This is a genomic window from Streptomyces sp. NPDC036813 (assembly GCF_055609245.1).
Genome location: NZ_JBVJPV010000010.1, coordinates 1 through 57,671 on the forward strand (window position 1 = coordinate 1; position 57,671 = coordinate 57,671).

Below are 57,671 nucleotides of genomic sequence, written 5' to 3' on the forward strand. Positions count from 1 at the left end.
ACCCGCGCGTATGTGGAGCAGGATCTGCACGAGATCTACCAGGGCGAGGTCCGCTACGCCCGGGACGCCTTCGAGGGCCTGCGCCTGATGGACGCGTTGATCGGGATCAAGCGCGGGGTGCCCGGCGCGAAGCTGCCCGAACTGAAGCAGCGCCGGGTCAAGGCGGCCACCGTCCAGGTCGAGGAACGGCCCGAGGAGGGTCATGTGCGTTCCGACGTGGCCACCGACAACCCGGTGCCCGCCCCGCCGTTCTGGGGCACCCGCGTCATCAAGGGCATCCAGCTCAAGGAATACGCCTCCTGGCTCGACGAGGGCGCACTGTTCAAGGGCCAGTGGGGGCTGAAGCAGGCCCGCACCGGCGAGGGCCCCACCTACGAGGAACTGGTCGAGTCCGAGGGCCGGCCCCGGCTGCGCGGCCTGCTGGAGCGACTGCAGACGGAGAACCTGCTGGAGGCGGCCGTCGTCTACGGCTACTTCCCCTGCGTGTCCAAGGACGACGACCTCATCGTCCTCGACGAGGCCGGCAACGAGCGCACCCGCTTCACCTTCCCGCGCCAGCGTCGCGGCCGCCGGCTGTGCCTGGCCGACTTCTTCCGTCCGGAGGAGTCGGGGGAGACCGACCTCGTCGGCTTCCAGGTCGTCACCGTCGGCTCGCGCATCGGCGAGGAGACCGCCCGCCTCTTCGAGGCCAACGCCTACCGCGACTACCTGGAGCTGCACGGCCTGTCCGTCCAGCTGGCGGAGGCCCTCGCCGAGTACTGGCACGCCCGCGTGCGCTCCGAGCTCGGTTTCGCCGGGGAGGACCCGGCCGAGATCGAGGGCATGTTCGAGCTGAAGTACCGCGGGGCCCGCTTCTCGCTCGGCTACGGCGCCTGCCCCGACCTGGAGGACCGCGCCAAGATCGCCGACATGCTCCAGCCCGAGCGCATCGGCGTGCACCTCTCCGAGGAGTTCCAGCTCCACCCCGAGCAGTCCACGGACGCCATCGTGATCCACCACCCGGAGGCGAAGTACTTCAACGCACGGTGACCCCGTTCGACAGCCCGTGACCGCATCTTGGGCATGTCGATCGAAAGCGTCGTACACTGGTCGGTCCACCGCAGGCCGGTTCCCGTCGGGAACCGGCCTGATCGTCCCCAAGGAGGTACGCCGGATGACGACGACGGTCCCCGCGCTCGGTACCAAGACGGCCGAAGGCTCCGCACTGCAGGCCGTGCTCCTCGACATGGACGGCACCCTGGTGGACACCGAGGGTTTCTGGTGGGACGTCGAGGTCGAGGTGTTCGCCGCCCTCGGCCATGCCCTCGACGACGCATGGCGCCATGTCGTGGTCGGCGGTCCCATGACCCGCAGCGCGGGGTTCCTGATCGAGGCGACGGGTGCCGACATCCCCCTCGCCGAGCTGACCGTCCTGCTCAACCAGGGCTTCGAGGACCGTATCGGCGAGGCGCTGCCGCTGATGCCGGGCGCCGCCCGGCTGCTGGCGGAGCTGCACGAGCAGGCCGTGCCGACGGCCCTGGTCTCCGCCTCCCACCGCCGCATCATCGACCGTGTGCTGACCACGCTCGGCCCCCACCACTTCTCGCTGAGCATCGCCGGCGACGAGGTCTCCCGCACCAAGCCGCACCCCGACCCCTACCTGCTCGCGGCAGCCGGCCTGGGCGTCGATCCGACGCGCTGCGCCGTCGTCGAGGACACCGCGACCGGCGTCGCGGCAGCAGAGGCCGCGGGCTGCCACGTCGTCGTGGTGCCCTCCGTGGCCCCCATCGGCCCGGCCGCCCGGCGCACCGTCGTGACCTCGCTGGAAGAAGTCGATCTCGCTTTTCTGCGCGGCCTGATGACGGAAATGCGGTAACCGTTCACCCAGCGTGTCCCGCCCATTGGCGGGGAAATTCCACTCGTCGGCGACAGGGGCGCTCCGGCGGAAATTCACGGCGCGCGTCCGGGGTGAATTGCACCCCCGCACACCCAACGCACGTGTGACGTTCCCCACGCCCGGCAGGGGCGGAGAGGGGTGGACCCGCTGCCGTTCACCCCCAACAGCGGCCGCGGGGCGCACCCTTGTGTCCCGATTGATGAAACCCTGCACGAATCCTTCCCCTGTCGGGTTTTCGTTGTGTCCCCGCCCGGTTTCGCAGCGTGATGGGGTCCCGGCTCCACGGCCCGCGAACCGCCCCGCGGGCGCGGACTAATCTCATCGCGAGAACATCGCCCCTTACCCCCGTGCTCCGCTGCGCCACCCCTGCATGCCGGATACACGGAGTCAGACGCTCTGGAGAAACTCGAGCATGAACCGCAAGACTTTGGTGTTGCCGGCCATGGCCGGCCTGCTCGCCCCCGTGCTCGCCGCATGCGGCGGGACCGACGGCAGCAGCAGCGGCGGGAAGGCCATCGTCGTCGGCACCACGGACCGGTTCACCGCCACGAAGGACGCCCCGGCGCCGCTCGACCCGGCCTACGCCTACGACGTCGGCAGCTGGAACATCCTGCGCCAGACCGTGCAGACCCTGATGACCCTGCCCAAGGGCGGCGGCCAGCCGGTGCCCGAGGCGGCCCAGAGCTGCGGCTTCACCGACAGCGGCAACGAGCGCTTCGCCTGCAAGCTGCGCGACGGACTGACCTTCGCCAACGGGGACGCCGTCACCGCGAACGCCGTGAAGTACTCCATCGACCGGGCCCGCGCCATCCAGGCCGACTCCGGAGTCGCGGCCCTGCTGTCCACCATCGACACCGTCGAGACGCAGGGCGACAAGGAGGTCGTCTTCCACCTGAAGACCGCCGACGCGACCTTCCCCTACAAGCTGTCCACCCCCGTCGCGGGCATCGTCGACCCCGCCGACTACCCCAAGGACAAGCTGCGCGAAGGGTTCACGGTGGACGGCTCCGGGCCGTACACCCTGAAGGCCGAGACCAGCGGCGACTCCATGACCAAGGCCGTCTTCACCAAGAACCCCGACTACAAGGGGTCCTTGACCGTGAACAACGACAAGGTCGAGCTGGACTCCTTCGACAGCGCCGACGCCATGGGTGCAGCGCTCGAGAAGGGCGACATCGACCTCATGAGCCGCACCATGGCCCCGGACCAGGTGCGCAAGCTGCAGGGCGGCTCCGGCAAGAACATCGACCTGCTCGGCATGCCCGGCCTGGAGATCCGCTACCTCGCCTTCAACACCGACGCCCCGTCCGTCAAGGACAAGGCGGTGCGCCAGGCCGTCGCCCAGGTCGTCGATCGCGCCGCCCTGGTCTCCCAGGTGTACGGCACCCAGGCCGAGGCCCTGTACTCGCTGGTCCCGGCGACCGTCACCGGCCACTCCAACGCGTTCTTCAACAAGTACGGGGAGCCCAGCGCCACCAAGGCCAAGTCGCTGCTGGCGAAGGCCGGCATCTCCACCCCGGTCAAGCTGACCCTGCACTACACCACCGACCACTACGGCGCGGTCACCAAGCGGGAGTTCGAGGTGCTCCAGCAGCAGCTCAACTCCAGCGGTCTGTTCGACGTCCAGATCCAGGGCACGTCCTGGGACGCCTTCGTCCCGGCCGAGCGCAAGGGCGCCTACGACGTGTGGGGCATGGGCTGGTTCCCGGACTTCCCGGACGCCGACAACTACCTCGCGCCGTTCCTCGACAAGAACAACTTCCTCAAGTCGCCGTACCGCAACAGCGAGATCATCAACCACCTGATCCCGCAGTCCCGGCGCGAGGCCGACCGCCTCGCCGCCGCGCGGAGTCTGACGGACATCCAGGACATCGTGGCCGACGACGTACCCGTTCTGCCGCTGTGGCAGGGTAAGCAGTACGTCGCCGCGCGCGACGACATCACGGGCACCGCCTACGCCCTCAACAACACCTCGACCCTGCAGCTGTGGGAGCTCGGCCGCGGTGTGAGCGGCTGACGCACCCCGTGCCCGGGGCCCGTCGAAGGGCCCCGGGTTGACGGAGAACCGAAGACAAGGCACACGTACGTGAACATGCGCAACCAGTGGCCGGTCCTGCCCATCGTGGCCGGGCTGGCCTCCGGCCTGTTGACCGGATGCGGAACGGAGAACGGCGATTCCGGGGGCACCGGGTCCGCCGTGGTCATGGGGATGTCCGACGACGTCCTGGCCACGGACCCCGCCTCGGGCTACGACCCCGGTTCCTGGCTGTTGTTCAACAACGTCTTCCAGTCGCTGCTCAGCTTCCCGGAGGGAGCCACCGAGCCGCAGCCCGAAGCGGCGAAGCAGTGCGGCTTCACCGACACCCAGGCCCAGGTCTACCGGTGCACCCTCAAGGACGACCTGAAGTTCAGCAACGGTGACGCGCTCACCTCGAAGGACGTGAAGTTCTCCTTCGACCGCATGCTGAAGATCAACGACCCGGCCGGCCCGGCGGTCATGTTCCCCTCGCTCGCCTCGGTGGAGACGCCGGACGACAAGACGGTCGTCTTCCAGCTCAAGACCTCCGACGCGACCTTCCCCAGCAAGATCGCCTCGGGCGCCGGATCCATCGTCGACCACAGCCAGTACGACGCGAACGGCCTGCGCAAGGACAGCAAGGCCGTCGGCTCCGGCCCGTACAAGCTGGACTCCTTCAACGACGAAGAGGCCGTCTTCTCGGTCAACGGCAACTACCAGGGCACCGCCAAGGTGAAGAACTCCGGCGTCACGCTGAAGTTCTTCCACGGCGACCAGAGCGCCCTGAAGCAGGCCCTCCTCGACGGCAAGGTCGACGCCGCCTACCGAGGCCTGAGCGCGGCCGACATCGCCGACATCCAGAAGAGCGGCGGCAGTTCGGGCGTCGAGGTGGTCGAGGGCAGCAGCGCCGAGGTCCAGCACCTGGTCTTCAACATGAACGACCCGGTCGCCGGGAAGGCCGGCGTGCGCAAGGCCATCGCCCACCTCCTCGACCGCGACACCCTCATCCGGGACGTCTACCAGGGCACCGCGACCCCCCTGTACTCGATCATCCCGGCCGGTATCGCGGGCCACACCACGTCCTTCTTCAACACCTACGGCGCCCGCCCCTCCAAGGCCAAGGCCAAGGACGCCCTGCGCGCCGCCGGCATCACCGGCAAGGTCAAGCTCACCCTGTGGTCCACGCCCGCCCGCTACGGCCCCGCCACCGACGCGGAACTGAAGGCGATAGCCGGCCAGCTCAACGCCAGCGGACTGTTCGAGGCCGACGTGAAGTCGGTGGCCTTCGACCAGTACGAGAAGGACATCGCGGCCGGCAAGTACGGCGTCTACGTCAAGGGCTGGGTGCCCGACTACCCGGACGCCGACAACTTCACCGCCCCCTTCTTCGGCAAGGGCAACGTGCTGGGCAACAACTACGGCAACAAGACCATCACCGGCACGCTCATCCCGCGCACCGCGGCCCAGAGCGACCGCGCCTCCACTGGCAAGGAGTACGGCGAGCTGCAGGACATCGTCGCCGACGACGTGCCGATCCTGCCCGTGTGGCAGGGCAAGCAGTACGCGGTGGTACGCGACGGCGTCTACGGCCTCGAGTCCTGCCTCGACGCCTCGACCGTGTTCCGCTTCTGGGAGCTGCACAAGGGCTGAGCACCGGGCTCCGCCCACAGCACCGGGCTCCGCCCACAGCACCGGGCTCCGCCCACAGCACCGGGCTCCGCCCACAGCACCGGGCCCACGAGCGAAAGGGCGCCCCTTCCCCCAGGACAGCTGGGAGGAGGGGCGCCCTCACGTGAGGCGGGGAGGGGGCGTCTACTGGGCGCCGGGTCGCACCAGACCGCTCTCGTAGGCGTACACCGCGGCCTGCACGCGGTCACGCAGGCCCAGCTTCGTCAGCACATGGCCCACATGCGTCTTGACGGTGGTCTCGCTGACGAACAGGTCGGCGGCGATCTCGGCGTTCGACAGACCCCGCGCCACCAGCTTCAGCACCTCGACCTCACGGTCGGTCAGCGTGTGCAGGGTGTCCGGCACCGGCTCCTCGCCGGAGGGCAGATGGGTGGCGTACTTGTCCAGCAACCGCCGGGTGATGCTCGGCGCGAGCATCGCCTCGCCCCCGGCCACCACGCGGATCGCCTGCACCAGCTCGTTCGCCGGCGCGTCCTTCAGCAGGAAGCCGCTCGCCCCCGCACGCAGCGCCTCCACCACGTACTCGTCGAGGTCGAAGGTCGTCAGCACCAGCACCTTCGCCGGGCCGTTGCGCTCCGGCCCGGTGATCTGCCGGGTCGCCTCCACACCGTCCATGCGGGGCATGCGGATGTCCATCAGTACGACGTCGGGCTGCAAGGCGCGCACCTGGTCGAGCGCCTGGAGGCCGTCCCCGGCCTCGCCGACGACCGCGATGTCCTGCTCGGCCTCCAGGATCATCCGGAAGCCCGTACGCAGCAGCGGCTGGTCGTCGACCAGTAGGACACGGATGGCCACGTAAGTCTCCTTCGCTCGTCCGGGCCCATTCTGCCCTGCACCCGCCACCCGGACCGCCCCCGGGGCAGCCGGCGCCGATCATCCGGGGCCGCCCCGCGCCTTCGGGGGCGGACCGGCGGCTCAGGCGCCGCCGGAGCCGGCCGTACGCACCGGCAGCGGATACGGCGGGGGAGTGCCGCCGAACTCCGGGCAGTGCGCCTGGTGGTCGCACCAGCCGCACAGCTTCGTCGGCCGCGGCCGCCACTCACCGGTCTCGGTGGCCCGCCGGATCGCCTCCCACAGCGCCAGCAGCTTGCGCTCCACCCGCTCCAGGTCGGCGAGGACCGGATCGTAGGTCAGGACGTCCCCACTGCCGAGGTACACCAGCTGCAACCGCCGGGGAACGACGTTCTTCAGACGCCACACCACGAGGGCGTAGAACTTCATCTGGAACAGCGCGCCCTCGGCGTACTCGGGCCGTGGCGCCTTGCCGGTCTTGTAGTCGACGATCCGCACCTCGCCGGTGGGCGCGACGTCCACGCGGTCGATGATCCCGCGCAGGGTCAGCCCCGACTCCAGCTCCGCCTCGACGAACAGCTCACGCTCCGCCGGCTCCAGACGCGTCGGGTCCTCCAGCGTGAACCAGCGCTCCACGAGCTGCTCGGCCTCCGCCAGCCACTGCGCGAGCCGCTCGCCGTCCGGATCGTCGGCGAACAGCTCGGTGACCTCCGGGCGGCTCTCCCGCAGCCGCTCCCACTGACCCGGGATCAGCGACTTGGCGCGCGGCGCGGTCCGCTCGGCCGCCGGGGCGTCGAACAGCCGCTCCAGCACCGCGTGCACCAGCGTGCCCCGCGTGGCCGCCGCGCTCGGCTTCTCCGGCAGCCGGTCGATGACCCGGAAGCGGTACAACAACGGGCACTGCATGAAGTCACCGGCGCGGGAGGGCGACAGGCTGACGGGAGCGGCACGGTCCGGCCGCGGTGCGACGGGAACTACGGCCTCCGGATGCCCGTCCTCCGAAGAGGGGAGGGCCGCCACGGGCAGCACGTCATCACCGGCCACGGGCACCGTGGTGCCGGCGGAGGCTGCGGGTTCCGGGGACGCGGCGGCGGGCGCGGCGGGCTCCGAAGGCGCAACGGCGGCGGGCTCCGAGGGCGCGACGGCGGCGGCCTCCGGGGCAGCGGCATCTGCGGGTCCCCGGGAGGCGGCGGGGGCGTTGGGTTCCGGGGACGCGGCGGCTGCGGGTTCCGGGGAGGCGGCGTCTGCGGGCCGTATCGACGGCATGTCCGCCGCCGCGACCCCGCGCCCCGCCTCCTGGCCCGGCACCGTCGCGGCGAGCGGCCCGTGCGCCCCCACCACGCCTGGCGCCTCGGACCGCGGCGCCACCGTCCCGGTGTCGCCGCCGCCCTGCTCGGCCGTACCCTCGCTGCTCGTCTCCATGCCCCAAGACCTTAAGGCCCGCCACTGACAGCGACCCAACCCGCGGCGCCGCGGGTGGCGTACGGCACGGCGAACACAGGGGGTGCCGGGGCGGAACACGCCGCGACGGACGCATACCATCGACCCGAGACCGCTTCCGGCCGGCCGGCTCGGAAGACGCTTCGAACGAGGGGACACCGTGGACGAGAGCGGCCGGAGCGCGCAGCCGCGGTCGGGCGACGACGAGGCGGCCGAGCCCCACACCGGCCTGCCCACCCCGCCCGCCGCCCCCGCACACCCCGAGCCCGCCGACCCCCACGGGTCGTCCGGCCAGGCCGAGCCGAAGGCCACCCCCACGCCGCCCTCCGACGCCGAGCCCCCCGAGATCGCCCCGCGGCATGGGCAAGACCCCGGAAACGAGCCGGCCGCCCACTCCGCCGACCGGCCGCAGCCCGGTGAGACGCCCGGGACCGAGCCCACCACCCCCGCCGCCGGTGAAACTCCCGCGGCCGACCACCCCACCCCCGCCCCCGGCGAGCCCTCCACGCCCCGCGAGCCCGCCCCCCACCACCCCACTCCACCCGCGCCCCACAGCGCCCCGCACACGCACCACACCCCCCACGCCGGCCCGCACGATCAGCACCCCGACCGCGCTCACGCCCACGCGGGACCCGGCGGACGCCCCCCGCGGCCACCGGAGCCGCGCAGCGGGCTGCTCATGGGCCGCCCCTTCGGCGTGCCCGTGTACGTCGCGCCCAGCTGGTTCCTCGTCGCCGCACTGATCACCTGGGTCTTCGGCGGACAGCTCGACCGCGTGCTGCCCGACCTCGGCGCCGCCCGCTACCTCGTCTCCCTCTTCTTCGCCGTCGCCTTCTACGCCTCCGTGCTCGTGCACGAGCTGGCCCACACCGTCGCCGCCCTGCGCTTCAAGCTCCCGGTGCGCCGCATCCGGCTGCAGTTCTTCGGCGGCGTCAGCGAGATCGAGAAAGAGGCCGAGACCCCCGGACGGGAGTTCGTACTGGCCTTCGTCGGCCCGCTGCTCTCCCTCGTCCTCGCCGGCGTGTTCTACCTCGCCATGCAGCCCGTCGAGCCCGGCACCGTCCCCGGCGTCCTGCTCGCCGGCCTGATGGTCTCCAACCTCATCGTGGCGATCTTCAACTTCCTGCCCGGCCTGCCCCTCGATGGCGGCCGCATGCTCCGCGCCATCGTCTGGAAGATCACCGGCAAGCACATGAGCGGCACCATCGCCGCCGCCTGGGTCGGCCGCGCCCTCGCCGTCTCCGTCCTGATCGGCCTGCCCCTGCTCACCCAGTCCGGCGCCCTCGGCTCCACCGCCGAGGACAGCGTCGGCATGGACACCGTCACCGACGCCCTGCTCGCCGCCATCCTCGCCGCGATCATCTGGACCGGCGCCGGCAACAGCCTGCGCGTCGCCCGCCTGCGGGAGCACCTGCCCGAACTGCGCGCCCGCAACCTCACCCGCCGCGCGGTCCCCGTCCACACCGACACCCCGCTCTCCGAGGCCCTGCGCCGCGCCAACGAGGCCGGCGCCCGCGCCCTCGTCGTCGTCGACACCGACGGCGAACCCCTCTCCCTCGTCCGCGAGGCCGCCATCGTCGGCGTACCCGAACACCGCCGCCCCTGGGTCGCCGTCAGCAACCTCGCCCAGGACCTCACCGACGGCATGCGCGTCTCCGCCGAACTGGCCGGCGAGGACCTCCTGGAAGTCCTGCGTGCCACCCCCGCCACCGAATACCTCGTGGTCGAGGACACCGGCGAGATCTACGGCGTCCTGTCCGCCGCCGACGTCGAGCGCGCCTTCGTCAAGGCCATGGCCCGCCCCACCTGAGCCCCGCTCACCCGGCCGGGGTGTGGTCCGCGGCCCCCGCAAACCCCGGTAGGCTGGTCACATGTCCGAACCGACCGGTGCCGCCCGCCGACGCGGGCCCTTCAAGGTCGGGGACCAGGTACAGCTGACCGACCCCAAGGGCCGCCACTACACGTTCACGCTCGAGGCCGGGAAGAACTTCCACACCCACAAGGGGAGCTTCCCGCACGACGAACTGATCGGCGCTCCCGAGGGCAGCGTTGTCCACACCACCGGCAACGTCGCCTACCTCGCGCTGCGCCCCCTGCTCCCCGACTACGTCCTGTCCATGCCCCGCGGGGCAGCCGTCGTCTACCCGAAGGACGCGGGGCAGATCCTCGCCTTCGCCGACATCTTCCCCGGCGCCCGCGTCGTGGAGGCCGGCGTCGGCTCGGGCTCCCTCAGCAGCTTCCTGCTGCGGGCCATCGGCGACCAGGGCATGCTGCACAGCTACGAGCGCCGCGAGGACTTCGCGGAGATCGCCAAGCAGAACGTGGAACGCTACTTCGGCGGCCCGCACCCGGCCTGGCAGCTCACCGTCGGCGACCTGCAGGACAACCTGTCCGACACCGACGTCGACCGCGTCATCCTCGACATGCTCGCCCCCTGGGAGTGCCTCGAGGCCGTCTCCAAGGCGCTGGTGCCCGGCGGCATCGTCTGCTGCTACGTCGCCACCACCACCCAGCTCGCCCGGACCGTGGAGTCCATCCGGGAGATCGGCTGCTTCAACGAGCCGACCGCCTGGGAGACCATGATCCGCAACTGGCACATCGAGGGCCTCGCCGTGCGCCCGGACCACCGGATGATCGGCCACACCGGCTTCCTCCTCACCGCCCGCCGCCTCGCCGACGGCGTCGAGCCGCCCATGCGCCGCCGCCGCCCCGCCAAGGGCGCCTACGGCGAGGACTACAGCGGCCCCAACGCCGACGGCGGCCTCGGCCGCTGAGGCACGCCCTCACCACGGCAACGCACCGGCGCCGTGGCCCAGTTCCCGCTCCCCGCGCGGAACTCGGCCACGGCGCCGTCGTCTTGCACCCGCGTCACACCGGTGAGGAACCCGAGCGCACCCCGCCGTTCCGCCGCACTGTGACGTGTGGCACCATGCAGGCCACCCCCACCGGCACAGCCCTCACAGGAGACACTCCTAGTGCAGCAATCCGCCGTCCCGGAACTGGCCCACACGCACACCCGCCCGATCCACTGGCTCGCGACCGCCACCGCCCTCGCCGGCGTCGTCGCACTGTCCTCCCTGCTGCAACCCCGCACGGCCACGGCTGCCCCGACACCGGGCGGGGAAACCACCACCCTCGCCGCCCCCGCCACCACCGGCGTCGCCTTCCCCCTGGACTGCGGCCCCGTCAAGGCCGTCGTCGTCAAGCAGGCCACCGGCGACCTCGACGGCGACCACCGGCCCGAGACCGTCGCCGTCGTGCACTGCGACGCCCCCATGGGCACCCCGCCCGACGGCGTCTACGTCCTCACGCACGCGTCCGGCACCGGCCGGCCCCGCATCGTCGCGACCCTGGCCGACCCCAAGGACCGCACCAACGTCAGCGACATCGCCGTACACGACCGAGCCGTGCACGCCACCCTGCTCGGCTACTCGTCCGACGACGTGCCCGCCTGCTGCCCCGACGTACGCCGAAGCGTGAAGTGGCAGTGGAAGGACGGCACGTTCGTCCGCTCCACCCCCGCCCAGGCGCACAGCGTGTGACTCACATCACGACGCTGTGAGAAATCAGACAAACGACAGGGCGGTCACGCACGCGTCGCGCGAGACCGCCCTCGAAAGCGTCTTGAAGACGACTTAACCCCCGGCGTCCGGACGGTCACTCCGCGTCCGGACCGTACACCTCGACCCCGTCCCCGACCCGGCGCACATGGATGCACTCACCCGGACACTCACGGGCCGAATCCACCACATCCGTCAGCAACGGCAGCGGCACCGGCGTCGTAGCCCCCGGCGCCTGCAACAGCTCGTCTCCCGCACCCTTGACGTAGGCCAGACCATCGATGTCCAGCTCGAACACCTCCGGCGCGTACTGGGCGCAGATGCCGTCGCCGGTACACAGGTCCTGATCGATCCAGACCTCCAGCGCCTCGCCCGCCGACGCGGCCTCCATCTGCACGACTCACCTCTCCTGCCGTTTACGGTCGAGCCGCACGGGAACGATGCAGGCTCTGACGGGTGTTGAACACTTCGACCCTACCTGGGCCCGCTTTCCAATCATGTTCGGTGGGTATTCCCCTGGCGTGAGGGAGAGCGCAAGGGTGAAGATCGGACACACCCCGACCGTCTTTGTGATCTAGGGGTTTCAATCGACACCCGCCCAGGTAGGGTCTGGAAGCGTCCAGCTCCCCTTGGAGGAGGTGAGGACCGTGGCAGCCCACGACGACGACATTGACCGCGGCATCCGCCCGGGACGCGGGTCCGACGACCCGACCGGGCAGATTGCCTACCTTGAGCAGGAGATCGCCGTCCTGCGACGCAAGCTCGCCGACTCTCCGCGACACACGAGGATTCTCGAAGAGCGGATCGTCGAGCTGCAGACCAACCTGGCCGGCGTGTCCGCCCAGAACGAGCGGCTCGCCAACACACTGCGCGAGGCCCGCGACCAGATCGTGGCCCTCAAGGAAGAAGTCGACCGGCTCGCCCAGCCGCCCGCCGGCTTCGGCGTCTTCCTGCAGGCCAACGAGGACGGCACCGCCGACATCTTCACCGGCGGCCGCAAGCTCCGCGTGAACGTCAGCCCCAACGTCGAACTCGACGACCTCAGGCGTGGCCAGGAGGTCATGCTCAACGAGGCGCTCAACGTGGTCGAGGCCATGGAGTACGAGAGCGTCGGCGACATCGTCACCCTCAAGGAGATCCTCGAGGACGGCGAGCGCGCCCTGGTGCTCGGGCACACCGACGAGGAACGGGTGGTACGGCTCGCCGAGCCGCTGCTGGACGTCACCATCCGCCCCGGCGACGCGCTCCTGCTCGAACCCCGCTCCGGCTACGTCTACGAGGTCGTGCCCAAGAGCGAGGTCGAGGAACTCGTCCTCGAAGAGGTCCCCGACATCGGCTACGAGGCCATCGGAGGCCTCGGCGGCCAGATCGAAGCCATCCGCGACGCCGTCGAGCTCCCCTACCTGTACCCCGACCTGTTCAAGGAGCACGAACTGCGGCCGCCCAAGGGCGTGCTGCTCTACGGTCCCCCCGGATGTGGTAAGACGCTGATCGCCAAGGCCGTCGCGAACTCGCTGGCCAAGAAGGTCGCCGAAGTCACCGGCCAGGCCGCCGGCAAGAGCTTCTTCCTCAACATCAAGGGCCCCGAGCTGCTCAACAAGTACGTCGGTGAGACCGAGCGGCAGATCCGCCTGGTCTTCCAGCGGGCCCGGGAGAAGGCGTCCGAGGGCACCCCCGTGATCGTCTTCTTCGACGAGATGGAGTCCCTCTTCCGCACCCGAGGCTCCGGCGTCAGCTCGGACGTGGAGAACACCATCGTCCCGCAGCTGCTCGCCGAGATCGACGGCGTGGAAGGCCTGCAGAACGTGGTCGTCATCGGCGCCTCCAACCGCGAGGACATGATCGACCCCGCCATCCTGCGCCCCGGCCGGCTCGACGTGAAGATCAAGATCGAGCGCCCGGACGCCGAAGCCGCCAAGGACATCTTCGGCAAGTACCTCACCGAGCGCCTCCCGCTGCACGCCGACGACCTCGCCGAACACGGCAGCGACAAGTCCGCCACGGTCCAGGCCATGATCCAGACCGCGGTCGAGCACATGTACGCGGAATCCGAGGAGAACCGCTTCCTGGAGGTCACCTACGCCAACGGTGACAAGGAAGTCCTCTACTTCAAGGACTTCAACTCCGGCGCCATGATCGAAAACATTGTGGGCCGGGCCAAGAAGATGGCGATCAAGGACTTCCTGGAAAAGAACCAGAAGGGCCTCCGCGTCTCCCACCTCCTCCAGGCATGCGTGGACGAGTTCAAGGAGAACGAGGACCTTCCCAACACCACCAACCCGGACGACTGGGCCCGGATCTCCGGAAAGAAGGGCGAGCGGATCGTCTACATCCGCACCCTCATCACCGGAAAGCAGGGCGCAGACACCGGACGCTCCATCGACACGGTGGCGAACACCGGACAGTACCTGTAAAAACAGGGCGGCTGCGGGTGCCCTCACCGGGTACCCGCAGCCCGCTGTTTTTTCCGGACACATCCGGGGCACAGCACACAAGGCAAAGACGCAAATGATCTCCCCACCAGCGCAAAGGCGTTCTAGGCTCTTCCGTACCGCCCGAACGCGCAGTGCGGGGAGGGGCACCGCACACGCACCGGAGCAATCGCGGTACTTGAGCGGCGCCTACGACCGAGGGTGCCGCCGGGCAAGGAGGGCCGCATGACCGTACGGCGAGTAATGGGCATCGAGACGGAGTACGGCATCTCCGTCCCCGGCCACCCCAATGCCAATGCCATGCTCACCTCGTCCCAGATCGTCAACGCCTACGCGGCGGCGATGCACCGGGCCCGCCGCGCCCGGTGGGACTTCGAGGAGGAGAACCCGCTGCGCGACGCGCGGGGCTTCGACCTCGCCCGCGAAGCCGCCGACTCCAGCCAGCTCACCGACGAGGACATCGGCCTGGCCAACGTCATCCTCACCAACGGCGCCCGCCTCTACGTCGACCACGCCCACCCCGAATACAGCGCCCCCGAGGTCACCAACCCCCGCGACGCCGTGCTCTGGGACAAAGCCGGCGAACGGATCATGGCAGAGGCCGCCGAACGGGCCGCCCAGCTCCCCGGAGCCCAGCCCATCCACCTCTACAAGAACAACACCGACAACAAGGGCGCCTCCTACGGCACGCACGAGAACTACCTGATGAAGCGGGAAACCCCCTTCTCGGACATCGTGCGCCACCTGACCCCCTTCTTCATCTCCCGCCAGGTCTTCGCCGGCGCCGGTCGCGTCGGCATCGGCCAGGACGGCCACGAACACGGCTTCCAGCTCAGCCAGCGCGCGGACTACTTCGAGGTCGAGGTCGGCCTCGAGACCACCCTCAAGCGCCCCATCATCAACACCCGCGACGAGCCGCACGCCGACGCCGAGAAATACCGCCGCCTGCACGTGATCATCGGCGACGCCAACCTCTCGGAAATCTCCACCTACCTCAAGCTCGGCACGACGGCCCTCGTCCTGTCCATGATCGAAGACGGCTTCATCGCGGTCGACCTCGCCGTCGACCAGCCCGTCCGCACCCTCCACCAGGTCTCCCACGATCCCACCCTCAAGCGCCTGGTCACCCTGCGCAGCGGCCGCACACTCACCGCCGTGCAGCTGCAGATGGAGTACTTCGAGCTGTCCCGCAAATACGTCGAGGAACGCTTCGGAGCGGACGCCGACGAACAGACCAAGGACGTGCTCTCGCGCTGGGAAGACACCCTCACGCGCCTCGAGAACGACCCCATGAGCCTGGCCGGCGAACTCGACTGGGTCGCCAAGCGCGAACTCATGGAGGGCTACCGGCGCCGCGACGGCCTCGACTGGGACGCGGCGCGCCTGCACCTGGTCGACCTCCAGTACGCCGACGTACGGCCCGAGAAGGGCCTCTACAACCGCCTCGCGGCCCGCGGCCGCATCAAGCGGCTGCTCGACGAGGCAGAGGTCGAGCGGGCCATGCACAAGCCCCCGGAGGACACCCGCGCGTACTTCCGCGGCCGCTGCCTCGAGCAGTACGCCGACGACGTCGCCGCGGCCTCCTGGGACTCGGTCATCTTCGATCTGCCGGGCCGGGACTCCCTCCAGCGGGTCCCAACCCTCGAACCGCTTCGCGGAACGCGAAATCACGTCAAGGAGCTGCTGGACCGCTGCCGCACAGCGGAAGACCTGGTCAGGGTGCTCTCGGGCGGCTGAGGGTACTCGTCGGCCTCCCGGCCGGAACAGGGTGGAAATGCCCCCGGCCGGGAATCATCGAGGTGGCCCCCGCACGTTGTGGAAACTGCGGGGCCGATGTCGGACCCGGCTTGTAGGGTCTGATCATCACCGATCGGCAGGAATGCCGACCTGTCGACCCATGTCGGGCGAAAGAGCGGGGTGAGGGTTATGGCAACCAAGGACACCGGTGGCGGCCAGCAGAAGGCCACGCGCTCCACGGAGGAGGTCGAGGAGCAGGCGCAGGACGCACAGGCCTCGGACGACCTCAAGGAGCGCCACGAGAAGCTGAGCGACGACGTGGACTCCGTCCTGGACGAAATCGATGATGTCCTGGAGGAGAATGCGGAGGACTTCGTGCGTAGTTTCGTTCAGAAGGGTGGCGAATAGCCTTCGATTCGAAGGCTTCGGGGGGCGTGCGAGTTGGCAACTGAAGATGAGTCGAAGTGCTGCGTGCGGTGCGGTGAGTACAAGCCGCGCGCAGCCTTCGCCCGTAGGCGGTCCAATCTTGACGGGCTGCAGCGGCACTGCCGCGACTGTGCATCCGACTATCACCGGGCTCGCCAGGAGAGCTCGGGCCGGAAGGTCCGCCCGAAGGTGGAAGTGCCGGAAGGTCACAAGCTCTGCCTGAAGTGCGGCGAAATCAAGCCCTGGAATGAGTGGCACCGCAACGCGTCAGCTTCCGACGGATTGTCGACGCGCTGCAAGACCTGTCGCGCGGCTGAGGGGCGCGCCGGTCACCTGAAGCGCCACTACGGCCTCACCGAAGCCGAGCGTGACGCCATGGTCGCCGAGCAGATGGGCCTCTGCGTGATCTGCTTGAACGCCCCGGCCGTGCATGTGGATCACTGCCACTCGACGGGTAGGGTCCGTGGCGTACTGTGCTTCAACTGCAACTCGGCCATCGGCAAGTTGGGAGACGATCCCGACGCCGCCCGTCGGGCCGCTGCCTACCTGGAAGGAACCTCGTGGAAGCCAACTCTCGTGGCACCGGGCGTCTACCTGCTGCCTTCCTGACGCCAGGATCCTCCTCCTTCATGGACTTCCTCGCCGAGCACCAGCCGGAGCTGCTGCCGGGCAAGCGCCGGCTGCCTCCGGTGCAGGGTGTGATCGAGGCGCCGCACGGGACGACCATCGTGTCCGTGACGTTCCCGGGCGGCGTGGTGCTGGCCGGTGACCGTCGGGCCACCATGGGCAATGTCATCGCGCAGCGCGACATCGAGAAGGTGTTCCCGGCGGACGAGTACTCGGCCGTCGGCATCGCCGGCACCGCCGGTCTCGCGGTCGAGATGGTCAAGCTCTTCCAGCTGGAGCTGGAGCACTTCGAGAAGGTCGAGGGTGCCCAGCTGTCGCTGGAGGGCAAGGCGAACCGTCTGTCGACGATGATCCGCTCCAACCTCGGCATGGCCATGCAGGGCCTGGCCGTGGTGCCCCTGTTCGCGGGGTACGACGTGGACCGCGCCAAGGGCCGCATCTTCTCCTACGACGTCACCGGCGGCCGTACCGAGGAGCGTGGCTTCGCCGCGACCGGCTCGGGTTCGGTGTTCGCCCGGGGTGCGATGAAGAAGCTGTACCGCGAGGACCTCACCGAGGCCGACGCCACGACGCTGGTGGTGCAGGCTCTGTACGACGCGGCTGACGACGACTCGGCGACCGGTGGTCCCGATGTCGGCCGCCGGATCTACCCGATCGTCACCGTGATCACCGAGGACGGTTTCCGCCGGCTCACCGACGACGAGTCCTCCGAGATCGCCCGTTCGGTGCTGCAGCGGCGCCTGGAGCAGCCGGACGGCCCGCGGGCCGCCCTGCTCTGAGGGCCGGGCCCGGATTTGTTGTCAGGTGATCCAGTGACTTCCACAGAAAGGGACGGATAACCGGTGTCGACGCCGTTCTATGTCTCACCTCAGCAGGCGATGGCCGACCGCGCCGAGTACGCCCGCAAGGGCATCGCGCGTGGCCGCAGCCTGGTTGTCATGCAGTATGCCGACGGCATCGTGTTCGTCGGTGAGAACCCGTCCCGTGCGCTGCACAAGTTCAGCGAGATCTATGACCGGATCGGCTTTGCCGCGGCCGGTAAGTACAACGAGTACGAGAATCTGCGCATCGGTGGTGTCCGCTACGCCGACCTGCGCGGCTACACCTATGACCGGGACGATGTCACGGCGCGGGGTCTGGCCAACGTCTATGCGCAGACGCTGGGCACGATCTTCTCGTCGGCGGCGGAGAAGCCGTATGAGGTGGAGCTGGTGGTGGCCGAGGTGGGGGAGACCCCGGAGGGCGACCAGATCTACCGGCTGCCGCATGACGGTTCGATCGTGGACGAGCACGGTTCGGTGGCGGTCGGTGGCAACGCCGAGCAGATCAGTGGCTTCCTGGACCAGCATCACCGCGACGGCATGAGTCTGGCGGAGGCGCTGCAGCTGGCCGTGCGGGCGCTGTCGCGCGACACCAACGGTACGGAGCGGGAGATTCCCGCGGAGCGCCTGGAGGTGGCGGTGCTGGACCGTACGCGGCCGCAGCAGCGCAAGTTCAAGCGGATCGTCGGTGCGCAGCTCGGACGGTTGCTGCAGGCGGGCAGTACGGCCACGGAGGCCGAGAGCAGCGACGAGGAGTAGGACCCGCGCGTGTGTGCTGCGCCCCGGCCGTCCGACGGCCGGGGCGCAGTGGTGTTCAGGGGGTCTTGGGTGGTGCTGTGGAGCCGCGTACGACGAGTTCGACGGGGATGTCTCCGGCGTCGGGTGTGCGGCCTTGGAGGACGGCGAGGAGGGCGCGCATGCCGTGTTCGCCGAAGCGTTCGGCGTCCAGGCGGACGGTGGTCAGCTCGGGGTCGATGGCGGTGGCGAGGCCGAGGTCGTCGACGCCGGTGACGGAGACGTCCTCGGGGACGTGCAGGCCGAGTCGGCGGAGTGCTTTGTAGGCGCCGGCGGCGAGCATGTCGTCGTCGCAGATGATCGCTGTGGGGCGGGCTTCCGCCGGTGCGAGTGCTGCTTCGGTGGCGGCCAGGGCGCTGTCGATGGAGATGGGCGCGGGGGCGGGCGCGGTGCGCAGGGAGGTGCCGGGTACGGCGGCGATGCGCTGGGTGAGTTCTTGGGCGCGGACGTCGAAGGTCCATGAGGGGACGTCGGCGGCGAGGTGGAGGAAGTGGCGGTGGCCGAGGCCGAGGAGGTGTTCGGTGACCTGGCGGATGCCGTCGGCGATGTCGAGGTTGACGGTGGCGGCGCCGAGGCTGCCGGTGGGGTCGCTGTCGAGCATGACGAGGGGGAGCTGGTCGCCGCGGATGGCGGTGAGGGCGTCGGCGGCCATGGAGGAGGCGAGGACGCCGTCGAGGGCGGCCTGGGCGGAGGCGAAGGGGTCGCGGGCGGGGCCGATGCCTTCGGGGGAGGGGTAGAGGACGACGCCGAAGCCGTGGTCGGCGGCGACGCGGGCGGCGCCGGTGTAGACGCCGGCGAAGAATTCGGTGGTCAGTGCGGGGACGACGAGCAGGACGGTGCGGGTGCGGCCGAGGCGTAGGTTGCGGGCGGCGAGGTTGGGCCGGTAGTCGAGCTCGCGGGCGGCTTCGCGGACGCGTTCGGCGGTGGCTTCGGAGACGCGGCCGCGCCATTTGTCGCCGAGGACGAGCGAGACGGCGGCCTGGGAGACGCCTGCCGCTTGGGCGACGTCCCGGCTGGTGGGGCGGGTGCTGCTTCGGGCCACCGTCCGCTCGCTTCCGTCGTCTGGACTGCTGAACTGCGCACATGGTACGTATGACGCAGGACGTTATACGTAAAACTTGAGCCGGAGGGCGGACATGGCCGCGGGATACCTGGAGATCCTCAGGGCGAGGCACGCCGCCCGCCTGCTCGTGGGCACGCTGGTGGGGCGGCTGCCCAACGCCACCGCCGCCATCGCGATCGTGCTGTTCGTGCGCGCCGAGGGCGGCACGTACAGCCTGGCGGGCGCGCTGGCGGCGGTGTACGGCGTCGCCAACGCCGTGGGTCAGCCGGTGCTCGGCCGGCTCGTCGACCTGCACGGGCAGCCGCGGATCCAGCTGCCCGCCGCGATCGCCTCGGCGCTGGCCATGACGGTCTTCGCCGCCGTCGGGATCGCCCCGGCCCCGCTGGCGTACGCGGCTGTGGCGGCCTCCGGCCTGTTCACGCCACCGCTGGAGGGCGGCCTGCGGGCGCTGTGGCCGAGCGTGCTGCGCCGTGAGGATCAGGTGCACACGGCGTACGCCATGGACGCGATCGCCCAGGAGGTCATGTTCACCGTCGGCCCGCTGCTGGTGACGCTGTGCGTCTCGCTGTGGTCCGCGCGGGCGGCCCTGCTCGTGCTGGGCGCCCTCGGCGTCCTCGGCGCGCTCTCCGTCGTCCTGTCGCCGCCCTCGCGCGCGTGGCGCTCCGCGCCGCGTGAGGCGCACTGGCTGGGCGCGCTGCGCTCGCCGGGGCTGCTGGCGCTGCTGGCGGCGTTCCTGTTCATCGGGATGGCGCTGGGCTCCATCACGGTGGCCGCGGTGCCGTATGCGGACGGCCATGGCGGTGACGCGGTGTACGGCTGGCTGATGGCCGCGCTCGGGCTCGGTGCGCTGGCCGGTGGCGCGGTGTACGGGGCGCGGCAGTGGGCGGGCCCGCCGGAGCGGCGACTGCGGGTGCTGGTGGCGTTTCTGGCGGTGTGTTACCTGCCGCTGACGCTGATGCCGGGCGCGGTCGCCATGGTGGCGCTCACGGCGCTCGCCGGGGTGTTCCTGGCGCCGTCCATCGCCTGCGCGTTCGTCATCGTGGACCGGCATGCGCCGAGCGGCACGGTCACGGAGGCGTTCTCCTGGCTGGTGACGACGTTCACCGTGGGCGCGTCGGTGGGAACGGGCCTGGCGGGGCCGGTCGTCCAGGCGGGTGGCGCGCTGTGGGGATTCGCGGTGCCCGGTGCCGCCGGTGCGGTTTCGCTGCTCGTTCTGCTGGGTACACGCACCGTCCTTGCAGCTCCCGCCGTGACAGGGGTTGTTGCGGCCTCATCGGAAAATGATCCAAATCGTGCTGTCGAACCCCGTTTCAGTTCGGGGGATCGGGCGTAATGTTCCCTCATGGACCGCCGCATTTTCGGGCTGGAGAACGAGTACGGCGTCACGTGCACGTTCAGGGGACAGCGCCGTCTGTCACCTGACGAGGTGGCGCGGTACCTCTTCCGCCGTGTCGTGTCATGGGGCCGCAGCAGCAATGTGTTTCTGCGGAACGGTGCCCGCCTCTATCTCGATGTGGGCTCTCACCCCGAATACGCGACACCCGAATGTGACAACGTGATCGAGCTGGTCACCCACGACAAGGCCGGAGAGCGCATTCTCGAGGGCCTGCTGGTGGACGCGGAACGACGCCTGCACGAGGAGGGAATCGCAGGCGACGTCTACCTCTTCAAGAACAACACCGACTCGGCGGGAAACTCCTACGGCTGCCATGAGAACTACCTGGTGGCCCGGCACGGGGAGTTCTCGCGGCTCGCGGACATCCTCATCCCCTTCCTGGTGACGCGGCAGCTGCTGTGCGGTGCGGGCAAGGTCCTGCAGACCCCGCGCGGCGCCGTCTACTGCGTCAGCCAGCGGGCCGAGCACATCTGGGAGGGCGTCTCCTCGGCGACGACCCGCTCGCGGCCCATCATCAACACCCGCGACGAGCCGCACGCCGACGCCGAGCGCTACCGGCGCCTGCATGTCATCGTGGGCGACTCCAACATGTCCGAGACGACCATGCTGCTGAAGGTCGGGGCGACCGACCTGGTGCTGCGCATGATCGAGGCGGGCACGGTGATGCGGGACCTCACTCTGGAGAACCCGATCCGGGCGATCCGCGAGGTCAGCCACGACATCACCGGCCGCCGCAAGGTGCGCCTGGCCAGCGGCCGCGAGGCCTCTGCCCTCGAGGTGCAGCGCGAGTACTACGAGAAGGCCGTCGACTTCTGTGAGCGCCGCGGTATCCGCACCGGCACGGTGGAGCAGGTGCTGGAGCTGTGGGGCCGCACGCTGGACGCGATCGAGTCCGAGGACCTCGACCGTATCGGCACGGAGATCGACTGGGTCATGAAGTACAAGCTCATCGAGCGCTACCGGGCCAAGCACAACATGACGATGTCGCATCCGCGGGTCGCGCAGATAGACCTCGCGTACCACGACATCCACCGTCGTCGTGGCCTGTACTACCTGCTGGAGAAGAAGGGGCAAGCGGCCCGGATCTGCAACGACTTGAAGATCTTCGAGGGCAAGTCGGTTCCGCCGCAGACCACTCGGGCGCGGCTGCGCGGTGACTTCATCCGCCGGGCGCAGGAGCAGCGGCGGGACTTCACCGTCGACTGGGTGCATCTGAAGCTGAACGACCAGGCACAGCGGACCGTGTTGTGCAAGGACCCGTTCCGGTCGGTGGACGACCGGGTGGAGAAGCTCATCGCGGGAATGTGAGCCGGCTTTCGGCGACATGCCGGAACGCCACTCGGGCGCCGTACGTTACCCGTACGGCGCCCTTCTCACGCCGTAGAGTTGCGCGCACGCCATCCACAAGATCGACCGATTACGAGGCCCTTATCGTGCGCCGACGTTCCCTGATGATTGCCGTACCCGCCGGACTGGTCACCCTCGCCGGTTGCGGCGACGACAAGTCCGACTCGAGCAAGGCCAGCGACAGCGCGTCGCCGTCGCCGTCGGCGTCGCAGCCGTCGGCCGCGCCGAGTCCGAAGATCGTCGCCGGTCCGCTGCCGGCGGTCACCGCGGGCACGAAGTTCGGCGAGAAGCCGACGGTCGCCAAGGGCAGCGGCGAGCCGTCGAAGGACATCGCGGTGAAGACGCTGATCACCGGCAGCGGCCGCACGGTCGCGGAGAACGACTACGTCCAGGCGGACTACCTCGGTCAGATCTGGAACACCGGCAAGGTGTTCGACAACTCCTACGACCGCAAGACACCGCTGCTGCTCCCGCTGGCGCAGGGGCAGATCATCGACGGCTGGCGCTACGCCCTGGCCGGCAAGAAGACGGGCAGCCGGGTCCAGTTCTCCGTCCCGCCCACCTGGGGTTACGGCGCGCAGGGCAATCCCCAGGCGGGCATCAAGGGCACCGACACCCTGGTGTTCGTGGTCGATCTGAAGGACGTGTTCAACGCCAAGAGCTCCGCCCAGGGCAAGAAGGTCCCGCAGGACGACGCCGCGCTGCCCAAGGTCGGGACGAACACGGACGGCGGGGCGCCGTCCATCGAGGTGCCCAAGACGGACCCGCCGAAGAAGCTCGTGGCAAACTACGTCCTGGAGGGCGACGGCGAGGCGCTGAAGGCCGACAGCACGGTGCTCGTGCAGTACAAGGGCGTGCTGTGGGACACCGGCAAGGAGTTCGACTCCACCTATGGCCGCAAGACGCTGACGTCCTTCTCCCTCCAGCAGGTCGTCAAGGGCTGGGGGCAGGGCCTGACCGGCAAGAAGGTCGGCAGCCGCGTCCTGATCGTCGTCCCGCCGGCGCTGGGTTACGGCGACAACCCGCCGCAGGGCAGCGGCATCAAGAAGGACTCCACGATGGTGTTCACGGTGGACATCCTGGCGAAGATGTAGACGCGCGCGGTGGCGTGTTGCGGTGCCGGGCCGGGTCCGGCGGGCGCCGGCACCCTGGGGATGACAGACTGTCCGCGTTCCGTGTCGTAGATATGCAGGAGCTTCAAGACGTGAGCATCGACAAGCCCGAGATCGACTTCCCGGGCGGCGAGCCCCCGGCTGACCTCGAGATCAAGGACATCTGGGAGGGCGACGGCCCGGTCGCGCAGGCGGGCCAGACGGTCACCGTCCACTACGTGGGCGTTGCCTTCAGCACGGGCGAGGAGTTCGACGCCAGCTGGAACCGCGGCACGCCGTTCCGCTTCCCGCTGGGCGGCGGCCGTGTCATCAAGGGATGGGACCAGGGTGTGCAGGGCATGAAGGTAGGTGGCCGCCGCCAGCTGACCATCCCCGCCCACCTCGCCTACGGCAACCAGAGCCCGACCCCGGCGATCAAGCCCGGCGAGACGCTGATCTTCGTCGTGGACCTGCTCGGGGTCTGATCGTCGCTCGATCACAGCTGATCACATGGGGTCCATGCCTGCACGGGCATGGACCCTCGGCTTTTGCCATCGCCCCACGGAGCGGTACGGTCATCGATCGTAAGGACCATAGGGAGGCGAAGCGCGTCGATGGCCATTGCCAAGGCCGAGCGGCTGATGAACCTGGCGCTGTGTCTGCTCGGGACGCGGCGGCCGCTCAGCAAGCGTGAGCTGCGCGAGTCCATCGAGGCTTACGTCGAGGCCTTCGGGCCGGGAAGGGGCGCGGCCTTCGGGCCGGAGAAGGGCGCCTCCGGCGCCGACGACTCCTTCAACCGCATGTTCGAGCGGGACAAGGACGACCTGCGCGAGCTGGGTCTGGTCATCGAGACCGTGGAGAGCCTCGACGGGGAGATCGGCTATCTCGCCCGCCGTGACTCCAACCGGCTGCCGCCGATCACCCTCGACGCCGAGGAGGCCGCCGCCCTCGGTCTGGCCGCCAAGGTATGGCAGCAGGCCCGTCTCGCCGGCGCGGCCAGCGGCGCCCTGCAGAAGCTGCGCGCGGCCGGACTGCCCGAGGACGTCGACCCCTATGAGGCGCACAGCGCGCTGGAGCCGCGCATCCCGGTGCACGAGGCCGCCTTCGAACCGCTGATGCTGGCCTGCCGCGACCGCCGCACCGTCGCCTTCGACTACCGCAAGGCGAACGCCGCCCACCCCGAGACCCGGCACGTCGAACCGTGGGCGCTGGAGTGCTGGCGCGGCCACTGGTACCTGGCCGGCTTCGACCGCGACCGCGGCGCCGAGCGCGTCTTCCGGCTGTCGCGGATCACCGGCAAGGTGCGCTCCCGCGGCGGTAAGTTCACCGCGCCCGTGCCCGACGTCGTCACCGTCCGCGAGACCGTCGCGAGCTGGGCCGGCGAGACCGCCGACCGCAGCGCCCTGATCCGGCTGCGTTCCGGCGCCGGGTACCCCCTTCGGGCGAAGTCCACGGCCGTGCGGGAACTCGGCGACGGCTGGGACGAGTTGGAGATTCCGTACGGGCACGGCCTGGATGCCTGGCTGGTGGAGTTCGGCCCGGATGTGGTGGTGCTGGAGCCCGCCGAGCTGCGGGCCGACGTCGTGGACCGGCTGCGCGCCGTGGCCAAGGGCTGAGGGGGAGCGGAGCGAGACGTGGCAGGCAAACCGGTCAGGCCCACGAGCGCCATCGACCAGACCCGGCGGATGCTGTCCCTGGTGACGTATCTCCGGGAGCGTCCCGGTGCCCGGATCGAGGACGTGGCGCGCGCCTTCGGGATCACCGAGGACGAGCTGGTCTCCGACCTGGACGTGCTGCCCATGTGCGGCACCAGCTTCCGCGGCGGCGATCTGCTCGACATCGACACCGACGGCGAGCGCATCTGGTGGCACAACCCGGCCGCGCTCGGCGCGGAGGCGGCCGAGCCGCTGCGGCTGGCTGCCGACGAGGCGACCGCGCTGCTGGTCGCCGCCCGCGCGGTGGCCACCCTGCCCGGGCTGCGCGAGAGCGACCGGCAGGCCCTGCTGCGGGCCACGGCCAAGGTGGAGACCGCGGCCGGCGAGGCCGCCGGCGCCAGCTCCCGGCTGTCGGTGACCTTCGAGTCCGAGGGCGGTGTCTTCGCCGACGTCGACCGGGCGATCTCCGAGCGCCGCCGGCTGTGGATCCGCTACTACTCGCCGGCCCGTGACGAGGTCACCGAGCGCGAGATCGACCCCATCCGCCTGGTCAGCGTCGGCCACACCTACGTCGAGGCGTGGTGCCGCCGCTCCGAGGCGCGCCGTACGTTCCGGCTCGACCGGGTCGCCGAGATCAGGATTCTGGACGAGCCGTCGGCGCCGCCGGAGATAGAGCTGCGGGATCTGTCGGAGGGGCTGGTCCAGCCGGCCGCCGAGGACCCGGAAGTCGTCGTCGAGGTCGCCCCGGGCGGCCGCTGGGTCGCCGAGTACTACCCGCACGACAGCGCCGAAGAGCTCCCCGACGGCGGGCTGCGGATCACGCTGCGCACCCCGGATCCGGCCTCGCTGCGCCGGCTGGCGCTGCGGCTCGGCCGCGACGGCCGGATCGTGTCGCCGCCCGACCTGGCGGACAGCGCCCGCCGCGCGGCCCGCGAGGCCCTGGCGGCCTACGACGGCATGGAGGCCGAGGAGCCGCAGGGGCCGCAGGCGCCGCACGGGGTCCCGGCCGGCGGAGCGGGTGAGGAGCAGGACGACAGGCAGGAGCAGAGGCTGTGAGCGAGACGGCGTCGCCGCACGGCGTGGGCATGACGGTGGCCTCCGCGTTCGCGGGGATGCGCGGGGTGGCCCCCGTGGTCTTCCGGGCCGGCTGCCCGGACTGCCGGGGCCGTTTCGAACTCGCCGCGAGTGCCCTGCGCCTGGCCATCGGCGCCTCCAGCCGCACCACCTTCTACTCGTTCACCTGCCCCGAGTGCGGGGCGGCCGTGCGCAAGCCGGCGGGGGAGCGGATCGTGGAGCTGCTCACCGGCGGCGGCGTGCGTACGTTGCGCCTGCACTCCACGGTCTGAGCGGGTGCCGGCCCGGCACGGTGCTCGGAGATCCCGCTCCCGCACCGCACGGTGGTGCACGGTCCGCGCGCCTGCCCGCGCACGGTGGGAGCGGCCCCCGGCGGGACCCGAGTCGCGCGCCCGTGCCGCACGGTTTGTCCCGGACCGCGCGACGCCGCGCTCCCGTCCGGGCCGACCCGCGCCGGACACCGCCTTCGCAGGGTCTAGGCTCAACGGCATGTTCTGGCCGATGTTCGCGGTAGCTGTGGGTTTCGTGGGTCTCGCCGTGCTGGGTGTGCTGGCCGTCCGGGTGTTCCTGGAGGCGCAGCGGCTGGGCCGGCAGGTGGCGGATTCCACACGCCGTATCAACAGGGCGGCCGAGGACCTGGAGCGGGCCACGGCGAGCGCGGCCCGGGCCGTGGATTCGCTGTAACCGCACGGGTAGGCTGCTGATCGCGGGGCGGAGAACGAGGCCCGCTCCGTGAGCCGGGAGTACGCACGGGGATTGCCTCACGTTTACCCCTGGGCGTTACGATCGCTGCCAGAACGGCTGATCGGACGCGTGTCCGACCAGTCGGACAGCACCCCACCCTGCCGCCTCGGTGAGAAGGTAAAGACTTATGTTCGGAAGGCTCGGAGCCCCCGAGATCATTCTCATCCTCGTCGTCATCATCCTGCTGTTCGGCGCGAAGAAGCTTCCGGACATGGCCCGCTCGCTGGGCAAGTCGGCCCGCATCCTCAAGAGCGAGGCCAAGGCGATGAAGGACGAGGGCAGCGGCGGCACGTCCGCCCAGCCGCCCGCCACCGACGAGCAGCCTCCCGCGCAGCGCACCATCCAGGCGTCCCCCGGTGACGTGACCAGCGCCCGACCGGTCAACGAGCCGACGGACACGACCAAGCGCTGACGCAGGGCCGGTGACCTCCGGCCCGCCGCACGAGATGGGAACGTGGGTTGCTGAAGCCTGCCCGCAAGAAGGAGAAGGATCCCGAGGGGCGCATGCCCCTTGCGGAGCACCTTCGTGAGCTCCGCAACCGGCTCGCGAAGGCGATGCTGGCCGTCGTCGTCGTCACCGTCGTCGCCGCCTTCTTCTACAACGACATCATCAACTTCCTCACCCAGCCGATCCTCGACTCCGTCGGCTGCGGGAAGAGCTTCGAGGAACTGGCCCGTTCCACGAGCGACAACCAGCAGTGCGCGCGGATCACCATCAACGGTCTCCTCGCCCCCTTCACGCTGGCACTGCAGGTCTCCTTGATGGCGGGTGTCGTCTTCGCCTCGCCGATCTGGCTCTACCAGCTGTGGGCGTTCGTCGCGCCCGGTCTGCACCGGCACGAGAAGAAGTACGCCTACGCGTTCGTGGGCACCGGCGTCCCGCTCTTCCTCGGCGGCGCCTACTTCGCCTACCGGGTGCTGCCCACCACCGCGAAGGTGCTCATCGACTTCACGCCGCACGGCGTGGACAACCTGCTGCCGCTGGACGACCTGCTCCAGCTGGTCACCCGCATGGTGATCGTCTTCGGGCTCTCGTTCGAGCTGCCCCTGCTGCTGATCATGCTCAACCTCACCGGGGTGCTCAGCGGCAAGCGCATGCTCAGCTGGTGGCGCGGCATGATCCTCGGGATCACCGTCTTCGCCGCCGTCGCCACGCCCAGCACGGACCCGCTGTCCATGCTGGCGCTCTCCGGGCCGATCTGGGTGCTGTACTTCGGCGCGGTCGCCTTCTCCCTGCTCAACGACCGCCGCCGCGAGCGGCGCGCGGCCGAGGGCCCCCACGACGACGAGGCGTCGGAACTGGACCTCACCCCCGAGGCCATCGAGGACGTCGAACCGGTCAGCGCCAGCCGCGCGCTGCCGGAGCAGACGAGCACGGAACGCGTCAACGGCTACGACGACGTGACCTGAGGGTCCCACGCACGGCCGGCCGTCCCGCACCGCGGGGCGGCCGGTTCGCCGTTGGTGGCCCCGCTCCGGCCCGGGCACCGCACGCATCCCCGCTGAGCTGGGCGTACGGCAGGTTCACAGCAGGAGATCCGGTTAATGATCGTCCTGTTGTCAGTGCGGCCCGGTACGGTGGAAAGCACGATGACACAGGACCTCTCACCGGCCGAGCGGTACGCGGCAGCACGCAGGCGAGCTGCCGAGCAGGCCACCGCCCTCGCGTCCTTCCGCGAGATGTACGACTTCGGCCTCGACCCCTTCCAGATCGAGGCCTGCAAGGCCCTCGAGGCGGGGAAGGGCGTGCTGGTCGCCGCGCCCACCGGCTCCGGCAAGACGATCGTGGGCGAGTTCGCCGTCCACCTCGCCCTCCAGCAGGGCAAGAAGTGCTTCTACACCACGCCCATCAAGGCGCTGTCCAACCAGAAGTACGCCGACCTGTGCCGGCGCTACGGCCAGGCGAAGGTCGGTCTGCTGACCGGCGACAACAGCGTCAATTCCGACGCCCCCGTGGTCGTGATGACCACCGAGGTGCTGCGGAACATGCTGTACGCGGGCTCCCAGACCCTGCTGGGCCTCGGATACGTGGTCATGGACGAGGTGCACTACCTCTCCGACCGCTTCCGCGGCGCCGTATGGGAGGAGGTGATCATTCACCTGCCCGAGTCGGTGACGCTGGTGTCGCTGTCGGCGACCGTGTCCAACGCCGAGGAGTTCGGCGACTGGCTGGACACCGTCCGCGGGGACACCGAGGTGATCGTCTCCGAGCACCGTCCGGTGCCGCTGTTCCAGCACGTGCTGGCCGGCCGGCGGATGTACGACCTGTTCGAGGAGGGCGAGGGCCAGCGCAGAGCGGTCAACCCCGACCTGATGCGGATGGCGCGCATGGAGGCGAGCCGCCCGTCCTTCCAGGACCGCAGGCGTGGCCGCAGCATGCGCGAGGCCGACCGGGAGCGGGAGCGTCGCCAGCGCTCGCGGATGTGGACTCCGGGGCGGCCCGAGGTCATCGAGCGTCTGGACGCCGAGGGCCTGCTGCCCGCGATCACGTTCATCTTCTCCCGCGCAGCCTGCGAGGCGGCCGTCCAGCAGTGCCTGTACGCGGGCCTGCGGCTGAACGACGACGAGGCCCGGGAAAAGGTGCGTGCGCTCGTCGAGGAGCGCACGGCGTCCATCCCGGCCGAGGACCTGCACGTCCTCGGCTACTACGAGTGGCTGGAGGGCCTGGAGCGGGGCATCGCCGCCCACCACGCGGGCATGCTGCCGACGTTCAAGGAGGTCGTCGAGGAGCTGTTCGTGCGCGGCCTGGTCAAGGCGGTCTTCGCCACCGAGACGCTCGCCCTCGGCATCAACATGCCCGCCCGGTCCGTGGTGCTGGAAAAGCTCGTCAAGTGGAACGGCGAGCAGCATGCCGACATCACCCCGGGCGAGTACACCCAGCTCACCGGGCGGGCCGGCCGGCGCGGCATCGACGTCGAGGGCCACGCGGTCGTGCTGTGGCAGCGCGCCATGAACCCCGAACACCTCGCGGGGCTGGCGGGCACGCGCACCTACCCGCTGCGCTCCAGCTTCAAGCCGTCGTACAACATGGCGGTCAACCTGGTGGAGCAGTTCGGGCGGCACCGCTCGCGTGAGCTGCTGGAGACGTCGTTCGCCCAGTTCCAGGCGGACAAGTCGGTCGTCGGGATCTCCCGGCAGGTGCAGCGCAACGAGGAGGGACTGGAGGGCTACAAGGCCTCCATGACCTGCCACCTCGGCGACTTCGAGGAGTACGCGCGGCTGCGCCGCGAGCTGAAGGACCGCGAGACGGAGCTGGCCCGGCAGGGCGCCAACCAGCGGCGTGCCGAGGCGGCGCTCGCGCTGGAGAAGCTCAAGCCGGGTGACGTCATCCACGTCCCGACCGGCAAGTACGCGGGTCTCGCGCTGGTGCTGGACCCCGGTCTGCCGGCCGGGCGGTCCAACGGACACCGCGGCTTCGACGCCCACGACGGTCCGCGCCCGCTGGTGCTGACCGCCGAGCGGCAGGTCAAGCGGCTGGCCGCGATGGACTTCCCGGTGCCCGTCGAGCCGCTGGAGCGGATGCGGATCCCGAAGTCCTTCAACGCGCGCTCCCCGCAGTCCCGGCGTGACCTTGCCTCCGCGCTGCGCACCAAGGCCGGGCACATCCCGCCGGAGCGGCACCGCAAGAAGCGCTCGCAGGCCGCCGACGACCGGGAGATCGCCCGTCTGCGCAAGGCGCTGCGGGCGCATCCCTGCCACGGGTGCGACGAGCGCGAGGACCACGCCCGCTGGGCCGAGCGGTACCACCGGCTGCTGCGCGACACCCGGCAGCTGGAGCACCGCATCGAGGGCCGCACGAACACGATCGCGCGCACCTTCGACCGGATCGTGGCGCTGCTGACCGAGCTGGACTACCTGCGCGGCGACGAGGTCACCGAGCACGGCAAGCGGCTCGCCCGGCTGTACGGCGAGCTGGATCTGCTGGCCAGCGAGTGCCTGCGCGCCGGCGTCTGGGAGGGCCTGTCGCCGGCCGAGCTCGCCGCGTGCGTCTCGGCGTTGGTGTTCGAGGCGCGGATGAGCGACGACGCCATGGCGCCGAAGCTGCCGTCGGGCAACGCGAAGGCGGCGCTCGGCGAGATGGTGCGGATCTGGGGGCGGCTGGACGCCCTGGAGGAGGACTTCCGGATCAGCCAGACCGAGGGCGTCGGCCAGCGCGAGCCCGACCTCGGCTTCGCCTGGGCCGCCTTCATGTGGGCCTCCGGGAAGGGCCTGGACGAGGTGCTGCGCGAGGCGGAGATGCCCGCAGGTGACTTCGTCCGCTGGTGCAAGCAGGTCATCGACGTCCTGGGCCAGATCCAGGCGGCGGCCCCCGCCGCGGGCTCCACGGTCCCGAAGGCCGCCCGCAAGGCGGTCGAGGCCCTGCTGCGCGGCGTCGTGGCGTACTCGTCGGTGGGCTGACCGAACCTGAAGCGGACCTGACGGCCGACGCCGGCTGCGCGCGCCCCACGGGCGCCGCGCAGCCGGCGTCGGCCGTTCGCGGCAAGGCGTGGTGCCACGGCCTGAACCGGGCCCGTCGCCGCCGCTCCGAACGGAGGCCGCCGGCCGACAGGGCTGGGCCGCCTGACTGCTCCCCGGCGCCACCGGGCATCGGCGGGGCGACGTCCAGGTCCTGCCCCGAGACCACTTCGACGCCCACCGCGCCTACGGTCCCCGCCGGCCGGGGCGGGCCGATGTGCTTGCGGTCCGCCATGTGCTGCGTCTCCTGGCGCCCGACGCGCCCCCGCACGGCCGCCCCCCTGTCCGCACGCCCTCCCGTACGTCCGCACGCCCTCCCGTCCGCACGCCCGCCTCCTGACCGCACGCCCTCCCGTACTTCCGCACGCCCGCCCGTACGCCCATGGGGGCGCCCGGCGTGCAACCCGCTGTGCCCCCGCGTGGCCGCCGCCGGGAGAGGTCGGTACGGCACTCGTTACGGTGAGTCATTTCGCACGCCCGTGCAGCGTGACACATCGTGTGCGAATCGATCCTCAGCGTGTAAATGAAGTCGAGCGTACTCCTGTCGCGGGAGGGAATTCAGCGGCTTCCCGAACATGACCCGGCGATGATCCGGTCGGACTAAGCTCGCCCGCAGCGCACCGAGTTGAGGCGTATTCGTGCGTTTGTTCCCCGAAGCTCGTTTTTTCCCCAAAACTCCTTAGATTCAAGGACCTGCATGGTGAGCGTCCAATCCCCCCCTCGTCGCCGTGAACTCCCTGCCGTCGGCGTGCTGTTGCTGCCCGTCATAGCGATGGCCGCGGCGACCGGGGCCGCCGTCGCCCTGGTCACCGAACCGGCCCGGTCGGCCGTGACCGTGTGCGGCGGCATCGCCACCGTCCTGGTCGCCCTGACGGCCGCCGAAGCGCTGCGCCGCGGCCGCCGGTTGCGTGCCCAGCAGGCCGAACACGCCCGTCACACGGCGTATCTGGAACAGCGCCTCGCCACCCACGACGCGGACGACCACCGCCTCGCGTACGAACTCCTGCCGCTCGCCGTCGAATACCTGCGCCGCGGAAATTCACTCTTCGACACGACCCGCGACATCCTCGACGGCGATTCACGCTTTCGTGGGCTGCGCGAGGCCGGCCGTGAGGTCATCCTGTCCGTGCTGCGCATCCTCGACCACGAGGAGAACCTGCGCGACTCCCAGCAGCGCGCCTTCGTCAGCGTCGCCCGCCGCGTCCAGGCCATCGTCCACCAGCAGTTCAAGGAACTGCGGGAGATGGAGGAGGACCACGGTCGCAGCCCCGAGGTCTTCGACGACCTGCTGCGCATCGACCACGGCACCTCGCTGATCGGTCGCCTCGCCGACTCCGTCTCCGTCCTCGGCGGCGGCCGCCCCGGCCGCCAGTGGCCCGAACCCGTGCCGCTGTACAGCGTGCTGCGCGGTGCCATGTCGCGCATCCTGGAGTACCGGCGCATCTCGCTCGACAACATCGCCAAGGTCAACGTCCGCGGCATCTCCGTCGAACCGGTCATCCACGCCTGCGCCGAGCTGCTCGACAACGCCACCCGCTACTCGCCGCCGCAGACCAAGGTCCACGTCACCGCCACCGAGGTGCAGAGCGGCGTCGCCATCGAGATCGAGGACGCCGGTGTCAGCCTGACCGAGGAGTCCCGCGCCCGCCTCGAGGGCATCCTGCAGCGGGCCATGGCCGGCGTCGACCTGAACATCCTCGGTGAGGCGCCCCGCCTGGGCCTCGCGGTCGTCGGCCGCCTGTGCACGGCGCACGACATGCAGATCTCGCTGCGCTCCTCCGCCTACGGCGGCGTCCGTGCCGTACTGATCGTGCCGAGCGCCATGCTCACCGACCATCCGGCGCCCGGTTTCGCGCACGGCGTCGGCGCCACCTCCCTGCCCGCGATCGGCCCCGACGTGGCCGAGGGCCCCAAGCGCCCGCCGAAGAAGCGCCGCCCGACCAACCCGCGCATCCCGGAGAACCTGTCGCTGGAAGACGACGTCCCCGTGGTCACCGAGTGGACCGAGAAGGGCCTGCCGCAGCGGCGCAGCAAGGCCGTCATCCCGATCACCGAGCTGCGTGCCCAGCAGTACGCCGAACAGGACCGCCTGGAGCGCGAGGAGCGGGAAGCACGCGAGCGCGAGGCCACCGTCTGGGCGCAGTCCCGCACCGAACCGGAGCCGAGGAAGGACGAGCCGGCCCCCGGCATGTGGGTCGAGGCGTTCTGGGACGGGCTGAAGAAGGACCTGCCGCCCGGCACCCACCCCACCGAGTTCACGCGCAACCCCAGCGCGTTCAGCTACCTGCTCAACGACAAGGGCCGCCCCGAGGGCGACGACGAAGGGGATCTGACGTGATCCAGCAGCGACAGAACTTCGACTGGATGCTCAAGGAGCTCTACGACAGCGTTCCAGGCATCGAGATGATCGTGGTGCTGTCCGCCGACGGCCTGCGCATCGCCCGCTACAGCGGCGACCCCGACGCCGCCGATCGTGTCGCCGCCGCCTGCGCGGGCCTGCAGAGCCTGGCCGGCGCCGTCGCCCAGGAGCTGCCCGCCAGCAGCGGCGAGATGAAGCTGGTCGTCGTCGAACTGGACCGCGGCTACTTCTATCTGATGGCCGCCGGCGCCAACGCCTACCTCGCGGTGCTCTCCGACATCCGCTGCGAACCCGGCGCGATGAGCCACTACATGCGTGACCTGGTGCTGCGCATCGGGGAGCACCTGACCAGTCCGCCCCGGCGCAACGGGCAGACCGTATGACGCCTCCGCAGCGCCAGAGGCGACAGCGCAAGGAACCGTCCCCGCCCGTGCCGTCGCCCCGGCCGGCGCAGCAGGAGGGCGACAAGAAGGCACCCGAACGGCTCTACATCATCACGGGCGCCGAGGGCGACCGGGCCAAGCTCGACCTGGTCACGCTGATCGTGGCGCACGCCGACCCGCCGTCGTCCGCCACCCCCGAGCAGACCGCAGTGCTCCGGCTGTGTGCCGCCCCCCTGTCCGTGGCCGAACTCTCGGCCTATCTGCAGCTGCCGTTCAGCGCGATGACCGCGCTGCTCACGGAGATGCTGGCCGGCGAGCTGGTGCACGCGCGCGCCCCGATCGTCCGCCAGCAGCTGCCCGACCGATCCCTTCTCGAAGCGGTGATGCATGGACTTGAAAGGCTCTGACACCCTCCCCGGCCCACGGGCGGAAGATCATCTGCCGCAGTCCACCCAGGCGGCGGCGAAGATCGTGATCGTGGGCGGTTTCGGTGTCGGCAAGACCACCATGGTCGGCTCGGTCAGCGAGATCAAACCGCTGACCACGGAGGAGACCATGACCCAGGCCGGTGTCGGGGTCGACGACAACTTCGGCTCCGAGACCAAGACGGCCACCACCGTGGCGATGGACTTCGGCCGTATCCGCGTCTCCGACGAGGTGGTGCTGTACCTCTTCGGCACGCCCGGCCAGGAGCGCTTCTGGTTCCTGTGGGACCGGCTGTTCCAGGGCGCCCTGGGTGCGGTCGTCCTGCTCGACACCCGCCGCCTGGAGGTCAGTTACGAGGTCATGGGCCGGCTGGAGGAGCGCGGTGTGCCGTTCGTGGTCGCCGTCAACACCTTCCCCGACGCGCCCCGTTACCCCGTCGAAGACCTGCGGCAGGCGCTCGACCTGGTGCCGGGGATCCCGATCCTCGAGTGCGACGCCCGCCGGCGCGCCTCCAGCCGTGACGTCCTGCTGACCCTGATGCGGTTCCTGACCGGTCTGTCGGCGGCCGGCCGGCTCACCTGACGTCCGTATCCCCGCGCGTTGTTTCTCCCCTTTCCCGGAGCGACCCCCTTTCCCGGAGCGACCCCGTGACGCCTGAATCCCTGTCCACGACCCAGACGGACGATTTCGCCCTGAGTCCGCCGCCCGGCTGCCCCGCCCACGCCAAGGGGCCCGGCGGGCTGCACCGGCTCTACGGCCCCGGAGCCGATGACCTGGGCGAGCTGTATGAGCACCTGCGGGAGGAGTACGGGCCGGTGGCGCCCGTCCTGCTGCCCGAGGACGTCCCGATGTGGGTGGTCCTCGGCCACGCCGAGAACCTCCAACTCGTGCGTTCGCCCGGCCAGTTCTGCCGCGACAGCCGTATCTGGACGCCGCTGAACGAGGGCATGGTCAAGCCCGACCACCCGTTGATGCCGCACATCGCCTGGGAGCCCATCTGCTCCTACGCCGAGGGCGACGAGCACCTGCGGCTGCGCGGTGCGGTCACCGGTGCCATGACGACCATCGACCACCGCAGCCTGCGCCGCCACATCACCCGGTACACGCAGATCCTCGTCAACAGCTTCTGCGAGAGCGGGGAGGCCGACCTCGTCGGCCAGTTCGCCGAGCACCTGCCGATGGCGGTGATGTGCGAGATCTTCGGCATGGCCGAGGAGTACAACGACCGGATCGTGCAGGCCGCCCGCGACATGCTCCGCGGCACCGAGACCGCCATCGCCAGCCATGCCTACGTCATGGAGGTGCTGCAGCGCCTCACCGCGCGCCGCCGCGCCGAGCCCCAGCACGACTTCGCCAGCCAGTTGATCCGTCACCCCGCCGGGCTCACGGACGACGAGGTCACCAAGCACCTGTGGCTGGTCCTCATGGCGGCCTACGAGGCCACCGCCAACCTGCTCGCCAACGTGCTGCTCATGGTCATCACCGACGACCGGTTCTACGCCAAGCTCAACGGCGGCCAGATGACCGTGCCGGAGGCGGTGGAGCAGTCGCTGTGGGACGAGCCGCCGTTCAGTACGGTCTTCGCGTACTACGCCAAGCAGGACACCGAGCTGGGCGGCCAGCGCATCCGCAAGGGCGACGGGCTGCTGTTCGCGCCCGCCGCCGGGAACATCGACCCGCGGGTGCGGCCCGACCTGAGCGCCAACATGCAGGGCAACCGCTCCCACCTCGCCTTCGGCGGCGGGCCGCACGAGTGCCCGGGCCAGGACATCGGCCGTGCCATCGCCGACGCCGGTGTGGACGCGCTGCTGATGCGGCTGCCCGATGTGCAGTTGGACTGCGACGAGGACGAGCTGCGCTGGACGGAGTCGATCGCCTCCCGGCACCTGGTCGAGCTGCCGGTGCGGTTCGACCCCAAGGCACAGCAGGACGTGAAGGCCGCGCCGAGCCTGCACGGACAGCCGCAGCCGCAGCGTCCGCCGGTGTGGCAGGTGACCGTGCCCCCGCCGGAGCCCGCGACCGCGCCGTACGCACCCGCTTCCGCGGCCGTGCCGGCTCCGCCGCTCGCGCCGCCCCAGCAGGCTCCCGCCGCCGAGCCGTCGTACGGGCAGCCTCCGGTGCCGCCGGCGGACCCGGCCCGGCCGCGCGGGGTGTGGCAGCGTCTGGTGCGCTGGTGGCGCGGGAACTGACCGCCCCCGGCCCGCACGAGCCTAGACGGCCGCCCAGACGTCGTACGACGTCCAGGCCGCGAGGGTACGGCCGCTGCGGAAGCGGTGCTCCGCCCCCGTGACCGGATCGGTGAACTCCAGCTCCCGCGCCAGCAGTTGCAGCGGGCGCCGGAAGTCACCGGCCGGGACGGGGGCGGCGACCCGCGGGTAGAGCGGATCGCCGAGGATCGGCACGCCGAGCGTGTTCATGTGCACCCGCAGCTGGTGCGTCTGACCGGTGGCGGGCACCAGCCGGTACCGGCCGAGGCCGTCGCGCCGCTCGGCCAGCTCGACGCGGGTGACCGCGTTCGGATCGCCGGGCACCTCCCGCGCGGTGAGCACGCCGCGCTCCTTCACGATCCGGCTGCGCACGGTCACCGGCAGCGCCGGCGGCGGGTCGCACGGGGCGATCGCCTCGTACACCTTGCGCACCCGCCGGTCGCGGAACAGCGTCTGGTAGGCGCCGCGCTCCTCGGGGCGCACCGTGAACAGCACCAGCCCGGCCGTGAGCCGGTCCAGCCGGTGCGCGGCGGTCAGCGTCTCGATGCCGAGGTCCCGGCGCAGCCGGGCCAGGGCGGTCTCGGTGACATGGCTGCCGCGCGGGGTGGTGGCCAGGAAGTGCGGCTTGTCGGCGACGACGATGTGCTCGTCGCCGTAGACGACGTCGACCGCGAACGGCACCGGCACCTCCGGCGCGAGCTCCCGGTGGAACCACACGTACGTCCCGGGTGAGTACGGCGCGTCCGGCGCCACCGGCCGCCCGTCGGCGGCGAGGACGAGACCGGCCTCGAAGAGCGCCTCGACCATCCCGGGGCCCGCCCCCGTGAGCCGCGCTACCAGGTACTCCCGGACGGTGGCCCACGACCCGGTCGCGGGCAGCCGCACCCGCACCGGGTCCACTCCGTCGAGCTGGGGGAGCGGCGAGGGCGGGGGCGGGTTACGACGTCTCATCGCAGGCCAGGGTACGAGGGCGGCGCCGCCCGGCGAAAACCGCTGGGCCCGGGCAGCGGGCCGTGGGCAGGATGGGGATCATGCCTGATCTGACGCAGCCGGTGCTGCCCGCCGGCACCTTCTCCCGCATCCTGCAGCCCACGATCCCGACCGGCGACGGCCTGGTGCTGCGCCCGTGGCGCACCGACGACGCGCCCGCCGTGTACGAGGCCTTCCAGGATCCGGCGATCCACCAGTGGCACATCCGCTCCGCCGACTCCGAGGAGGAGGTGCGCGGCTGGATCGCCGAGTGGCAGCGGGCCTGGGCGGGGGAGCGCACGGCGCAGTGGGCCGTCGCCGACGCGGCCGGTGACCGGCTGCTCGGCCGGGTCGGGCTGCGTCAGATCGCGCTGCTCGACGGTGCCGCGGAGGTCGCCTACTGGACGCACGCGGCGGCGCGGGGACGGGGCGTCGCCGCCCGTGCCGCGACCGCGCTGGCCCGCTGGGCTCTGGACGAGATCGGGTTCGAACGCCTGGAGCTGCTGCACTCCGTCGGCAACGAGGCTTCGTGCCGGGTGGCGGCCAAGGCCGGCTTCGCGCTGGAGGGAACCAAGCGGCGGGCCCTGCTCCACCCCGACGGCTGGCACGACATGCACCTGCACGCGCGTGTGCGGGGCGACTGACCACCCCGGCGGCCCGTTGTGCCGAGCGCCCTCCGCCGCCGTCGTTCAGGCGGCGGGTGCGCCCTCCTGCTCGGCCTCCACCCGGGCGTTCCACTCGCGCTTGGAGGCCTGCCAGCCGTCCTCGTTGTGCCCGAGGCGCCAGTAACCGGAGATCGACAGGTCCTCGCGCGGGATGCCGAGGTCCACGCGCAGCAGCCGGCGCAGCTCCTTCACACAGGCCGCCTCGCCGTGCACGAAGGCGTGCACGCGGCCCTCGGGGAACTCCAGCGCGCGCACGGCCTCGACGAGGCACTCGCCGACCGGCCGCTCGCCGCGGTGCAGCCAGACGACGTCGACGTCGGAGTCGATCTTCTGTTCCTCCGCGGGCCCGGCGACCTCGATGAAGGCGTGCGCGACGGCGCCGTCGGGCAGTGCCTCCAGGGCTGCCGCGATGGCGGGCAGCGCGCTCTCGTCACCGGCGAGCAGATGCCAGTCGGCGGCCGGATCCGGGGCGTAGGCGCCGCCCGGGCCCATGAAGCGGACGGTTTCGCCGGGCTGCACGCGCGTCGCCCATGGGCCGGCCAGACCCTCGTCGCCGTGGATCACGAAGTCCAGCGTCAGCTCGCGGTGTGCGGGGTCCCAGGAGCGCACGGTGTACGTCCGGGTCACGGGCCACTGCTCGCGCGGGAACTCCTCGCGCACGCGCTCCATGTCGAAGGGCTCGGGGTAGGTCACGCCGTCCGCCGGGAAGAGCAGCTTGACGTAGTGGTCGGTGCAGGCGCCCGCCTCGAAGGCGGCCAGGCCCTCGCCGCCGAGCACCACGCGCTGCATGTGCGGGGTGAGCCGTTCGGTGCGGACGACACGCGCGGAGTGCACCCTGCGCGGCTTGCGTCCCGGACGTTCTGCCATGACGGCCTCCCTGTTCCCCATGCTTAGGCTTACCTAAGCTAACACCTCGCTCGGGTGTACACCCGTCACACCGCCAACGTGGTCAGCAGTCGCTGCAAGGACCCGCCCAGCCCCCAGTGCCCTGCCAGCTCCTGAAGGGCCGACGCGTCGCGGGGAGCGTGCGGCAGCGCCGTGTCGACGTCCGGCAGTGGCACGTCGTCGGCGACCCGGACCACCTTCGGCGCCACCGCCAGATACGGCTTCGCCTCCGTGAGCCGCTTGCGCTGGGTGGGCGTGAGCTTGGCGCGCGGGTCGTCCACGGCAGCCAGGATCCCGGCCAGGTCGCCGAACTCGGCCAGCAGCTTGGCCGCCGTCTTCTCGCCGACCCCGGCCACGCCGGGCAGCCCGTCGCTCGGGTCGCCGCGCAGCAGGGCCAGATCCGCGTACCCCCTGCCGTCGACGCCGTACTTCTCGCGCAGCAGCGCCTCGTCGGTCAGCTGCAGGGTGCCGACCCCCTTGAGCGGGTACAGCACGCGGACGTCCCGGGCGTCGTCGACCAGCTGGTACAGGTCCCGGTCACCGGTGACGATGTCGACCGGTCCCTTGGCGCGGGCGGTGAAGGTGCCGATGACGTCGTCCGCCTCGTACCCCTCGACTCCGACGCGGGCGATGCCGAGCGCGTCGAGGACCGCCTCGATGACCGGCACCTGCGGCGACAGGGTGTCGGGCACCTCTTCCTCGTCGGGGCCGCTCTCGTGTTCCTCGGCGACGCGGTGCGCCTTGTAGGAGGGGATCAGCTCGACCCGCCACTGCGGCCGCCAGTCGGCGTCCATGCAGGCCACCAGGTGCGTCGGCCGGTGGTCCTTGACCAGGCGGTCGATGAAGTCGAGCAGTCCGCGCACGGCGTTCACCGGCGTGCCGTCCGGGGCCTTCACGGAGTCCGGGACGCCGAAGTAGGCGCGGAAGTACAGCGAGGCGGTGTCGAGGAGCATGAGTCGTCCGGTCACGCTCGCATCATGCCGTACGGCACTGACAGCGGCCGCCCGGCGCGCAGGATGCAACGCGTTGCGCCCCTTAGTGACGTGGCCCACTTGTGTGTTTGCCCGAGGGGAAAGAGGGGAGGCGCGCCTTCGGAGCGATGCCGGTTGCCTGTTCAACCTTTGAGCGGTGCATGTGACCCTCGCTCCTTTCCCTGCCGTCGAGAAGAGAAGGTCCGCGTGTCAGCCAGGCTTGAAGCCGAGCACCTCTACAAGGTGTTCGGCAGACGACAAGATCAGGCGGTGGAACGGCTCCGAGCGGGAGCCGACCGTGAGGAGCTGCGCGCGGACGGCACCACGGCCGCCGTCATCGACGCGTCCTTCACCGTGGACCCCGGCCAGATCTTCGTCGTCATGGGCCTGTCCGGCTCCGGCAAGTCCACCCTCCTGCGCATGCTCAACGGCCTGCTGGAGCCCACCGCCGGCCGCGTCCTCTTCGACGGCCAGGACCTGACCTCGCTCGGCGGCAAGGAACTGCGCGAGGTCCGCGCGAAGAAGATCAGCATGGTCTTCCAGCACTTCGCGCTCTTCCCGCACCGCAGCGTCCGCGAGAACGCCGCCTACGGCCTCGCCGTCCAGGGCGTGCCCCGCGCGGAGCGCGACGAACGCGCCGCCGAGGCACTCGCCCTGTGCGGTCTGGCCGGCTGGGAGGACTCCTGGCCCGACGAGCTGTCCGGCGGCATGCAGCAGCGCGTCGGCCTCGCCCGCGCCCTCGCCACCGACGCCGACCTGCTGCTGATGGACGAGTCCTTCAGCGCCCTGGACCCGCTGATCCGCCGCGACATGCAGGACCAGCTCCTGGAACTGCAGCGCACCCTGAAGAAGACCATCGTCTTCATCACCCACGACCTCAACGAGGCCATGCGCCTGGGCGACCGCATCGCCGTCATGCGCGACGGCCGCATCGTCCAGAACGGCACCGCCGAGGACATCCTGCTGCGTCCCGCGAACGACTACGTCGCCTCGTTCATCCAGGACGTCGACCGCTCCCGCGTGGTCACCGCCGGCGCCGTCATGGACACCGACGGACTGCGCGGCGACGAGGCCGACTGCGGCTGCGCCACCGCGACGCCCGACACGCCGTTCACCGAGCTGTGCGCGCTCAGCGCCCGCGCGGCGCACCCCGTCGCCGTCCTCGACGCGAAGGGCGCGCTCGTCGGCGTCGTACCGCGGCAGCGCCTGGTCGGCTTCCTCGGCGACGAGGAGGGCGCCCCGGGCACCTGCGACAACCGCCGGGACAAGGGTGGGGAGAAGGTGATGACCCGTGCCTAGGATCCCGCTCGGCGACTGGGTCAACGACGCGGTCGACTGGCTGCTGAACCACGTCTCGTGGCTCTTCGACTTCTTCAAGACCGTCTTCACCGGCGCCTACGACGCCATCGAGACCGTCCTCCAGGCGCCCCAGCCCCTGCTGCTCGCGGGCATCTTCGCCGTGCTCGCCTTCTGGCTGCGCGGCACTCTCGCCGGTGTGCTCACCTTCGCGGGCTTCGCCTTCATCGACTCGCTCCAGCTGTGGGACGACGCGATGGTGACCCTGTCGCTCGTGCTCGTCGCCACGCTGATCGCGCTGGTGATCTCGGTGCCGGTGGGCATCTGGGCCGCCCGCTCGGACCGGGTCTCCAGCCTGGTACGGCCGGTGCTGGACTTCATGCAGACGCTGCCCGCGATGATCTACCTCATTCCGGCGATCCTGTTCTTCGGCACCGGCGCCTCCGCCGGCATCGTCGCCACCCTGATCTTCGCGCTCGCCCCCGGCGTGCGCATGACCGAGCTGGGCATCCGCCAGGTCGACAAGGAGCTGGTGGAGGCCGCCGAGGCGTTCGGGACCACGCCGCGCAGCACGCTGCTGCGGGTCCAGCTGCCGCTGGCGCTGCCCACCGTCATGGCCGGCGTCAACCAGGTCATCATGCTCGGCCTGTCGATGGCCGCGATCGCCGGCATGGTCGGCACCGGCGGCCTCGGCGGCGACGTCAACGAGGCCATCGGCCAGCTCAACGTGGGGCTCGGCTCCGAGGCGGGCGTGGCGATCGTGATCCTCGCGATCTACCTCGACCGCATGACGGGCGCGCTCGGCACCCAGGTCTCCCCGCTGGGCCGTCGCGCCGCCGCACGCGCGCGTGCCGCGGGTGGCCTGAAGATCTGGTCCTACCGGCCCCGCCCGCAGGTCGCCGTCATCGGCGTCGTCGTCCTCGGCCTGGTCGCCGGCGGCATGGGCGTCTTCGGCGGCAAGGGCACCGCCACGGCCGTAGCCGACGGCAAGGACGTCGGCCAGGGCAAGAAGGTCACCATCGGCTACATCCCCTGGGACGAGGGCGTCGCCTCCACCTACCTGTGGAAGGAGATCCTCGAACAGCGCGGTTACCAGGTCGAGGCCAAGCAGCTCGACGCCGGACCGCTCTACACGTCCCTCGCCTCGGGCAGCATCGACTTCCAGACCGACGCCTGGCTGCCGACCACCCACGCGCAGTACTGGAAGAAGTACGGCTCCAAGATCGACGACCTCGGCAGCTGGTACGGCCCGACGTCCCTGGAGCTGACCGTCCCGGCGTACATGAAGGACGTGAACACGCTCGCGGACCTCAAGGGCAAGGCCGGCCAGTTCGGCGGGAAGATCACCGGCATCGAGTCCAGCGCCGGTGAGACGGCCCTGCTCAAGAGCAAGGTCCTCAAGGAGTACGGCCTGGACAAGGAGTACAAGGTCGTCGACAGCTCCACCCCGGCCATGCTGGCCGAGCTGAAGCGGGCCTACAGCAAGAAGGAACCGATCGTCGTCCCGCTCTGGTCGCCGCACTGGGCGTACAACGACTACCGGCTGAAGAAGCTGAAGGACCCCAAGGGCGCCTGGGGCAAGGGCGACGGCCTGCACACGCTGGCCCGCAAGGGCTTCGCGGGTGACGACCCGGTCGTCGCGAAGTGGCTGAAGGGCTTCCGGCTGGACGAGAAGCAGCTGACCAGCCTCGAGGCCGGCATCACCAAGGCCGGCAAGGGCAAGCAGCAGGACGCCGTGCGCGCCTGGCTGGAGAAGAACCCGGGCCTCGTCGACAAGCTCGCCCCGGTCCAGAACACCCAGGCCGCCGCCGAGGCCAAGCGGCCGGTCGACGTGGCCTGGTTCCCCTGGGACGAGGACATCGCCGTCACGCACCTGTGGAAGAACGTGCTCGAACGGCGCGGCTACAAGCTGAACCTCAAGCAGATGGACGTCGGCCCGGTCTACACCGGCCTCGCCTCCGGCGACCTGGACCTCAACTTCGACGCATGGCTGCCGTACGCGCAGGGGAACTACTGGGACAAGAGCAAGGACCGCCTGGCGGACCTCGGCACGTGGTACCGGCCGACCTCGCTGGAGATCGCCGTGCCGTCCTACGTCAAGGGCGTGACCTCGCTTCAGGACCTCAAGGGCAAGGCCGGCACGTTCGGCGGGAAGATCATCGGCATCGAGCCCGGCACCGGGGAGATGAACCTGCTCAAGACCAAGGTGCTGCCGGGCTACGGCCTGGACAAGGAGTACAAGGTCGTCGACGGCTCCACCCCGGCGATGCTGGCCGAGCTCAAGCGCGCCTATGCCAGGAAGCAGCCGGTCGCCGTCGTCCTGTGGTCGCCGCACTGGGCGTACAGCCAGTACCACCTGACCAAGCTGAAGGACGACAAGAAGCTCTTCGGTGAGGGCAACACCATCCGGACGATCGCGGGCGAGAAGTTCCCCGAGCAGTACCCGCAGCTCACCCGGTGGATCAAGAACTTCCGGATGAGCGAGGCGGAGCTCGGCGGCCTCGAGGCCGAGATCAACGAGCGCGGCCAGGGCCACGAGGACGACGCCGTCGCCGCCTGGCTGAGGCAGCACCCGGATGTGGCCGAACGCATGACCCCGCAGTAGCCGACCACTGCGTCCGCACCCCCGAGGGGTGGGCCACCCACGCCACCTGACCGCGTGGGAGGGCCCACCCCTCGGGTCATGTCCGGCCGGCCCCGAAAAGATCCGGCCAACCACACAACGCCATGCCACCGCCAGAACCCGGCTCCCGGAAGCGGGAACACCCGTGACGGCCACCGCATTGAACATGACACGGGCATCGCGGTACGCCGAACGCCCCATGAGCCGACCGCCCGGGCAGGTGATCAACTGGCGCGAACCATCAGGTCGGAGCCCACCCCGTGTGTCTTCGTTGTGACGGCCGCATGAAACGGTTTGCCGAACATGCGTAGGGTGCAGAGAACTCAAGCGAAGACCTGCACCCGCCGACCGGGACACACCGAGCGGCGCCACGATCGGGACGACGAGCGAAGGAGGGAGCCGGAGCGATGGGCGACCACAAAGAGCAGCCCCTGCGGGTCGGCGCGGCCGTGCGGCGCCGTCGCCGGGCCCTGGACCTCACCCTCGCCGTCGTGGCCGAGCGCAGCGGCCTGTCGGTGCCCTTCCTCAGCCAGGTCGAGAACGACCGGGCGCGGCCCAGCCGCGGCTCCCTGGAGAAGGTGGCCGACGCCCTGCGCACCACCGCGGTCGAGCTGCTCGCCGCCGCGGACCCGGCGTGCAGCGTCGACGTCGTACGCGCCGAGGACCTCGAACCCGGGCCGGTGCCGCAGGTGCGGTCCCTGGTGCGCGGGCACCACCAGATGCACGCCTCGGAGTTCCTCGGCGACCACGACGCCGGCCGCGAGTTCCAGTACCGCAACGACCAGTTGATGTACGTCGCGGACGGCGCCGTCGAGATCGAGGCCGAGGGCCGCGCCTACCGGCTCGGCCGCGGCGACACCCTGTATCTGACCGGCGGGGTGCGTCACCGCTGGCGGGCGACCGTGCCCGACACCCGGCTGATCGTCGTCGCCGTCGCCGAGCACATCGAGGCCGTACGGGACCGGCCGCGCCGGTGAGGGTCGTCTCGCTGGTGCCCTCGCTGACGGAGGCCGTCGCCGCCTCCGCGCCCGGCGTCCTGGTCGGCGCCACCGACTGGTGCACCCACCCCGCGGGCCTGGACGTCGTACGCGTCGGCGGCACCAAGAACCCCAAGGTCGACCGCGTGCTCGACCTCGCCCCCGACCTGGTCGTCGCCAACGAGGAGGAGAACCGCGCCGCCGACCTCGACGCACTGCGCGCCGCCGGCGTCGAGGTGCTGGTCACCGAGGTACGCACGGTGTGGCAGGCCTTCCGGGAACTGGACCGGGTCGTCGGCGCCTGCGGAGTACGGCACCGGCCGCGCTGGCTGGACGAGGCCGAGGCGGCGTGGCGCACGCTCCGGGCACCGGCCGAGCGCCGGAGCGCCGTCGTGCCGATCTGGCGCCGACCGTGGATGGTGCTGGGCCGCGACACCTTCGCCGGGGACGTCCTGGCCCGGCTCGGTGTCGACCAGCTGTACGCCGGACACGCGGAGCGCTACCCGCGCGTGCCGCTGGAGGAGCTGCGGGCGGCCGGCCCGGACGTGGTCGTCCTCCCGGACGAGCCGTACCGCTTCACCGCCGACGACGGCCCCGAGGCCTTCCCCGGTCATCCCTGTGCGCTGGTCAGCGGACGGCACCTGACGTGGTACGGGCCGTCACTGGCCGAGGCGCCACGGGTGCTGGGCGCGGCCCTCGCAGCAGCTCACCGCTGAGCAGTCCCCGTGCGGTGCCCGTGGCGGCGGCGAGCCAGCCGGCGGCCAGCAGGGCGTACAGGCCGACCGCGAGGGCGTCGAAGGCGACGAGCCCGGTGTGCCGGGCCAGCGCCTCGGCGCCCGTGACACAGGTGCCGACGGGGAAGGTGAACGCCCACCAGCTCATCGTGAACCCCATGCCGCGCCGCCGGGCCCGCACCACATGGGCGCCCGCCAGGCACAGCCACAGCAGCGCGAACCCCATCACCGGCACGCCGTACAGCACGGCGAACACCTCGAAGCCCGTGCCGGCCGGCCCCGGCATCACCGCCGGTGCGGCGTCGGCGAACTTGCCCACCGCGGTGGTGGACTGGCCGAGCGGCCCCAGCACCAGGAACAGAGTCGGGGTGAGCGCGAGCGGCAGCGGCCCGCCGATCGTGCGGGCGAACAGCAGCGGCAGCACCAGCAGGACCGCCAGCAGGCTGAGGCCGAACAGGGCGACACAGGCGAGGAGCAGGGTCTCGCGCGGCTGCCCGGGCGGCAGGTGCGGGACCAGCAGCGGTCCGGCCGCGGCCGCCACCATCGGCCCCACCAGCGGCAGCAGCCACACGGGCGTGGCCTCGTGCACCGGCACACGATGGCGTACGGCCATGAGGTACGGCACCGTGACAGCGGCCGCGAGCGCGACGGCGGTACCGGCGGTGAACAGCAGCGTGTCCAGGGCGACCGCGGCCGTCGTCCCGATCCAGGAGCGCCCCACCGTCAGCGCGCCGGCGCCGACGGAGAGCAGGGCCATCGCCAGGCAGCCGTAGAAGGGGGCCATGGCCGCGTCCAGCAGGTGGGCGCGGGCCTGGTCGCGGTGGTGACGCCAGTGCAGGGCGCGGGCGCAGAGCAGGAGCAGCAGCAGCGTGAGGGCGAGGACCCACAGGGCTGTGCAGGCCGTGCGCAGGCCCGGAACGTGGACGGGGAGGGCGACGCCGGCCGTGGCGAGGACGGCGGTGCCCATCACGGTGGCGTACCAGTTGGGCCCGAGATGCCGGACTGCGGTGATCATGACACCACCGTGCCGTGAGCGCACGATCCCCACCAGGGACGATGTCTCTATGAGGGCATAAGCTGGGTTTATGGCAGAGGTGAGCGGGAGGGAGAGCGGGGCCCAGGCGCCGGGCGGGTCGCTGGCGCACCGGGTACCGGATCTCGGTGCGCTGGAGCTGTTGCTGGCCGTGGCGCGGCTGGGCAGTCTCGGCGCGGCCGCGCGGGAGCTGGGCATCACCCAGCCCGCCGCGAGCAGCCGTATCCGCTCGATGGAACGGCAGCTGGGCGTGGGGCTGGTGGACCGCTCGCCGCGCGGGTCGCGGCTGACGGACGCCGGGGCGCTGGTGACGGACTGGGCGCGGCGGGTCGTCGAGGCAGCCGAGGCTTTCGACGTGGGTGCGCAGGCGCTGCGGGACCGGCGGGACTCACGGCTGCGGGTCGCGGCGAGCATGACCATCGCCGAGTACCTGCTGCCCGGGTGGCTGATCGCGCTGCGCACGCGGCGGCCGGACACGGCGGTGTCGCTGCTCGCCGGGAACTCGGCGGTGGTCGCGGAACGGCTGCTGGCAGGGGAGGCCGACCTCGGGTTCGTGGAGGGGCTGACGCTGCCCGGCGGGCTGGACTCCGCGGTCATCGCCCGCGACCGGCTGATCGTGGTCACCGCTCCCGGCCACCCCTGGGCGCGGCGCCGCCGAGGAGCCGTCTCGGCCGAGGAACTGGCGGCGACACCCCTGATCCTTCGGGAGACGGGTTCGGGGACGCGGCAGGTGCTGGACGCCGCGCTGGGCTCGCCCGCGGTGCCGTTGATCGAGCTGTCCTCGACGACGGCGGTGAAGGCGGCGGCGGTGAGCGGGGCGGGGCCCGCGGTGCTGAGCGAGCTGGTGGTGGGGGAGGAGCTGGCGTCGCGACGCCTGGTGCGGGTCCCGGTGGAGGGAGTGGCGCTGGCGCGGGCCCTACGTGCGGTATGGCCGACGGGCCACCGACCGGCGGGACCGGCACGTGAACTGCTGTCCCTGACCCGCTCACCGTCCCACCCGGGAGACGCGACCGCCTGACCCCCGGGCCCGTGCCGGCGGCTGCGCCCTCGGCCCAGGCATCCCGTGAGGGGACCGACCGCCCGGGCCCACGCCGACGGCTGCGCCTCTTGGCCCCGCCATCCCGGTGCGGCCAGTCCGCCCGGGCCCGCGTCAGGGGCTGCGCCCCTCGGCGCCGGCATCCCGGGTGCGGCCGGACAGCCCGGGCCCGCGTCAGGGGCTGCGCCCCTTGTCCCCGGCGGCGCCTTCGCCCCCGCAACCTGGGGATGTCTGTCCGACGGTCTCGGTTGCGCAACGGGAGGCCGTCTCGGTGCTCGGCCCCGGCCCGGGTCAGGGGCGGCGCTCCTTGGCCCGGCGGGGGCTGTGGCCCGTTGGCCGCGGCGGGGGCTTCGCCGCCTGCGCTCGGGGGTGTTCGTCGGCCGGTCCCGCTTCCGTAAGGGGACGCAGTCACGGTGCCGCCCCGGCCCGCGTCGGGGGCCCCTTGGTCGGCGGGGTCTCGCCTCTGCATCCCGGGGGGCGTCGGTCGGTCTCGTCTGCGTAGGGGCGTGGTCCCGGTGCTCCTCCGCGGCCTGCGTCAGGGGCGGCGCTCCTTGGCCCGGCAGGGTCTGCGCTCCTTGGCCCGCGGGGGCTGTGCCCGTTGGCCCCGGTGGGGTCTCGCCTCCGCGTCCCGGGGAGTGTCCGTCGGTCTCGCCTGCGTAGGGGGACGTGGCCTCGGTGCTCCTCCGCGGTCTGCGTCAGGAGCGGCGCTCCTTGGCCCGGCGGGAGCTGTGCCCGTTGGCCCCGGTGGGGGCTCGCCTCCGCGTCCCGGGGGCGTCCGCCGGTCTCGCTTGCGTGAAGGCACGCAGTCACGGTGAACCACCCCAGCCCGCGTCAGGGGTGGAGCCCCTTGGTCCGGCGCGGGCTGCGCCCCTCGTTTTTCCCGCCCCTGCACTCCGCTGGGGCTTCGCCACCGCGCCCCAGGGGTCCCGCAATGGCCCGCGCCCGAACCTTTGCCCACACCTCACCGGAGGCGCCCCGGCATCTTTGCGCCCCCCGCCGCAGGCGACCCGCGCCCGCCGCAGGCGACCCGCGCCCGCCGCAGGCGATCCGCGCCCGCCGCAGGCGATCCGCGCCCGCCGGAGGCGATCTGCGCCCGCCGGAGGCGATCTGCGCCCGCCGGAGGCGATCTGCGCCCGCCGGAGGCGATCTGCGCCCGCCGGAGGCGATCCGCGCCCCGCCGGAGGCGACCCGCCCCCGCCGCAGGCCATCGTGCCTGCCTCGGTCGCGTTCTTACGCCAAGAAGCCCCGCAGTAGCGCCGCCGTGCCCGCGCAGTGTTCGCGCATCATTTCGCGGGCGCCGTCCGCGTCGCCGTCCAGGACCGCTTCGACCAGCGCCGTGTGCTGGCGCTGGGAGTGTTCCAGGTTGCGCACCAGCAGCGGGATGCAGTCCAGCAGGTCGTTCACCGTGGCCCGTACCGCCGCGTACTGCGTCGTGAGCGTGGCCGAGCCGCTCAGCTCGGCCAGCGTGAGGTGGAGCAGGGTGTCGCGGCGGCGGTAGTCCCCCAGCGGCGCGTCCTGCGTGGCCGCCAGCGCCTCGCGCAGCCGCTCCGCCCGGTCCGGCGTCAGGCCGTGCTGCGCGCACAGGCCCGCCGCGCCCACCTCCAGCACCTCCCGGAACCGCAGCACGTCCTCGATGTCGACCTCGGCGATCCGGCGGCGCAGCTCGTCCTCGCCGCCGGCGTCCGCCATCTGCGGGCGCGGCAGCACAAACGTTCCGCCGTAGCGGCCGCGCCGGGCCTCCACCAGCCCCTGGTCCTGGAGGACCTTCAGCACCTCGCGCAGCGTCACCCGGCTGATCCCGAGCCGCTCCGCCAGCTCCCGCTCGGCGGGCAGCCGCCCGCCCGCCGGCACCAGCCCGAGCCGGACCACCTGGAGGATCTGCTCCAGCGCCTCCTCGAAGCCGTTGCCCGCCCGCACCGGCCGCAGCAGTGGCGTGAGCCGGTCCGCCGCCTCGGCCGGCCCGCTGTCCCCCTCCGTTCGCGCCATCTCGCCGCGTCCCCTTCCCAAGCAAAGGTCAACAGCAATACCTTATGGCTTCCGGTGCCGGACGAGAACGCCGCAGCAGCCCGAGGAGGCTCTCCCGTGGCAGACCGCACACCCCCGCTGAGCGTCGAGGAGCTGCACGCCCTCGTCGCGAGCGGTGAGATCGACACCGTCGTCCTCGCCTTCCCCGACATGCAGGGAAGGCTCCAGGGCAAGCGGTTCGCCGCCCGCTTCTTCCTCGACGAGGTCCTCCACCACGGCACCGAGGGCTGCAACTACCTCCTCGCCGTCGACACCGACATGAACACCGTCGAGGGATACGCCATGTCCTCCTGGGACCGGGGCTACGGCGACTTCGCCATGCGCCCCGACCTTCGGACCCTGCGCCGCGTCCCCTGGCATCCCGGCAGCGCCCTGCTGATCGCCGACCTCGCCTGGGAGGACGGCTCGCCCGTCGCCGCGGCGCCCCGGCAGATCCTGCGCCGCCAGCTCGAACGGCTCGCCGCGCTGGGCTACACCGCGCAGGTCGGCACCGAGCTGGAGTTCATCGTCTTCCGCGACACCTACGAGCAGGCCTGGGACTCCGGCTACCGCGCCCTCACGCCCGTCAACCAATACAACGTCGACTACTCGATCCTCGGCACCGGACGCGTCGAACCCCTGCTGCGCCGTATCCGCAACGAGATGGCCGGCGCCGGGCTGACCGTCGAGTCCGCCAAGGGCGAGTGCAACCCCGGCCAGCACGAGATCGCCTTCCGCTACGCCGAGGCCCTGACCACCTGCGACCAGCACGCGATCTACAAGACCGGGGCCAAGGAGATCGCCGCCCAGGAGGGCGTCTCGCTCACTTTCATGGCCAAGTACAACGAGCGCGAGGGCAACTCCTGCCACATCCATCTCTCCCTCGCCGACGCCGACGGCCGCAGCGTCATGGCCGCCGACGGCGGCGGGATGTCCGACGTCATGCGGCACTTCCTGGCCGGGCAGCTCGCCGCGCTGCGCGAGTTCTCACTGCTGTACGCGCCGAACATCAACTCCTACAAGCGGTTCCAGCCGGGCTCCTTCGCCCCCACCGCCGTCGCCTGGGGCCACGACAACCGCACCTGCGCCCTGCGCGTCGTCGGCCACGGCCGCTCCCTGCGCTTCGAGAACCGCCTGCCCGGCGGGGACGTCAATCCGCACCTCGCGGTGGCCGGGATGATCGCGGCCGGCCTGCACGGCATCGAGCAGAAGCTGGAGCTGCCGGAGCCCTGCCCCGGCAACGCCTACGCCGCCGACTTCGCGCACGTCCCGGCCACCCTCCGCGAGGCCGCCGAGCTGTGGGAGAACAGCCCCCTGGCCAAGGCCGCCTTCGGCGACGAGGTGGTCGCGCACTACCGCACCATGGCCCGCGTCGAGCTGGACGCCTTCGACGCCGCCGTCACCGACTGGGAGCTGCGCCGCTCCTTCGAACGCATGTGAGGCCCGTCGTGAGCCACCCGTCCGACCCGCACGTCCTCGAGGTCCTCAACCCCGCCACGGAGGAGGTCGTCGCCACCGTCCCGGCCGCGACCGCAGCCGACGTGGACGCCGCCGTCTTACGCGCCGTACGGGCGCAGACGAAGTGGGCCGCTTTCCCGCCCGGGGACCGCGCCCGGCTGCTGCGCCGCTTCGCCCGGGCCGTCGACGAACACCTGGAGGAACTGGCCCTGCTGGAGGTCCGCGAGGCCGGGCACACCATCGGCAACGCCCGCTGGGAGGCGGGCAACGTGCGCGACCTGCTCGACTACGCGGCCGGGGGAGTGGAGCGGCTGACGGGACGGCAGATCCCGGTGCCGGGCGGGCTCGACGTGACGCTCCTGGAGCCGCTCGGCGTCGTCGGCGTCATCGCTCCGTGGAACTTCCCCATGCCCATCGCCGCCTGGGGCACCGCACCCGCCCTCGCCGCGGGCAACGCCGTGATCCTCAAGCCCGCCGAGACCACCCCGCTCACCGCTCTGCGGCTGGCCGAGCTCGCCCTGGCCGCCGGGCTGCCCGAGGGACTCTTCCAGGTGCTGCCGGGGCACGGGCCGGTCACGGGCACCGCGCTCGTCGAGCATCCCGGTGTCGCGAAGATCGTGTTCACCGGGTCGACGGCCGTGGGGAAACAGGTGTGGGCCAAGGGTGCCGACCGGCTCAAGCGGATCACCCTGGAACTCGGCGGCAAGAGCCCCAACATCGTCTTCGCCGACGCCGACCTCGAACAGGCCGCGGCGGCCGCCCCCATGTCCTTCCTCGACAACAGCGGCCAGGACTGCTGCGCGCGCACCCGCATCCTCGTCCAGCGATCCGTGTACGACCGTTTCCTCTCCCTGCTCGCGCCCGCCGTCGAGTCCGTCGTCGTGGGCGACCCGGCCGACGAGTCCACGCAGATGGGCCCGCTCATCTCCGCCACCCAGCTCGACCGGGTCCGCTCCTACGTCCCGGGCGACGCCGAGGGCATCCGCGGCAAGGCCCCCGAAGGTCCCGGCTACTGGTTCCCGCCGACCGTCCTGACCGGCGTGGACCCGCACGCGCGCGTGGCCGTCGAGGAGGTCTTCGGCCCCGTCGCCGTCGTCCTGCCCTTCGACGACGAACGGGAGGCCGTCGCGCTCGCCAACGCCACCGACTACGGCCTGTCCGGCTCGATCTGGACCCGGGACGTCGGCCGCGCCCTGCGCGTCTCCCAGGCCGTACGCGCGGGCAACCTGTCCGTCAACTCCCACTCCAGCGTCCGTTATTGGACCCCCTTCGGCGGGTTCAAGCAGTCCGGGGTCGGGCGTGAGCTCGGCCCGGACGCGCTGGCCGCCTTCACCGAGACCAAGAACGTCTTCATCAGCACGGAGGGCCCAGCACAGTGACCGAAGAGATCGTGTGCCGCCGCCTGGTCGGCCGTACCGCCGTCGTCACCGGAGCCGGCAGCGGCATCGGCCTCGCCTCTGCCCGCCGTCTCGCCGCCGAGGGCGCGCACGTGGTGTGCGGCGACCTCGACGAGGCCCGGGGCAAGGCGGCCGCCGAGGAGACCGGCGGGCTGTTCGTGAAGGTCGACGTCACCGACCCCGAGCAGGTCGAGGCGCTGTTCCGGGCCGCCTACGACACCTACGGCAGCGTCGATGTCGCCTTCAACAACGCGGGCATCTCACCGCCCGACGACGACTCCATCCTGGAGACCGGTCTGGAGGCCTGGAAGCGCGTCCAGGAGGTCAACCTCACCTCCGTCTACCTGTGCTGCAAGGCCGCCCTGCCGTACATGCGCCGCCAGGGCAAGGGCTCCATCATCAACACCGCGTCCTTCGTGGCCCGGATGGGTGCGGCGACCTCGCAGATCAGCTACACGGCCTCCAAGGGCGGCGTGCTCGCGATGTCCCGCGAACTCGGTGTCCAGTTCGCCCGGGAGGGCATCCGCGTCAACGCGCTGTGTCCGGGGCCGGTCAACACCCCGCTGCTGCAGGAGCTGTTCGCCAAGGACCCCGAGCGGGCCGCGCGCCGCCTGGTGCACATCCCGGTCGGCCGGTTCGCCGAGGCCGAGGAGATCGCCGCCGCGGTCGCCTTCCTCGCCAGCGACGACTCCTCCTTCGTCAACGCCACCGACTTCCTCGTGGACGGCGGAATCTCCGGCGCGTACGTCACACCCCTGTAAGGGAGGAACGGTACGGTCCGGGCGTATGCGACAGCTCCTCGCGTGGACCCTGGCCGCGGCCGCCGTCCTGACGGCAGCGCCGGCCGCCCGTCCCGCCGCCCCTCCGGACGGCCGCGCCGCCTGCCCCCGCCTCACCACCACCTGGTACGGCGACAACCGCGCCCACCTCCAGCAGGCGATCGACGCACGCGGCACCTGCGCCGGCCGGCCCGGCCGTCCCCGCCCGGTCGCCGTGTTCGACTGGGACAACACCGTCGTCAAGAACGACGTCACCGACGCCACCCTCGCCTGGGCGCTGCGCCACGACCGGCTGCTGCGCCCGGCCCGCTGGACGGACACCAGCGCCTGGCTCACCGACGCCGCCGAGCGCGCCCTGACCCGCGCCTGCGGCCCCGGCGAGCCCGGCACGCCGCTGCCGACCTCGGCCGACGCCCCCTGCGCCGACGAGATCCTCCAGATCCGCGAGAGGGGCACCACCATGAGCGGGGCCCCGGCCTTCGCCGGCCGCTGGAACCACCGGCGCACCGTGCCGCAGTACGCCTGGGTGCCGCAGCTGTTCACCGGCCGCACCCCGGCCGACCTCGCCTCCTACGCCGACGCCGCCCGCCGCGAGGCCCTCGCCGCCCCCATCGGCGCCACCCGCCGCACCGGCACCCACACCCTGCCCGCCTCCGTCCGCTACTACGACCAGCAGCGCGATCTGATCCGCACCCTGCGGCGGGCCGGTTTCGACGTCTACATCGTCTCGGCGGGCTCCGAACCGATCACCGAGGTCTGGTCCCGCGGCGTGGGCGTCGACGCCGCGCACACCCTCGCCATCCGCTCCGTCCTCGACCGCCACGGCCGCATCACCCCCCGGACCGAGGGATGCGGCGGCGTCCCGGCGACCCGCGGCGCGGTGATCCCGTACATCGACGGCAAACGCTGCTTCGTCAACCAGGAGATCTACGGCGTCCACGGCCCCGCCGCCTGGCAGCGCCTGCCCTGGCCGCAGCGCCCCGCGATCGCCGCCGGCGACGCCGACACGGACGTCACGTTCGTGTCCGACGCGACCGCCGCGCACCTCGTGATCAACCGCAACAAGCCCGAACTGATGTGCAGGGCCTACGACGACGCCGACGGGCACTGGCTGGTCAACCCGATGTTCCTCGAGCCGCTGCCCCGCCGCGGCGCCGCCTACCCGTGCGCGACGACCGCGTACACCGCACCCGACGGCACGGCGGGACCGGTGCTGCGCGACGACGGATCGGTGGTGCCCGACCAGCGGGACACCGTGTACTGACCAGCAGGCCGGGCCCTACAGTGCCGGGATGAGCATGACGCCCCCGCCCGGCTGGTACCCGGACCCGACGGCCGAGCATCTGGAGCGCTGGTGGGACGGCACGGCCTGGACCGAGCACCGGCGTTCCCGCCCGGCCCCGGCGCCCCCGACCGTGCCGCTGCACCAGCCGGTCGCGGCGCAGCCGCAGGCGTTCCCGGCGTCACCGGTGACGTTCCCGCAGCAGCCCGCGACGGTTGTGCAGCGAGCGGCCTCCCCGGGGCGCGCCAAGACCGTCGCCCTCACCGTCGCCGGGACGGTGCTGGTCGCGGCGATCGCCACCGGTGCGCTCCTGCTGAGTCAGGGCGACGGCGGCGACCCGACCGCCGGGACGAGCCCCCGGCCCGCCCCGACCCTCTCCACGGCGACGGACGAGCCGTCCACCCCCGAGCCGTCCTCCGCCTCGCCCACCGGTGACCCGTCCGTCGTCGTCGACCAGCTCAACGGCATCACCCTGACCATGCCCGACGGCTGGGTGCGGCCCGAGTTCGTCGCCGACGACTCCGTCGTCATGACCACGGACGGCACCTACGACTGCCCCGGCGATCCCGGGATGTGCCGCCACGGCCTGGTCACCACCCACACCGCGACCTCCACCGGCCAGACCTCCCCCGAGGCGCTGGCGAAGGCGGACATCAGCGAGGCGGCCGGGCTGGCCTTCGACGAGGACACCCTGAACCGGCGTCCGTTCGGCGGGATGACCGGCCATCAGATCGTGGCCCAGGGCACGGTGGCCGTGGCGGGCCGCGCCGGGTACTACGTGCGCTGGCACGTCACCACCGCCAAGGGCCCCGGCGGCTACGTCCAGTCCCTCGTCTTCCCCTCCAGCACGGGCACCGAGGCACCCGTCGTCGTGCGCTACGTCTTCGACGCCGGCCAGGACGGGCCGCCGCTCGCCGACATGGACCGCATCACCCGGGGCATCCGGCCCGTCGGTGACGCGGCCACCGGCGGCGGCGTGGGCAGCAGCATCGGCCCCACCCTGTGAGCCGCCGAGCCGTCACAGGAACGTCTGACCCTCGCCCCGGTACGTCGGCACGGTCGCGGTGACGCGGTCGCCCTCGACCAGGTGCAGCACGTCGAACCGCTCGCACATCTCGCCGGCCTTGGCGTGCCGGAACCACACCTTGTCGCCGATCAGCAGGTCGTCGGCCGGAGAGCCGAGCAGCGGCGTCTGCACCTCGCCGGGCCCCTCCTGCGGGTCGTACCGCAGCCCCTCGGGCAGATACGGCACCGGCAGCCGGTCCGGCCCGGCCGCGCCGGAGGCCGGGTAGCCGCCGCCCAGCACGGTCACCACGCCCACGCCCGGCCGGCGCACCACCGGCTGCGCGAACAGGGCGGCCGGACGGCCGCTGAACGACGTGTAGTTGTCGAACAGCCGTGGCACGTACAGCCCCGACCCGGCCGCGATCTCCGTGACGGCGTCCTCGGCGGCCGTGTGCTGCACGCTGCCGGTGCCGCCGCCGTTGACGTACTCCAGGTCCGGCACCAGGGCCCGTAGCGCGCGCACCACCGCGGCGCGCCGCTCGGCCAGTTCCCGGCGGGCGGCGGCCTGCATCAGCCGGATCGCCCGTGAGCGCAGCGGCCGTCCCGCGACCGCGTCGCCGACCCCGGCGATGTGGCCCTCGTACGCCATGAGCCCGACGACCTTGAAGCCCGGCCGGCGGGTCACCGCGCGCGCCAGCTCGGCCACCTGGGCGGGGGAGTGCAGCGGGGAGCGCAGGGCGCCGACCCGGACCCGGCCGCCGAGGAGCCGAAGCGAGGTGTCCAACTCCAGGCAGACACGCACCACTTCCCGCCCGTCACCGCGTGCGGCGTCGATCAGGTCGAGCTGCGCCACGTCGTCGACCATCACGGTCACCGCGGCGGCCAGCTTGGGATCGGCGGCGAGCTCGGCGAAACGGGCGCGGTCGGCGGACGGGTAGGCGAGCAGGACGTCCTCGAAGCCGGAGCGCGCGAGCCACAGGGACTCGGCGAGCGTGAACGACATCACGCCGCGGAAACCGTCCTTGGCCAGGACCCGTTCCAGCAGCGCCCGGCAGCGCACGGACTTGCTCGCGACCCGGATCGGCTTGCCCCCCGCACGGCGGACCAGATCGTCCGCGTTGGCGTCGAAGGCCTCCAGGTCCACGATCGCCACGGGGGCGTCGAGATGGGCGGTGGCCCGGTCGTAACGGGCCCGGTCGGCGGCGCGCGCAGTCATGACGGCAGCCTGCCAGACCGGATTACCGCAGGGTAGGGGGACGTTCCGGGCAGATGCCCCGGGCTCCCCGGACTGGTTCCCGTCCGGCCGGTTCCAACCCGTAGAGTGACGCGCAGCGCAGGCGAAGCGATGGTCCGGGGCCGAGGAAACGGGGGGTGCATGAGCACGGAGGCACGCCACGGCGCCCGACCCCGGCCGGACCGCCCGACAGCCGGCGGAACGGCCCCCACGACGGATTCCGCCTCCCCTTCAGCTTCGAGTCCTGCTTCCGGTTCCGCTTCCGGTCCCGCCGGCCCTCGCTCCGCCCGTCCCGCAGGGACCCCGCCGCGCTTTCCGCTGCTGCGGCCCGGTACGCCCGCCGACGCCGACCGGGACGCTCCGCCGCCGCCCGCGTCGGCCCGTTTCCCGGACGACCCGCCGCCGCCCCCCGCGTCCGCCCGCTTCCCCGACGCCCCGCCGACGATCGGCCGGGGCATAGCCGGCCTGCGCACGGGCGGGTCCCTGCCGGCGGAGTCCCCGGCCGAGACGACCGCACAGCTGCGTCCCATCCCCGCCGCCGACGACCTGGCGGGGGATTCCGGTTCGTCGGCGCGTGCCGCCTCCGTCAGTGCCGGTCCGGCCGTCGGCTCCGCCGGGCTCCCGCCCCGACCGTACGCGCGGGCGGCGGGGGCCGGCCTCGGTGACGGCGGCGCGTCGGCGGCGTACCGCGGAGACCGCCCCGGAGCCGACCGCCCCGGACCCGACCCCTCCTCCCCGCCGACCCCGGGCCGCAGCCCACGTGTCCCCGGCCCGGCCGGCGCCCCGGACACCTCCGCCGCCTTCCGAGCACCCGGCGGCGGTTCGTCCGAACCGGCCCTGCCCAGCGGTACGCCCGGCCGCCCCCTGTCGGGCACACCCGGCCTCCCCTCCTCCGGCACACCCGGCCGCCG

Annotated in this window: 51 protein-coding genes (1 of these 51 running past the window's edge); 41 read left to right on the top strand and 10 right to left on the bottom strand. The window is 71.6% G+C overall.

Translation table 11 applies throughout. From position 1 onward, the window contains the following. The 4 genes from ACZ67Q_RS21080 to ACZ67Q_RS21095 form a co-directional block, all read left to right on the top strand. The coding region (locus ACZ67Q_RS21080; RefSeq protein WP_471184248.1) for a vitamin B12 dependent-methionine synthase activation domain-containing protein at positions 1 to 1,029 on the top strand (1,029 nt) is incomplete at its 5' end. Between the two features lie 124 nt (positions 1,030 to 1,153). Then, positions 1,154 to 1,855: an HAD family hydrolase gene (locus ACZ67Q_RS21085; protein ID WP_471184251.1), complete on the top strand. Its 702-nt coding sequence runs from the start codon at positions 1,154 to 1,156 to the stop codon at positions 1,853 to 1,855. Positions 1,856 to 2,288: 433 nt separating this feature from the next. Then, a complete protein-coding gene (locus ACZ67Q_RS21090; protein WP_471184253.1) occupies positions 2,289 to 3,893 on the top strand; it encodes an ABC transporter substrate-binding protein in 1,605 nt (534 codons plus the stop codon). Positions 3,894 to 3,962: 69 nt separating this feature from the next. Then, positions 3,963 to 5,543, top strand: coding sequence for an ABC transporter substrate-binding protein (locus tag ACZ67Q_RS21095; RefSeq protein WP_471184256.1), 1,581 nt, complete (start codon positions 3,963 to 3,965; stop codon positions 5,541 to 5,543). A 162-nt stretch (positions 5,544 to 5,705) separates the two neighbouring features. On the opposite strand, the gene ACZ67Q_RS21100 is transcribed toward ACZ67Q_RS21095, so the two are convergent. Together ACZ67Q_RS21100 and ACZ67Q_RS21105 are read right to left on the bottom strand one after the other, a co-directional pair. Continuing rightward, positions 5,706 to 6,377 (bottom strand): response regulator transcription factor, encoded by a 672-nt coding sequence (locus ACZ67Q_RS21100; RefSeq protein WP_361625498.1) that lies wholly within the window; start codon positions 6,375 to 6,377, stop codon positions 5,706 to 5,708. A 120-nt stretch (positions 6,378 to 6,497) separates the two neighbouring features. Beyond that, positions 6,498 to 7,403 carry a RecB family exonuclease gene (locus ACZ67Q_RS21105; RefSeq protein WP_471184836.1) on the bottom strand — a complete coding sequence of 302 codons (906 nt, stop codon included), beginning with the start codon at positions 7,401 to 7,403 and terminating at the stop codon, positions 6,498 to 6,500. 571 nt (positions 7,404 to 7,974) lie between these two features. Between ACZ67Q_RS21105 and ACZ67Q_RS21110 the strand changes: the two genes are divergently transcribed. The 3 genes from ACZ67Q_RS21110 (at position 7,975) to ACZ67Q_RS21120 (ending at position 11,356) form a co-directional block, all read left to right on the top strand. Beyond that, complete coding sequence (locus ACZ67Q_RS21110) at positions 7,975 to 9,624, top strand: site-2 protease family protein (RefSeq protein WP_471184259.1); 1,650 nt, start codon at positions 7,975 to 7,977, stop codon at positions 9,622 to 9,624. 61 nt (positions 9,625 to 9,685) lie between these two features. After that, positions 9,686 to 10,588: a tRNA (adenine-N1)-methyltransferase gene (locus ACZ67Q_RS21115; protein ID WP_471184262.1), complete on the top strand. Its 903-nt coding sequence runs from the start codon at positions 9,686 to 9,688 to the stop codon at positions 10,586 to 10,588. Between the two features lie 201 nt (positions 10,589 to 10,789). Beyond that, on the top strand, positions 10,790 to 11,356 hold the full coding sequence (locus tag ACZ67Q_RS21120; protein ID WP_471184265.1) for a hypothetical protein: 567 nt from the start codon (positions 10,790 to 10,792) through the stop codon (positions 11,354 to 11,356). A gap of 115 nt (positions 11,357 to 11,471) precedes the next feature. Here the strand turns inward: ACZ67Q_RS21120 and ACZ67Q_RS21125 are convergent, their stop codons facing one another. After that, the gene (locus ACZ67Q_RS21125; RefSeq protein ID WP_471184839.1) at positions 11,472 to 11,765 is read right to left on the bottom strand and encodes a ferredoxin; all 294 of its coding nucleotides are present in this window, start codon (positions 11,763 to 11,765) and stop codon (positions 11,472 to 11,474) included. Between the two features lie 256 nt (positions 11,766 to 12,021). Between ACZ67Q_RS21125 and arc the strand changes: the two genes are divergently transcribed. The 6 genes from arc to prcA all read left to right on the top strand — a co-directional run bounded on the left by arc (position 12,022) and on the right by prcA (position 18,176). Beyond that, positions 12,022 to 13,788, top strand: a complete 1,767-nt coding sequence (arc, locus tag ACZ67Q_RS21130) for a proteasome ATPase (RefSeq protein WP_471184268.1) — start codon at positions 12,022 to 12,024, stop codon at positions 13,786 to 13,788. 243 nt (positions 13,789 to 14,031) lie between these two features. Continuing rightward, complete coding sequence (gene dop / locus ACZ67Q_RS21135) at positions 14,032 to 15,543, top strand: depupylase/deamidase Dop (protein WP_471184270.1); 1,512 nt, start codon at positions 14,032 to 14,034, stop codon at positions 15,541 to 15,543. A 189-nt stretch (positions 15,544 to 15,732) separates the two neighbouring features. Next, positions 15,733 to 15,951, top strand: coding sequence for a ubiquitin-like protein Pup (locus tag ACZ67Q_RS21140; protein ID WP_363296689.1), 219 nt, complete (start codon positions 15,733 to 15,735; stop codon positions 15,949 to 15,951). Positions 15,952 to 15,984: 33 nt separating this feature from the next. Beyond that, complete coding sequence (locus ACZ67Q_RS21145) at positions 15,985 to 16,578, top strand: endonuclease VII domain-containing protein (RefSeq protein WP_471184273.1); 594 nt, start codon at positions 15,985 to 15,987, stop codon at positions 16,576 to 16,578. Beyond that, positions 16,530 to 17,375: a proteasome subunit beta gene (prcB, locus tag ACZ67Q_RS21150; protein WP_471184275.1), complete on the top strand. Its 846-nt coding sequence runs from the start codon at positions 16,530 to 16,532 to the stop codon at positions 17,373 to 17,375. Before ACZ67Q_RS21145 ends, prcB begins: the two co-directional genes overlap by 49 nt. 63 nt (positions 17,376 to 17,438) lie before the next feature. Beyond that, positions 17,439 to 18,176, top strand: a complete 738-nt coding sequence (prcA, locus tag ACZ67Q_RS21155; protein WP_469814548.1) for a proteasome subunit alpha — start codon at positions 17,439 to 17,441, stop codon at positions 18,174 to 18,176. 55 nt (positions 18,177 to 18,231) lie between these two features. On the opposite strand, the gene ACZ67Q_RS21160 is transcribed toward prcA, so the two are convergent. Then, positions 18,232 to 19,254, bottom strand: a complete 1,023-nt coding sequence (locus ACZ67Q_RS21160; RefSeq protein WP_471184278.1) for a LacI family DNA-binding transcriptional regulator — start codon at positions 19,252 to 19,254, stop codon at positions 18,232 to 18,234. 94 nt (positions 19,255 to 19,348) lie between these two features. Between ACZ67Q_RS21160 and ACZ67Q_RS21165 the strand changes: the two genes are divergently transcribed. The 16 genes from ACZ67Q_RS21165 (at position 19,349) to ACZ67Q_RS21240 (ending at position 36,394) form a co-directional block, all read left to right on the top strand. After that, positions 19,349 to 20,608, top strand: coding sequence for an MFS transporter (locus ACZ67Q_RS21165; RefSeq protein ID WP_471184280.1), 1,260 nt, complete (start codon positions 19,349 to 19,351; stop codon positions 20,606 to 20,608). Between the two features lie 9 nt (positions 20,609 to 20,617). Further along, positions 20,618 to 21,979, top strand: a complete 1,362-nt coding sequence (gene pafA / locus ACZ67Q_RS21170; RefSeq protein WP_019754142.1) for a Pup--protein ligase — start codon at positions 20,618 to 20,620, stop codon at positions 21,977 to 21,979. 125 nt (positions 21,980 to 22,104) lie between these two features. Then, a complete protein-coding gene (locus ACZ67Q_RS21175) occupies positions 22,105 to 23,112 on the top strand; it encodes an FKBP-type peptidyl-prolyl cis-trans isomerase (RefSeq protein WP_471184283.1) in 1,008 nt (335 codons plus the stop codon). 110 nt (positions 23,113 to 23,222) lie between these two features. Further along, on the top strand, positions 23,223 to 23,594 hold the full coding sequence (locus ACZ67Q_RS21180; RefSeq protein WP_019754140.1) for an FKBP-type peptidyl-prolyl cis-trans isomerase: 372 nt from the start codon (positions 23,223 to 23,225) through the stop codon (positions 23,592 to 23,594). 129 nt (positions 23,595 to 23,723) lie between these two features. Continuing rightward, positions 23,724 to 24,725: a helix-turn-helix transcriptional regulator gene (locus ACZ67Q_RS21185; protein WP_471184285.1), complete on the top strand. Its 1,002-nt coding sequence runs from the start codon at positions 23,724 to 23,726 to the stop codon at positions 24,723 to 24,725. A gap of 18 nt (positions 24,726 to 24,743) precedes the next feature. After that, complete coding sequence (locus tag ACZ67Q_RS21190; protein ID WP_471184288.1) at positions 24,744 to 25,820, top strand: helix-turn-helix transcriptional regulator; 1,077 nt, start codon at positions 24,744 to 24,746, stop codon at positions 25,818 to 25,820. A 29-nt stretch (positions 25,821 to 25,849) separates the two neighbouring features. Continuing rightward, positions 25,850 to 26,110, top strand: coding sequence for a hypothetical protein (locus ACZ67Q_RS21195; RefSeq protein ID WP_471184842.1), 261 nt, complete (start codon positions 25,850 to 25,852; stop codon positions 26,108 to 26,110). A gap of 217 nt (positions 26,111 to 26,327) precedes the next feature. Further along, positions 26,328 to 26,522, top strand: a complete 195-nt coding sequence (locus ACZ67Q_RS21200; protein WP_361625446.1) for a hypothetical protein — start codon at positions 26,328 to 26,330, stop codon at positions 26,520 to 26,522. Between the two features lie 187 nt (positions 26,523 to 26,709). Next, positions 26,710 to 26,994 (top strand): Sec-independent protein translocase subunit TatA, encoded by a 285-nt coding sequence (tatA, locus tag ACZ67Q_RS21205; protein WP_471184290.1) that lies wholly within the window; start codon positions 26,710 to 26,712, stop codon positions 26,992 to 26,994. Positions 26,995 to 27,041: 47 nt separating this feature from the next. After that, on the top strand, positions 27,042 to 27,992 hold the full coding sequence (gene tatC, locus ACZ67Q_RS21210; RefSeq protein WP_471184293.1) for a twin-arginine translocase subunit TatC: 951 nt from the start codon (positions 27,042 to 27,044) through the stop codon (positions 27,990 to 27,992). Between the two features lie 135 nt (positions 27,993 to 28,127). Then, positions 28,128 to 30,980, top strand: a complete 2,853-nt coding sequence (locus ACZ67Q_RS21215) for a DEAD/DEAH box helicase (RefSeq protein WP_471184296.1) — start codon at positions 28,128 to 28,130, stop codon at positions 30,978 to 30,980. A 754-nt stretch (positions 30,981 to 31,734) separates the two neighbouring features. Further along, positions 31,735 to 33,375 carry a sensor histidine kinase gene (locus tag ACZ67Q_RS21220; protein ID WP_471184298.1) on the top strand — a complete coding sequence of 547 codons (1,641 nt, stop codon included), beginning with the start codon at positions 31,735 to 31,737 and terminating at the stop codon, positions 33,373 to 33,375. Beyond that, positions 33,372 to 33,779, top strand: a complete 408-nt coding sequence (locus tag ACZ67Q_RS21225) for a roadblock/LC7 domain-containing protein (RefSeq protein ID WP_361625431.1) — start codon at positions 33,372 to 33,374, stop codon at positions 33,777 to 33,779. The genes ACZ67Q_RS21220 and ACZ67Q_RS21225 overlap by 4 nt, the downstream gene beginning before the upstream one ends. Beyond that, entirely contained in the window at positions 33,776 to 34,186 is a 411-nt protein-coding gene (locus tag ACZ67Q_RS21230) for a DUF742 domain-containing protein (RefSeq protein WP_471184302.1), read from the top strand. The genes ACZ67Q_RS21225 and ACZ67Q_RS21230 overlap by 4 nt, the downstream gene beginning before the upstream one ends. Beyond that, a complete protein-coding gene (locus ACZ67Q_RS21235) occupies positions 34,167 to 34,787 on the top strand; it encodes a GTP-binding protein (RefSeq protein ID WP_471184305.1) in 621 nt (206 codons plus the stop codon). Before ACZ67Q_RS21230 ends, ACZ67Q_RS21235 begins: the two co-directional genes overlap by 20 nt. 65 nt (positions 34,788 to 34,852) lie before the next feature. Continuing rightward, positions 34,853 to 36,394, top strand: coding sequence for a cytochrome P450 (locus ACZ67Q_RS21240; RefSeq protein ID WP_471184308.1), 1,542 nt, complete (start codon positions 34,853 to 34,855; stop codon positions 36,392 to 36,394). A 21-nt stretch (positions 36,395 to 36,415) separates the two neighbouring features. Here the strand turns inward: ACZ67Q_RS21240 and ACZ67Q_RS21245 are convergent, their stop codons facing one another. Further along, a complete protein-coding gene (locus tag ACZ67Q_RS21245; protein ID WP_471184311.1) occupies positions 36,416 to 37,363 on the bottom strand; it encodes an RluA family pseudouridine synthase in 948 nt (315 codons plus the stop codon). An 80-nt stretch (positions 37,364 to 37,443) separates the two neighbouring features. Between ACZ67Q_RS21245 and ACZ67Q_RS21250 the strand changes: the two genes are divergently transcribed. Continuing rightward, positions 37,444 to 38,025, top strand: a complete 582-nt coding sequence (locus tag ACZ67Q_RS21250) for a GNAT family N-acetyltransferase (RefSeq protein ID WP_471184314.1) — start codon at positions 37,444 to 37,446, stop codon at positions 38,023 to 38,025. Between the two features lie 45 nt (positions 38,026 to 38,070). Here the strand turns inward: ACZ67Q_RS21250 and ACZ67Q_RS21255 are convergent, their stop codons facing one another. Beyond that, positions 38,071 to 38,913 (bottom strand): siderophore-interacting protein, encoded by an 843-nt coding sequence (locus ACZ67Q_RS21255; RefSeq protein ID WP_471184317.1) that lies wholly within the window; start codon positions 38,911 to 38,913, stop codon positions 38,071 to 38,073. A 65-nt stretch (positions 38,914 to 38,978) separates the two neighbouring features. After that, positions 38,979 to 39,899 (bottom strand): 5'-3' exonuclease, encoded by a 921-nt coding sequence (locus tag ACZ67Q_RS21260; RefSeq protein WP_471184320.1) that lies wholly within the window; start codon positions 39,897 to 39,899, stop codon positions 38,979 to 38,981. Positions 39,900 to 40,109: 210 nt separating this feature from the next. Between ACZ67Q_RS21260 and ACZ67Q_RS21265 the strand changes: the two genes are divergently transcribed. The 4 genes from ACZ67Q_RS21265 to ACZ67Q_RS21280 all read left to right on the top strand — a co-directional run bounded on the left by ACZ67Q_RS21265 (position 40,110) and on the right by ACZ67Q_RS21280 (position 45,514). Continuing rightward, positions 40,110 to 41,201, top strand: coding sequence for a quaternary amine ABC transporter ATP-binding protein (locus tag ACZ67Q_RS21265; RefSeq protein WP_471184322.1), 1,092 nt, complete (start codon positions 40,110 to 40,112; stop codon positions 41,199 to 41,201). Then, entirely contained in the window at positions 41,194 to 43,803 is a 2,610-nt protein-coding gene (locus tag ACZ67Q_RS21270) for an ABC transporter permease/substrate binding protein (RefSeq protein WP_471184325.1), read from the top strand. Before ACZ67Q_RS21265 ends, ACZ67Q_RS21270 begins: the two co-directional genes overlap by 8 nt. 425 nt (positions 43,804 to 44,228) lie before the next feature. Next, complete coding sequence (locus ACZ67Q_RS21275; RefSeq protein WP_361625401.1) at positions 44,229 to 44,798, top strand: helix-turn-helix domain-containing protein; 570 nt, start codon at positions 44,229 to 44,231, stop codon at positions 44,796 to 44,798. Beyond that, positions 44,795 to 45,514 (top strand): helical backbone metal receptor, encoded by a 720-nt coding sequence (locus ACZ67Q_RS21280; protein WP_471184328.1) that lies wholly within the window; start codon positions 44,795 to 44,797, stop codon positions 45,512 to 45,514. The genes ACZ67Q_RS21275 and ACZ67Q_RS21280 overlap by 4 nt, the downstream gene beginning before the upstream one ends. On the opposite strand, the gene ACZ67Q_RS21285 is transcribed toward ACZ67Q_RS21280, so the two are convergent. After that, positions 45,426 to 46,547 (bottom strand): TDT family transporter, encoded by a 1,122-nt coding sequence (locus tag ACZ67Q_RS21285; RefSeq protein ID WP_471184330.1) that lies wholly within the window; start codon positions 46,545 to 46,547, stop codon positions 45,426 to 45,428. The genes ACZ67Q_RS21280 and ACZ67Q_RS21285 overlap by 89 nt on opposite strands. 70 nt (positions 46,548 to 46,617) lie before the next feature. Between ACZ67Q_RS21285 and ACZ67Q_RS21290 the strand changes: the two genes are divergently transcribed. After that, positions 46,618 to 47,583, top strand: a complete 966-nt coding sequence (locus tag ACZ67Q_RS21290; RefSeq protein ID WP_471184333.1) for a LysR family transcriptional regulator — start codon at positions 46,618 to 46,620, stop codon at positions 47,581 to 47,583. Positions 47,584 to 48,831: 1,248 nt separating this feature from the next. Here the strand turns inward: ACZ67Q_RS21290 and ACZ67Q_RS21295 are convergent. Beyond that, complete coding sequence (locus ACZ67Q_RS21295) at positions 48,832 to 49,587, bottom strand: FadR/GntR family transcriptional regulator (RefSeq protein WP_471184336.1); 756 nt, start codon at positions 49,585 to 49,587, stop codon at positions 48,832 to 48,834. A 96-nt stretch (positions 49,588 to 49,683) separates the two neighbouring features. Between ACZ67Q_RS21295 and ACZ67Q_RS21300 the strand changes: the two genes are divergently transcribed. The 5 genes from ACZ67Q_RS21300 to ACZ67Q_RS21320 are packed head-to-tail and all read left to right on the top strand — an operon-like array spanning position 49,684 to position 55,527. Next, positions 49,684 to 51,045, top strand: coding sequence for a glutamine synthetase family protein (locus tag ACZ67Q_RS21300; RefSeq protein WP_471184338.1), 1,362 nt, complete (start codon positions 49,684 to 49,686; stop codon positions 51,043 to 51,045). 8 nt (positions 51,046 to 51,053) lie between these two features. Beyond that, complete coding sequence (locus ACZ67Q_RS21305) at positions 51,054 to 52,442, top strand: aldehyde dehydrogenase family protein (RefSeq protein ID WP_471184341.1); 1,389 nt, start codon at positions 51,054 to 51,056, stop codon at positions 52,440 to 52,442. Next, positions 52,439 to 53,221: a 3-oxoacyl-ACP reductase gene (locus tag ACZ67Q_RS21310; protein ID WP_471184344.1), complete on the top strand. Its 783-nt coding sequence runs from the start codon at positions 52,439 to 52,441 to the stop codon at positions 53,219 to 53,221. Before ACZ67Q_RS21305 ends, ACZ67Q_RS21310 begins: the two co-directional genes overlap by 4 nt. Before the next feature lie 25 nt (positions 53,222 to 53,246). Next, positions 53,247 to 54,503 (top strand): HAD family hydrolase, encoded by a 1,257-nt coding sequence (locus ACZ67Q_RS21315; RefSeq protein ID WP_471184346.1) that lies wholly within the window; start codon positions 53,247 to 53,249, stop codon positions 54,501 to 54,503. A gap of 28 nt (positions 54,504 to 54,531) precedes the next feature. After that, positions 54,532 to 55,527 (top strand): DUF2510 domain-containing protein, encoded by a 996-nt coding sequence (locus ACZ67Q_RS21320; protein ID WP_471184349.1) that lies wholly within the window; start codon positions 54,532 to 54,534, stop codon positions 55,525 to 55,527. Between the two features lie 12 nt (positions 55,528 to 55,539). Here ACZ67Q_RS21320 and ACZ67Q_RS21325 read toward each other — a convergent pair whose 3' ends face one another. Further along, on the bottom strand, positions 55,540 to 56,742 hold the full coding sequence (locus ACZ67Q_RS21325) for an amino acid deaminase/aldolase (RefSeq protein WP_471184352.1): 1,203 nt from the start codon (positions 56,740 to 56,742) through the stop codon (positions 55,540 to 55,542). Positions 56,743 to 56,901: 159 nt separating this feature from the next. On the opposite strand from ACZ67Q_RS21325, the gene ACZ67Q_RS21330 reads away from it, so the two are divergent. Beyond that, positions 56,902 to 57,671 carry the 5' end (the start) of a hypothetical protein gene (locus ACZ67Q_RS21330; protein WP_471184355.1) on the top strand. It continues 880 nt past the right edge of the window, so 770 of the gene's 1,650 nt are visible here — the first part of the coding sequence; its start codon is at positions 56,902 to 56,904; its stop codon lies beyond the right edge, outside the window.

Bases quoted from the DNA above. Each gene is read 5' to 3' on its own strand.
- ACZ67Q_RS21320 (WP_471184349.1), top strand. From the start codon at position 54,532: ATGAGCATGACGCCCCCGCCCGGCTGGTACCCGGACCCGACGGCCGAG.
- ACZ67Q_RS21220 (WP_471184298.1), top strand. From the start codon at position 31,735: ATGGTGAGCGTCCAATCCCCCCCTCGTCGCCGTGAACTCCCTGCCGTC.
- ACZ67Q_RS21085 (WP_471184251.1), top strand. From the start codon at position 1,154: ATGACGACGACGGTCCCCGCGCTCGGTACCAAGACGGCCGAAGGCTCC.
- ACZ67Q_RS21285 (WP_471184330.1), bottom strand. From the start codon at position 46,547: ATGATCACCGCAGTCCGGCATCTCGGGCCCAACTGGTACGCCACCGTG.
- ACZ67Q_RS21115 (WP_471184262.1), top strand. From the start codon at position 9,686: ATGTCCGAACCGACCGGTGCCGCCCGCCGACGCGGGCCCTTCAAGGTC.
- ACZ67Q_RS21250 (WP_471184314.1), top strand. From the start codon at position 37,444: ATGCCTGATCTGACGCAGCCGGTGCTGCCCGCCGGCACCTTCTCCCGC.
- ACZ67Q_RS21255 (WP_471184317.1), bottom strand. From the start codon at position 38,913: ATGGCAGAACGTCCGGGACGCAAGCCGCGCAGGGTGCACTCCGCGCGT.
- ACZ67Q_RS21230 (WP_471184302.1), top strand. From the start codon at position 33,776: ATGACGCCTCCGCAGCGCCAGAGGCGACAGCGCAAGGAACCGTCCCCG.
- ACZ67Q_RS21235 (WP_471184305.1), top strand. From the start codon at position 34,167: ATGGACTTGAAAGGCTCTGACACCCTCCCCGGCCCACGGGCGGAAGAT.
- ACZ67Q_RS21165 (WP_471184280.1), top strand. From the start codon at position 19,349: ATGGCCGCGGGATACCTGGAGATCCTCAGGGCGAGGCACGCCGCCCGC.
- ACZ67Q_RS21125 (WP_471184839.1), bottom strand. From the start codon at position 11,765: ATGGAGGCCGCGTCGGCGGGCGAGGCGCTGGAGGTCTGGATCGATCAG.
- tatA (WP_471184290.1), top strand. From the start codon at position 26,710: ATGTTCGGAAGGCTCGGAGCCCCCGAGATCATTCTCATCCTCGTCGTC.
- ACZ67Q_RS21245 (WP_471184311.1), bottom strand. From the start codon at position 37,363: ATGAGACGTCGTAACCCGCCCCCGCCCTCGCCGCTCCCCCAGCTCGAC.
- ACZ67Q_RS21090 (WP_471184253.1), top strand. From the start codon at position 2,289: ATGAACCGCAAGACTTTGGTGTTGCCGGCCATGGCCGGCCTGCTCGCC.
- ACZ67Q_RS21215 (WP_471184296.1), top strand. From the start codon at position 28,128: ATGATCGTCCTGTTGTCAGTGCGGCCCGGTACGGTGGAAAGCACGATG.
- ACZ67Q_RS21315 (WP_471184346.1), top strand. From the start codon at position 53,247: ATGCGACAGCTCCTCGCGTGGACCCTGGCCGCGGCCGCCGTCCTGACG.
- dop (WP_471184270.1), top strand. From the start codon at position 14,032: ATGACCGTACGGCGAGTAATGGGCATCGAGACGGAGTACGGCATCTCC.
- pafA (WP_019754142.1), top strand. From the start codon at position 20,618: ATGGACCGCCGCATTTTCGGGCTGGAGAACGAGTACGGCGTCACGTGC.
- ACZ67Q_RS21325 (WP_471184352.1), bottom strand. From the start codon at position 56,742: ATGACTGCGCGCGCCGCCGACCGGGCCCGTTACGACCGGGCCACCGCC.
- ACZ67Q_RS21200 (WP_361625446.1), top strand. From the start codon at position 26,328: ATGTTCTGGCCGATGTTCGCGGTAGCTGTGGGTTTCGTGGGTCTCGCC.
- ACZ67Q_RS21295 (WP_471184336.1), bottom strand. From the start codon at position 49,587: ATGGCGCGAACGGAGGGGGACAGCGGGCCGGCCGAGGCGGCGGACCGG.
- ACZ67Q_RS21140 (WP_363296689.1), top strand. From the start codon at position 15,733: ATGGCAACCAAGGACACCGGTGGCGGCCAGCAGAAGGCCACGCGCTCC.
- ACZ67Q_RS21275 (WP_361625401.1), top strand. From the start codon at position 44,229: ATGGGCGACCACAAAGAGCAGCCCCTGCGGGTCGGCGCGGCCGTGCGG.
- ACZ67Q_RS21185 (WP_471184285.1), top strand. From the start codon at position 23,724: ATGGCCATTGCCAAGGCCGAGCGGCTGATGAACCTGGCGCTGTGTCTG.
- ACZ67Q_RS21290 (WP_471184333.1), top strand. From the start codon at position 46,618: ATGGCAGAGGTGAGCGGGAGGGAGAGCGGGGCCCAGGCGCCGGGCGGG.
- ACZ67Q_RS21195 (WP_471184842.1), top strand. From the start codon at position 25,850: ATGACGGTGGCCTCCGCGTTCGCGGGGATGCGCGGGGTGGCCCCCGTG.